Origin of the sequence: Streptomyces mutabilis (assembly GCF_014649815.1) — a bacterium.
Lineage (GTDB): Bacteria > Actinomycetota > Actinomycetes > Streptomycetales > Streptomycetaceae > Streptomyces > Streptomyces mutabilis.
This window is the reverse complement of sequence record NZ_BMTT01000002.1, coordinates 171,638-227,251: the sequence shown is the minus strand read 5'-3', so window position 1 is coordinate 227,251 and position 55,614 is coordinate 171,638. Positions and strand designations below refer to the sequence as shown.

Here is a 55,614-nt window from a genome sequence, read left to right as displayed (position 1 = left end):
CAGCACGCCGAACTCGCCGGGACCGTGCGCTGCCTCGACCTCGACGCCTGGCGGCAGGCTCCCGACCTCGTGGTCGGCGCCATCGACGAGATCGCCAACCTCTACCGGGCCAAGTCCGAGATCACCTACGTCCGCGGCGTGCCCCCCGTCGTCAACGAGGTCACCAGCACCGAACTGCTCCAGGCCGCCATGGTCGCCCGGCGCGGCACGGACTCCGTCGAGTCCACCGAGCAGAGCCTCGGCGGTGAGGACTTCTCCTGGTACCTGGAGCACGTGCCCGGCGCCATGGCCCGCCTCGGCGTCCGCCCGCCCGGCGAGCGCGTGATCCGCGACCTGCACCAGGGCGACTTCGACGTGGACGAGCACGCCATCACCGTCGGCGTCGAGATGTTCACCGCCGCCGCGCTGATCGACGCGGTTTAGCAATCGCCCCCGCCTGCCGCCTGCCGCCTGCCGCCTGCCGCCTGCCGCCTGCCGTCGCCGTCTCCGCCCGCCGGCTTGCGGCCCCGGCGGGCCGGGGGCAGCCTGATGCACAAGCGCACGAGGTCGCGCGGCATGCCCGGACTCACCGTTCGCCTTCCGATCGATCCGGCCGTTCACAGGGCCGTAACCGACCAGCGGCACGAATGGGTAACGGCGCTGCGGAACCCCGTTCCCAGGAGTTTCTACGCGCGTTAATCTGCGCCGAACCGAGCACCCGCTGCGGGGCTTTGGAGAATGGGGAACTTCAGATGCGTCGTAATTCGAGACTGACCCGCGCCGCGGTGGGGGTCGCGTCGCTCGCACTCGCCGCCACGGCCTGCGGCGGCACCAGCAGCGAGAGCAACAGCGGTGACGAGGGCGGCAAGGACGACAAGGGCCTCGCCATCGCGTACGACATCGGCGGCGAGGGCGACCAGTCCTTCAACGACGCCGCCCACGCGGGCCTGCAGAAGGCGGAGAAGGAGTTCGGCTACCGGACCGCCGCCATCGAGCCCACCGAGGGCGAGACCGACGCCGACAAGGAGCAGCGCCTGGCCTCGCTCGCCAAGCAGGGCTACAACCCGGTCATCGGCGTCGGCTTCGCCTATGGACCGGCGATGAAGGCCATCGCCGAGAAGTACCCGGACACCACCTTCGGCATCGTGGACTCCGTGGTCGAGGGCAAGAACGTCGCGTCCCTCGTCTTCGCCGAGAACGAGGCCTCCTACCTCGCGGGCGTGGCGGCGGCCAAGGCCAGCGACACCAAGACGGTCGGCTTCGTGGGCGGCGTGGACGTGCCGCTGATCCACAAGTTCGAGGCCGGTTACAAGCAGGGCGTCAAGGACACCGACCCCGAGGTCAAGGTGGTCTCGCAGTACCTGACGCAGACCGCGGAGGAGGGCGGCTTCTCCAGCCCCGACAAGGGCCGCGCCGCCGCTGAGGGGCAGATCGAGAAGAAGGCCGACGTCGTGTACCAGGCGGCCGGTCTGTCCGGGCAGGGCGTGATCGAGGCCGCCGCGAAGGCGAAGGTCTGGGCGATCGGCGTCGACTCCGACCAGTACGAGCAGGAAGCCCTCGCGGTCTACAAGGACTACATCCTGACCTCCGCCCTCAAGGACATCGACGGCGCCGTGTTCGCCCTGGCCAAGTCGGTCGAGGACGGCAAGCCGCTGACCGGCGTCCAGACCTTCGACCTGAAGTCCGACGGCGTGGGCCTGTCCGACGCCAACCCGAAGTACGCCGAGGTCCCGGGCCTGACGGACGCCGTCGCCAAGGCCAAGGACGGCATCATCTCCGGCTCCATCAAGGTGAAGACCGAGTAGCCCCCGGTCCCGTACAGAACCGGATGAAGCGGGCGGTGCCTGGAGGTGCCCGCCCGCTTCGGCATGCCCGCGACGGCCGCCCCGGCGTCACCCTCCGCCACCCCCCGTTTGCGTCCGGCAAGCCCCGTACCTCCGCCCGCGCCCCCTTGCTCACGGGCGGATAACAAGAAGGACAGAAGGGGTTTTCAGGCAGGTCTACGCGCGTTAATCTGCGGCGAAGCCAGCGCCGTGCCCGACCCGTCCCCGGCGCTTGTACGACAGGAGCACCAGACATGCGCCGGATTTCCCGGATCACGGTCGCAGGCGCAGCGACCGCCTCCCTGGCCCTCGCCCTCTCCGCCTGCGGCGGCACCTCGACCTCCTCCGGGTCGGAGTCCAAGGGCGACAAGGGTCTCGCCATCGCGTACGACGTCGGCGGCAAGGGAGACCAGTCCTTCAACGACGCCGCGTACGCGGGCCTGGAGCAGGCGAAGAAGGAGTTCGGCTACGAGACCGCCGACGTCGAGCCCACCGACGGCGAGACCGACGCCGACAAGGAGCAGCGCCTGGTCTCGCTGGCCAAGCAGGGCTACAACCCGGTCGTCGGTGTCGGCTACGCGTACGCCGCCGCGCTGAAGAGCGCCGCCGAGAAGTACCCGGACACCACCTTCGGCATCGTGGACGACGCCACGATCGAGGCGGAGAACGTGGCCGACCTGGTCTTCAACGAGGAGCAGGCCTCCTACCTCGCCGGTGTCGCCGCCGCCAAGAGCACCAAGACCAACACGGTCGGCTTCGTGGGCGGCGTGGACATCCCGCTGATCCACAAGTTCCAGGCCGGCTACGAGCAGGGCGTCAAGGACACCGACCCCAAGGTCAAGGTCATCTCGCAGTACCTGACGCAGACCGCGGAGGAGGGCGGCTTCTCCAGCCCCGACAAGGGCAAGACCGCCGCCGAGGGCCAGATCGAGAAGAAGGCCGACGTCGTGTTCGCGGCCGCCGGCCTCTCCGGTCAGGGCGTGATCGAGGCCGCCGCCGCCAACAAGGTGTGGGCGATCGGCGTCGACTCCGACCAGTACAAGCAGGACGCCCTCGCGAAGTACAAGGACCACATCCTGACTTCGGCCACGAAGGACGTCGCGAAGGCCGTGTACAACCTCGCGAAGTCGGTCGAGGAGGGCAAGCCCGAGGCCGGTATCGTTCGGGGCGATCTGAAGTCCGGTGAGGTCGGCCTCTCGAACTCCAACCCGAAGTTCGCGGACAATGCCGAACTCCAGGCAGCCATCAAGACGGCCGAGGAGAAGATCGTCAGCGGCGAGATCAAGGTCAAGAGCAGCTGAGCAGCAACACCTCGAACAGCGTGTAACCGCGGTGGTCGCACCGCTCGACGGGGTACGGGGAGGAGCCTCCGGGTCCCCTCCTCGTGCCCCGTCGTGTCGATGTGCCGCCGCCGTTTCAGATGCCGTAGGGGCGCTACGCGCGTAGACGGCCCCCGTCCCCAGGAGAGTGCGCCATCAACGCGTCCAGCAGCCCTCCGGCCGAAGCGGCGGTCAACGGATCGGTGACCGCCGTCGAGCTCGCCGGGATCACCAAGCGTTTCCCCGGCGTCGTGGCCAACCACGACATCCACCTCACCGTCCGCAAGGGCACCGTCCACGCCCTCGTCGGCGAGAACGGCGCAGGCAAGTCGACCCTGATGAAGATCCTCTACGGCATGCAGAAGCCGGACGAGGGCACCGTCGCGATCGACGGCGAGCAGGTGAGCTTCTCCTCGCCCGCCGACGCCATCGCCCGCGGCATCGGCATGGTCCACCAGCACTTCATGCTCGCCGACAACCTCACCGTCCTCGAGAACGTGGTCCTCGGCAGCGAGAAGCTGTACGGCATCGGCGCCAGGGCCCGCCGGAAGATCAAGGAGATCTCCGAGCGGTACGGCCTCGGCGTGCGCCCCGACGTCCTCGTCGAGGAACTCGGCGTCGCCGCCCGCCAGCGCGTGGAGATCCTCAAGGTCCTCTACCGCGGCGCCCGCACCCTCATCCTCGACGAGCCCACCGCCGTCCTGGTCCCGCAGGAGGTCGACGCGCTCTTCGACAACCTGCGCGAGCTGAAGGCCGAGGGCCTGTCGGTCATCTTCATCTCGCACAAGCTGGGCGAGGTCCTCTCCGTCGCCGACGACATCACCGTCATCCGGCGCGGTACGACGGTCGGCACCGCCGTCCCCGCCGAGACGACCCCGCGCCAGCTCGCCGAGCTGATGGTCGGCAGCGAGCTGCCCACCCCGGAGACCGCCGAGTCCACGGTCACCGACCGCGCGGTCCTCACCGTCGACGAACTGCGCCTCGCGGCCCCCGGCGGCAAGGCCCTGCTCGACGACATCTCCTTCACCATCCACGCCGGCGAGGTGCTCGGCATCGCCGGCGTGGAGGGCAACGGCCAGACCGAGCTGGTCGACGCGCTCATCGGCCTGCGCCACGCCGACTCCGGCGCCATCCGGTTCCTCGACGAGGACATCACCGCGCTGCCCACCCGCAAGCGCCGCGAACAGGGCGTCGGGTACATCCCCGAGGACCGCCACCGCCACGGCCTGCTCCTGGAGTCCCCCCTCTGGGAGAACCGCATCCTCGGCCACGTCACCGAGAGGCCCAACAGCAAGGGCGTCTGGCTGGACCCGAAGGGCTCGCAGGAGGACACCCGCCGCATCGTCGAGACGTACGACGTCCGCACCCCCGGCATCGACGTCACCGCCGCCTCGCTGTCCGGCGGCAACCAGCAGAAGCTGATCGTCGGCCGAGAGATGAGCCACAAGCCGCGCTTCCTCATCGCCGCCCACCCCACCCGCGGTGTGGACGTCGGCGCGCAGGCCGCGATCTGGGACCACATCCGCGAGGCCCGCCGCGAAGGCCTGGCCGTGCTGCTGATCTCCGCCGACCTGGACGAGTTGATCGGCCTGTCCGACACCCTCCGGGTGATCTACGACGGCAAGCTGGTCGCGGACGCCGACCCGGCCACCATCACCCCCGAGGAGCTGGGCTCGGCGATGACCGGCGCCGCCTCCGGACACCTCGAACACGAAGAGACCCCGGCCGACGGCGGCCCGGGTGCGGAAGACGAGGCCCGCTGATGAAGAAGTTCGACAAGGAGCGCGTGCTCCTCGCGGTGGCCGGACCGGTCATCGCGCTCGCCGTGGCCTTCGTGCTCAGCGCGATCGTCCTGGTCGCCTCGGGCAAGAACCCGGTCGAACCGTTCGCCCTCATGTTCGAGCAGGCCGGATTCTCCGACATCCAGGTCCTGATCATCAACCAGGCGTCGATGTACTACATCGCGGCCCTGGCGGTGGCCATCGGCTTCCGGATGAACCTGTTCAACATCGGCGTCGACGGCCAGTACCAGCTCGCCGCCATGATGGCCGCGATCGTCGGCGCCCACGCGAACCTCCCCGCCTTCCTCCAGATCCCGCTCCTCCTCCTGACCGCCGTCCTCACCGGCGCCTTCTGGTCCGGCATCGCCGGCGTCCTCAAGGTCACCCGCGGCGTCAGCGAGGTCGTCGCGACGATCATGCTGAACGCCATCGCCACCTCCGTCATCGGCTACCTGTGGCTGCCGGACGTCTTCGGCGTCAAGATCGGCAACAACAACACCACCGGCGAGATGCACGAGTCCGGCTGGATCCCCGGCATCGACATGGGCGCGGCCGGCGAGATCTACGGCCTGGTGATCCTCGCCGTCCTCCTCGGGATCGGCTACTGGGTCGTCCTCAACCGCACCCGCTTCGGCTTCGACCTGCGCGCCTCCGGCGCCTCCGAGTCGGCCGCCGCGGCCAGCGGTGTCGACCCCAAGCGCATGGTCCTGACCGCCATGCTGATCTCCGGCGGCCTCGCCGGTCTCGCGGGCCTGCCGATCCTCCTCGGCGACACCCACACCTACAGCCTCAACTTCCCCACCGGCATCGGCTTCCTCGGCATCGGCATCGCCCTGCTCGGCCGCAACAGCCCCGTCGGCATCGCCTTCGCCGCCCTGCTGTGGGCCTGGCTCGACAAGGCCAGCCCCGAGCTGGACTTCCACGGCTACGACAAGGAGATCGCGGTCATCATGCAGGGCCTGATCGTCCTCTCCGTCGTCGTCTCCTACGAGGCCGTCCGCGAGTGGGGCCTGCGCCGCCAGCAGCGCCGCGTCGGCGCGGAGCTGGCCGCCGGTCACGTTCTCGGCGCCACCGACAACACCAAGAAGGAGGTGGCCGGCCGATGACCACCGCGACCGACCTCAACCAGCCCACGCTGGAGCACGGGGCCCCGGCCGGCCGCCGGATCTCGCTGCCCGTCCTGCTGTTGATCATCGCCGGTGCCCTGGCACTGACCTCCATCGTCCGCCTGATCACCGGCGCCAACGGCATCACCAACGTCAGTCAGATGTCCACGGCGCTCCAGCTCGCCGTGCCGATCGGCCTCGCCGGTCTCGGCGGCCTGTGGGCCGAGCGCGCGGGCGTCGTCAACATCGGCCTCGAGGGCATGATGATCCTCGGCACCTGGTTCGGTGCCTGGGCCGGCTTCCAGTGGGGCCCGTGGACCGGCGTCCTGATGGGCATCGTCGGCGGCGCGCTCGGCGGCCTCCTGCACGCCATCGTCACGATCACCTTCAACGTCAACCACATCGTCTCCGGCGTGGCCATCAACATCCTCGCCCTCGGCGCCACCCGCTACCTGGCCCCGCTCGCGTTCGAGGGCCACCAGGGCGGCTCCGCCAAGCAGTCCCCGCCGGTCGACTCGCTGGGCCACTTCTCGGTGCCAGGCCTCTCCGACGCCCTTGAGAGCCTCAACGACCAGCACTGGTTCTTCGTCTCGGACATCGCCGGCCTGCTCGGCGGCCTGGTCACCGACGTCTCCTGGCTCACCCTGATCGCCGTCGCGCTGATCCCCGCCAGCTGGTACATCCTGTGGCGCACCCCGTTCGGCCTCCGCCTGCGCTCCTGCGGCGAGAACCCGGTCGCCGCCGAGTCCCTCGGCGTCAACGTCTACAAGTACAAGTACCTCGCCGTGATCATCTCCGGCGGTCTCGCCGGTCTCGGCGGCGTCTTCCTCTCCATCGTGGCCAACCCCTTCTACCTGGAGGGCCAGACCAGCGGCCGCGGCTACATCGGCCTTGCGGCCATGATCTTCGGCAACTGGATGCCGGGCGGCCTCGCCATCGGCGCCGGCCTCTTCGGCTACACCGACAGCCTGAACCTGCGCGGCGGCTCCGCCAACGTGCACGCCCTGCTGCTGCTCGGCGCGCTGCTGCTGATCGCCGGGGCCGTCTGGCTCGCGATCCGCAAGAAGTACGTCAAGGCCGCGATCACGGTCCTCGTCGGCGCCCTGGTCCTCGCCTGGTACGCCGGCACGGACGAGGTCCCGAACCAGGTCGTCTCCGCCACGCCGTACGTCGTCACCCTCGTCGTCCTCGCGCTGTCCGCGCAAAGGCTGCGCATGCCCAAGGCGAACGGCATGCAGTACCGGAAGGGACAGGGCAAGTGACGGCCGTCGACTGGGGCGCGCTGCGCACGGCGGCCCGCGAGGCGATGACCCGCGCCTACGCCCCCTACTCCGGATACGCCGTCGGCGCCGCCGCCCTGGTCGACGACGGCCGCACCGTCACCGGCTGCAACGTGGAGAACGCCAGCTACGGCGTCGGCCTGTGCGCCGAGTGCGGGCTCGTCTCCCAGCTCCAGCTCACCGGCGGCGGCCGGCTGACGCACTTCGTCTGCGTCGACGGCCACGGGGCGGTCCTCGTCCCGTGCGGCCGCTGCCGGCAGCTGCTGTACGAGTTCGGCGGTCCGGAGCTGCTGCTGGAGACGCCGGCGGGGGTGCTCCCGCTGTCGGAGATGCTCCCGCAGGCCTTCGGCCCCGACCGCCTCACGAAGTAACACTCGCAACCCGTAAGGAAAGCCAGGTATGGCCATGGACGTCATCTCCGTCATCCGCACCAAGCGCGACCGCGGCGAACTCAGTGGCGAGCAGATCGACTGGGTCATCGACGCGTACACGCGCGGCGCGGTGGCCGACGAGCAGATGTCGTCGCTCGCGATGGCGATCCTGCTCAACGGCATGAACCGCGGCGAGATCGCCCGCTGGACGGCCGCGATGATCGCCTCCGGCGAGCGCATGGACTTCTCGTCCCTGTCCCGCCCGACCGCCGACAAGCACTCCACGGGCGGCGTCGGCGACAAGATCACCCTGCCGCTCGCCCCGCTGGTCGCCGCCTGCGGCGCGGCCGTCCCGCAGCTCTCCGGCCGCGGCCTCGGCCACACCGGCGGCACCCTGGACAAGCTGGAGTCGATCCCCGGCTGGCGCGCCCTCCTCTCCAACGAGGAGATGCTGAACGTCCTCGACGGGGTGGGCGCGGTGATCTGCGCGGCCGGTGACGGCCTCGCCCCCGCCGACAAGAAGCTGTACGCCCTGCGCGACGTCACCGGCACGGTCGAGGCGATCCCGCTGATCGCCTCCTCCATCATGTCCAAGAAGATCGCCGAGGGCACCGGCTCCCTGGTCCTGGACGTGAAGGTGGGCTCGGGCGCCTTCATGAAGACGATCGAGGACGCCCGCGAGCTGGCCTCCACGATGGTCGGCCTCGGCACGGACCACGGCGTGAAGACCGTCGCCCTGCTCACGGACATGGCCACCCCGCTCGGCCTCACGGCGGGCAACGCCCTGGAGGTCCGCGAGTCGGTCGAGGTCCTGGCGGGTGGCGGCCCCGCGGACGTGGTCGAGCTGACCCTCGCCCTGGCCCGGGAAATGCTGGACGCGGCGGGCCTGCCCGACGCCGACCCGGCGAAGGCCCTCGCCGACGGCTCCGCGATGGACGTCTGGCGCCGCATGATCGCGGCCCAGGGCGGCGACCCGGACGCGGCCCTGCCCACGTCGAGGGAGCAGCACGTCGTCAAGGCGGGCGTCTCCGGCGTCCTGACCCGCCTCGACGCCTACGACCTCGGCGTCGCCGCCTGGCGCCTGGGCGCGGGCCGCGCCCGCAAGGAGGACCCGGTGCAGGCCGCCGCGGGCGTCGAACTCCACGCCAAGCCCGGCGACACCGTCACCGAGGGCCAGCCCCTCCTGACGCTCCACACCGACACCCCGGACCGCTTCGGGTACGCGCTCGCGGCGGTGGAGGGTTCCTACGACGTAGCTCCGGCGGGCACGGACTTCACCGCCTCGCCGGTGGTGCTGGAACGTATTGCCTGACCAGGGGTTTCCTCGATCGGGTGAACGGGATCGGTGGACCTCCACCGGTCCCGTTCGGCATGCTGGGATCGGTGACGCACCGATAGGAGAACCGCCATGAGCGCACTCACCGTGAGCCAGGAGCCCGACCAGAACTGGGACGACCTCGTCCGGTTCTGGGAGGAGATGGAATGGCCAGAGGGCAGCAAGGTGGAGATCATCGAGGGGATCATCACCGTGTCACCTGCTCCGGGACTGCCGCACAATGACATCACCGACCGCATTCAGCGGCGTTTGTATGCGGTCATCCCCGACCGATGGGGCATTTATCAGACGCTCGCGCTCTCGGTTCCGTCTCGCCTGGAAATGCTCATCCCCGACCTGGTGGTGACACATCTGCCCGATCACACCGAGTCCGACACCCACATCCCCGCCGCCCTCGCCGAGCTCGTGGTCGAGGTCACCTCCAAGTCCAACGCCCGGCACGACCGCATCAGCAAGCCCGCCGCCTACGCCACCGCGGGCATCCCCCTTTACCTCCTCGTCGACCGCTGGGCCCCCGGTGGCCCCACCGCCACGCTCTACGGCGAACCGAAGGGCGACGTCTACCGGGTGCTGAGCGCCGCCAAGTTCGGGGACCCCCTCAGGCTCCCCGCCCCCTTCGACCTCACGATCGACACCAGCGAGTTCCCCGAGGCCTGACTACCCCAGCACCGCCGCCACCCCCACCAGCACCGGCACCGAAACCACCGTCGACACCAGGATCGCGTCCCGCGCCAGTCGCTCGCCCACCCCGTACGTCGACGCGTACGTGTACAGGTTCTGCGCCGCGGGAAGCGCCGACGTCACCACCACGTCGAGGAGTCGGGCGCCCCGCAGTCCGAAGACCCCCGCCGCCAGCGCCCAGGCCACCGCCGGCTGCCCCACCGTCTTGAGCGCCACCGCCAGCAGCACGGGCCGCCGTTCCACACCCCGCAGCGGCATCGTGGAGCCGCACAGGCCGATGCCGAAGGCCAGCAGGACCGCCGGGACCGACATGTTGCCGATCAGGGTCAGCGGGTCCATCACCGGGGCCGGCACGCGCAGCCCGCTCGCCGCCACCGCGACGCCCGCCAGCGAGCCGACGGCTATCGGATTGCGCACCGGCGTCAGCAGCCGCCGCCACAGCGGGCCCTTCCCGCCCCCTCCCGAAAGGTCCAGGATCGTCACCGCCACCGGCGTCACCAGCACCAACTGGAACAGCAGCACCGGAGCCACCAGCGAGGCGTCGCCCAGGACGTACACGGCGATCGGGATGCCGAGGTTGCCTGAGTTGACGTAACCGGAGCAGAGCGCGCCGATCGTGGTCCGGCCCGCACCCCAGTGACGTGCGACACCAACCGCGATGAAGAGTCCGGCCACCGCCGCCGTGGACAGTGCCGTGACCAGCAGACGGCTGGAGAAGACCACCGACAGGTCGGCCGTCGCGAGGGTGGTGAACAGCAAGGCGGGGGAGGCCACGTGGAAGGCGAGCTTGGTCAGGACCTCGCGTCCCTGGGGGCCCAGATGCCCCCGCACCCCCAGCACGTACCCCACGGCGATGACGACCGCGATGACCGCGAAGCCGGTCAGCACCCCTTGCACGGCACCTCCCCGCCGAGCGGAGGCACCTGCGACGGCTTGGCGGGGGGAGGAAACGCGTGGGGCATACAGCAAACCCTCCGGGGGAGGGTGTGCGCACGTCAATGTGATCTCTGATGGCGGGCACCGATGAGTTCCCGGTTCACCCCCGGTCTACCGCACGTGGACGCCGTGACACCCGCCGTACTCGTGCTGTCGGGGCCCGTCTCCCGAGGGGAGACACCCCGGCTCTGCGACGAGGTGCGCGCGCTGCTGGAAGGCACCCGGGCCGGGGTGGTCGTCTGCGACGTCGGCGGGCTGGGACCGCCGGGGATCGCCGTCGTCGACCTGCTGGCCCGCCTGGAACTCACCGCCCGCCGGGCCGGGGGCCGCATCCGGCTGCGCGACCCCGACCCCGCGCTGCACGCCCTACTGGACCTCGTCGGCCTCCGCTTCGAGACGGAGCGGCAGGTCGAACAGCGGGAACCACCGCTTGGTGTCGAGGAAGCAGTGGAACCCGGTGATGCGGCCGTCTGAGATCTCCAGCACCTGCACGGCCCACGGCGCGTAGCCGCCCGCCTCCGGGTCCGGTTTGTAGTGCGCGAACGCCGGCAGCCCGTTGGCGTTGACCGGCACCAGCCGCGAGTTCGCGCACGCCGCGCCGAGGGTCGTCATGAAGCCGGTGATGTCCGCCGGACCGGCCAGCCACAGGTCGAACGGCGGCATCGTCATGACGGCGTCCTCGTGCAGCAGCGCCGTCAGCGCCGTCATGTCGTAGCCCTCGAAGGCCGCGACATAGCGCTCCAGGAGCTGCCGCTGCTCCTCGTCCAGCGGGTCGGAGACCGCCGCCGTGTCGCCCCGCTCCCCGCGCTCGGCGAGGGTCGCGCGGGCGCGCTGCAGGGCGCTGTTGACGGAGGCGACCGTGGTGCCGAGGAGCTCGGCGACCTCGCTCGCCCGCCACGCCAGCACCTCGCGCAGGATCAGCACCGCCCGCTGCTTGGGCGGCAGCTGCTGGAGCGCGGCCATGAAGGCGAGGCGCACCGACTCCTTGGCGACGGCGGCCTCGGCCGGGTCGGCGGTCGAGGGCAGCACGCAGGCGTCGGGCATCGGCTCCAGCCAGGTGTTGTCCGGGCGCGGGGACAGAGCGGCCTGGGCGAGCGGCGTCGAATCCGTCAGGTCCATCGGCCGGGCCCTCTTGTTGCCCGCGGTCAGCATGTCCAGGCACACGTTGGTCGCGATCCGGTAGAGCCAGGAGCGGAGGCTGGAGCGGCCCTCGAACTTGTCATAGCTCCGCCAGGCGCGGATGAGGGTGTCCTGGACCGCGTCCTCGGCCTCGAAGGAGGAGCCGAGCATCCGGTAGCAGTACCCCGTCAGCTCGACCCGGTGCTTCTCCAGCGCGGCATCCAGCTCCGTCGTCGTGGTGCCGTTGGTCATCGTCCACCCACCCCTGTGGCGTTCCCGTCGTGCGCGTCTTCGCGCCTCGCACTTCGGAAGCTACCGCAGGGGACTGACAATGGCCTGTGCAGTCGAGAAACCCGCAGGTGGGGAAGGCGGTCCTCAGGCCCGCGCCGGCACGCCCCCGCCCGTACGCCGTGCCGCCAGCGACCCGGCCACGGTGATGGCCACGACACCCAGCACCGCCAGCAGCCCGACGCCGACCGTCCCGGCCCAGCCGCCGGAGTGGAAGGCCATCGCGCCGACCGTGCTGCCCGCACTGGAGCCGATGTAGTACGCGGACTGGTACAGGGCCGAGGCCTGCGCCCGGCCGTGCGTGGCCGTCCGGCTCACCGCCGAGGACGCCACCGCGTGCCCGGCGAAGAAGCCCGCCGTGATCAGCACCAGTCCCAGCAGGACCAGCGGCAGGGACGGGGCGAGCGACAGCAGCAGGCCCGCCGCCGTCGTACCGCCGCCCAGGTACAGTGCCCCGCGCCGGCCGAGGCGTCCCACCAGACGGCCCGCCGTCGACGCCGAGACCGTGCCCACCAGGTAGACCAGGAAGATCGAGCCGATGACGCCCTGCGGGAGCGAGAACGGGGCCTCCGTGAGGCGGTAGCCGATCACCGTGTAGACGCCGCCGAACACCGTCATGAACAGCGCGCCGATCGCGTAGAGGCGGCGCAGCAGCGGGTCGGCGAGGTGGTCGCGGACCGTGCGGGCCAGGACGCGCGGGCGCAGTGAGCCGGGCGTGAAGTGCTTCGGCGTCGGCAGCAGCAGCCGGAAGGCCACCGCGCACGCCACCGCCACGACGCCGATCACGCCGACGGCGACCCGCCAGCCCCACTCCTGGGCGACCCACCCGGTGATGACCCGGCCGCTCATCCCGCCGACGCTGTTGCCCGCGACGAACAGGCCGATCGCCGTGACCAGAGCACGCGGAGTGACCTCCTCCGCGAGGTACGCCGTCGCCGAGGCCGGCAGCCCCGCCAGCGCCGCGCCCTGCACCGCGCGCAGCGCGACCAGCGCCGGCAGCGACGGGGCGAAGGGGACCAGCAGCCCGACGGTCACCGCGACCGCCAGCGACGCCGTCATGACCGTACGCCGTCCGAACCGCTCGGACAGGGCGCTCATCGGCAGGACGAACACCGCCAGGCCGCCGGTCGCGGCGGCCACCGTCCAGCTCGCGTCGCCGGCCGTGACGCCCATGTCGCCCGAGATCAGCGGCAGCAGCGCCTGGGTGGAGTAGAGCAGGGCGAAGGTCGCGACGCCCGCGAGGAAGAGGGCGAGGCTCATCCGGCGGTAGCCGGGGCCGCCCGGGGCCGTGCGCGAGTCGGAGACGTCGGGTGTGCCCGGGACGTCGGGGGTGGAGACGGATGCAGCGGCGCCCACGGTGGTGGACGCCCCGGTATCGGCGGGAGTCATACCGTGACCGTAGGGAGCCCCCGATTCATCCGTCCAATGCATGGAACGGCCATAATCGTTCCCATGGTGCATCAGTCGAGCTCACGGACGCGTCTGTCATCGTCCGGTGACACGGAAGACATCGTCACCTTGCTCGCGCCCCGCCTCGCGCACTTCGCCGGCGTGGCCCGTACCGAGCACGTCACCCGGGCCGCGCAGGAGATGAACGTTCCCCAGTCGACGCTCTCCCGGGCCCTCGTCCGCCTCGAGGCGGACCTGGGCGTCGACCTGTTCGTCCGCCGCGGCCGCACCCTCGCGCTGACCGTCGCCGGCCGCACCTTCCTCGGCTCCGTCGAACGTGCCCTCGCCGAGGTCGAGCGTGCCGCCGAGGAGGTCCGCGCGGACGCCGACCCGGCCACCGGCAAGGTCGCCTTCGGCTTCCTGCACACCATGGGCGCCGAGACCGTGCCCGGCCTGCTGCACGCCTTCCGCGCCGACCACCCCCGGGTCCGCTTCAGCCTCGTGCAGAACTACGCCGAGGCGATGCTGGAGCGGCTGCGCGCCGGCGAACTCGACCTGTGCCTGACCTCCCCGGTCCCGGACGCCCCCGACCTGGTCACCCGCCGCCTGGACGAGCAGAAACTGCGGCTGGTCGTGCCGGCCGACCATCCGCTGGCCGGCCGGCGGCGCGTCCGCCTCGCCGAGGCCGCCGACGAGACCTTCGTGACCCTGGAGCCCGGCTACGGCCTGCGCCGCATCACCGACGCCCTGTGCAAGGAGGCCGGTTTCCGGCCGCGGGTGGCGTTCGAGGGCGAGGAGGCGGAGACCCTGCGCGGCCTGGTCGCCGCCGGTCTCGGCGTCGCGCTCCTGCCGCCGCCCGCGGTGCCCCGGCCCGGCGTGGTGGAACTGACGGTCACCGCGCCGCGCGCCGCCCGGGAGATCGGCGTGGCCTGGCTGGCGGGACGCACGGACACGCCTCCGGTGGCGGCCTTCAAGGAGTTCCTGCTGTCGAGGAGGGGGCACCTCCTGCCGAACTGATCGCCGCCGTGCCGCCGCGACCGGCCACGGACCTACCGCCGCAACGACTTCCCGAACCCCACCGCCAACGGCATCCGCAGTCCCAGCGGCGGGGGAGCCGCCAGGGCGTCCTCCACCGGACGCGAGAAGGGCAGCCCGAAGAGCGCGCCCATCACGAAATCCTCGGCCAGCGCGAGGACTTCCTCCCGGTAGTGGCGCAGACCGTGACCGTCGGAGTGGACCTCGAACCGACACACCGCGCGGTTGGCCTTCTTCGCCCGGGAGGCCAGCCGGAACGACAGCTCGGGGTCGCTGCGTTCGTCGTTGGTGCCGTGCACGATCAGCACCTGACGCCCGGCGAGCTGCTTCACCGGTTCGGGGGGCGCGGCCATGTCCTCGTCGGGCAGCCAAGGGGCGATCGCAAGCACTGAGTTGACGGCATCGTGCCCTCCCGCGCGCAGCGCGGCCCGGCCCCCCATGCCGATGCCGGCCAGGCAGACGGGCACGTCGCCGTAGCGCCGTACGGCCTCCTCGGCGGCCCAGTCGGCGTCGCGGGCGAGGTGGGCCTCCGCACCGTTCCAGCCGCGGTAGCGGTAGTGCACGACGTGCGCGGCCAGGCCCTCGTCCCGCCCCGCGCGCGCGAGCCGGCGCCCGAGCGCGCGCACGGAAGCCGCCGCCAGCAACGGAGACGGTCTGCGGCCGGAGACCTCGTCCCCGCCGGGGAGCAGCAGCACCACCCCGCTCACCGCCGTCCTCTCCGGACCGAGCGTTCGCCCCAGCCGGGCCCGACGGACCGGCGTCGCTTGCTGTGCCATGGCAGAACATTCTCAGAAGACCGGGTGTACGCCACCCGTCCTCGCAGTCACCGTTACATATCGACGGATCCGTAAACCCTGGTTCCGTGCGGCGCGTTCCCCGGGTCCGTGCGTTCACCCGTTGCTCTACGCGCGTAGGAGTTAGAGTGCGGAAATGACGAGCCAGAGCACCGCGACGACCAGCGCGAGGACACCGACGCCGGACCACATCCGCCGGGCGCCGAAGGTTCTGCTGCACGACCACCTCGACGGCGGGCTGCGCCCCGGCACGGTCGTCGAACTCGCCCGGGACACGGGCTACTCGAAGCTCCCGGAGACCGACGCCGACCGGCTCGGCACCTGGTTCCGCCAGGCCGCCGACTCCGGTTCGCTGGAGCGCTACCTGGAGACCTTCTCCCACACCGTCGGCGTCATGCAGACCCGCGACGCCCTGGTCCGGGTCGCCGCCGAGTGCGCCGAGGACCTCGCCGCGGACGGCGTCGTCTACGCAGAGGTGCGCTACGCCCCCGAGCAGCACCTGGAGGGCGGGCTCAGCCTCGAAGGGGTCGTCGAGGCCGTCAACGAAGGCTTCCGGGAGGGCGAGCGGCGCGCACGCGAGAGCGGTCACCGCATCCGCGTCGGCGCCCTGCTCACCGCCATGCGGCACGCCGCACGCGCCCTGGAGATCGCCGAGCTCGCCAACCGCTACCGCGACCTCGGAGTCGTCGGCTTCGACATCGCGGGCGCGGAGGCCGGCTACCCGCCCACCCGGCACCTCGACGCCTTCGAGTACCTCAAGCGTGAAAACAATCACTTCACTATTCACGCGGGTGAGGCCTTCGGTTTGCCGTCCATCTGGCAGGCCCTCCAGTGGTGCGGCGCCGACCGGCTCGGACACGGCGTGCGCATCATCGACGACATCCAGGTCCACGAGGACGGCACGGTCAAGCTCGGCCGGCTCGCCTCCTACGTCCGGGACAAGCGCATCCCCCTGGAGCTGTGCCCCAGCTCCAACCTCCAGACCGGCGCGGCCGACTCGTACGCCGAGCACCCGATCGGCCTGCTGCGCCGACTGCACTTCCGTGCCACCGTGAACACGGACAACCGGCTGATGTCCCACACCGGCATGAGCCGTGAATTCGAGCACCTTGTCGACGCGTTCGGTTACACGCTCGACGACATGCAGTGGTTCTCCGTCAATGCGATGAAATCAGCGTTCATCCCTTTCGATGAACGACTGGCCATGATCAATGACGTCATCAAGCCCGGCTATGCCGAGTTGAAGTCCGAATGGCTGTTCCAGCAGACGGCTTCCACCAGCGGTTCTGTCGAGGATAAGGGTTGACGGGAAGGGGACGGTAATGCGGACATGCGGGCGGGCTTTCACAATCCGTCCGCATTTCGATGTTTGCCGCCGGGTGCGGTGCATGTTTACGGTCGAGGCCCGCTCACATCCCCGTCATTCCATTCGAGGACGCATTTCATGAAGCAGTCTGCTGCCAAGACCCTCGGTGTCGCTGCCCTCGGCGCCGCCTTCGCCGCCGCCGGCGCGGGCGCGGCCACTGCGGCCCCGGAGCTCCCGGACGCCACCAAGACGGTGGACTCCGTCGCCCAGACGCTCCCGGCCGACGCCGTCTCCCAGGTGGCGCCCGGCGTGGGCAACGTCGTGGAGCAGGGCCGCCACCTCTCCAGTGCGGGTCTGACCTCCGCGCCGCCGTTCGTCGAGAAGGTCGTCGAGCAGCAGCTCGCCGACACCCCGGCCAAGCCGGTCGCCGGACTCCTCGGCGGTCTGCCGGCGCAGGGCCTGCCGGTCAACGGCATCCCGCTCGGCGGCTGACCCGCGCCCTCCCGACGCGCCGGAAGGGGCGCACCCGGTGTCCCCGGGTGCGCCCCTTCGGCGTGCCCAAGGGAGGTGCGTCCGACGGTCTACCAGGCCGTGCGCGCGGCCTTCTCCTCGGACGGCAGCAGGATCCACAGGGCGAGGTAGAGCAGGAACTGCGGGCCGGGCAGCAGGCAGGAGACCAGGAAGATCACCCGCATCGTGGTGGTGGAGGTGCCGAAGCGCCGGGCCAGCGCGGCGCACACTCCGCCGATCATGCGGCCGTGGGTGGGGCGGGCGAGGCGGGACATCGCGGCTCCTTCATCTGCGTGTGGCGGGGACTGCCTGGTCGACTTCCCCTTCATCTGCCCTCCACGCTACGGAGACGAACGGAACAAAGCGTCGCTCTACGGGGCGATACCGACCCTGGGAATCGTCGGGGTCCGACCCTGAGCGTGCTCCTCCTGGGGGACGTTGTCCCGCCGCCCACGCTCGGACCTGCGACGGAGCCGGGCACGGCCCGCGGGAACGACGGCGAGGTGCACGAGGGCCACGCCGGCCGTGTTCAGCAGCAGTGAGTCGACATCGACGACCTGACCGGGCACCCCGGTCTGCAGCAGCTCGATGCCCAGCGACAGCAGGGCCCCCGCGGCCGTGGTGCGCAGCAGCGAGCCCAATGGCGAGACGGTCAGCCGGCCCCCCGCCACCGGCAGCAGCACGCCCAGTGGTGCCAGCAGCGCCATCGACCCGCCGATGGCCCGCGCCGCCGCGGGCCAGCCCAGCGCCAGATCGGCGCGGATCCCGTCGAAGGGCTGCAGGTTCGGCGGCAGCACCCAGGGGACGTCCAGCGGCCGCAGGGTGTACCAGGCGACGAACGCGAGATGTGCGACCAGGAGAGCACTTCCTGTCACACGGATGCGGAGCGCGGCGCTGCCGCCGAGGAACCCATGACGCTGCACGCCCCCCTAGACGCGGCCGCCGCCGCGCGCGGTTCCGGCACCTCCCACGCAAGGGTGAGGCTTGCGCCACACGGCCCACGCCACACGCCCCGGACCCACGCCCCCGGCCGGACGGGAGGGACCCCGCGCCGCACTGCGCGCCCCGGGGGTGGCCTTCCCGCCCGTCAGCCGTCGGTGACCTCGGTGGGCGGCGGCTCGTTGCTGCCCGGCCGGGCCCGTACCTCGTCCGTGCAGGAGTAGCGGCGCGCGGGCGCGTCGGAGGGGCCGGCCAGGATGACGGAGCCGTCGCCCTCGGCCGCCGCCGAGTCGGAGAAGGTACACACGATCTGGGCCAGCGCGTACGAGGTGAGGTCGGCGGGGGCGGTGCTCAGCCGCAGCGTGTCCTCGGGGTCGCCCGTGCGCGGGCCGGTCACCGCGACCTCGCCGCGCACGTCCGTGGTGTAACCGGCCTGCTTCTCCGCGGCCGACGGCGGCTCCGTCAGTTCGTCGAGCAGTCCCTGCGCCACCGTCACCCGCCGACCGGAGCCCGCCGCGGCCTCCGGCACCTGCATCGTCCGGTCCACGGCCACCAGCGACGAACCGCACAGCAGGAACACCTGAACCGGCACACCGGGCACGGTCCGCGCGGACACATCCGGTTCGGCGAGCGAGCAGCGCACCCGCGACGGCGCCGGACCGAAGTCGGTGGGCACCTCCGTGGACCGGATACCGCACCCGGTGAGCAGCAGCGCCAGTACACCCAGCACGGCCGGCCCCGGACGGACCGGCAGGCGGCGTACGGTCATCAGACCTGTCCCTTCGCGTCCTTGCCCTCGTCCCCCCGGGAACCGGCAGAGCCCGGGGAGTTCGAGGAGCCCGAGGAGCCGTCGGCGCCCCCGCCGTCCGCCGCGTCCTCGTCCCCGTCCGTCGGCGGCGAGGGGGCCTGAGGCAGCCGCAGCACGAACACCGCACCCCCTTCGGGGTGGTTCTCGGCGGTGATCTCACCGCCGTGGATGTGCGCGTTCTCCAGGGCGATGGACAGGCCGAGCCCGCTGCCCTCGGAGCGCGGCCGAGAGGCGCTCGCCTTGTAGAAGCGGTCGAAGACGTGCGGCAGGACGTCCTCGGGGATGCCGGGCCCGTGGTCCCGCACCCGGATGACGACCTCGTCGTCCGCCCGCGCCACCGACACCCTCACCGGCGACCCGCCGTGCTTGAGCGCGTTGCCGATCAGGTTGGCCAGGATCACGTCCAGGCGGCGCGGGTCGAGCCGGGCGTGGATGCCGCGCTCGGCGTCCAGGTCGACGGCGTCCAGCCAGGCGCGGGCGTCGATGCAGGCGGTGATCTGGTCGGCCACGTCGACGTCGTCCAGGACCAGCCGGGCCGTGCCCGCGTCGAAGCGGGTGACCTCCATCAGGTTCTCCACGAGGTCGTTGAGCCGCCGCGTCTCGCTCACCACGAGCCGGACCGCGGGCTCGATCATCGGGTCGAAGCCGCCGCCCTCGAACTCCAGCTCCTCCTCCAGCACCTCCGTCACGGCCGTGATCGCCGTCAGCGGGGTACGCAGCTCATGGCTCATGTCCGCCACGAAGCGCCGCGACGCCTGCTCCCGGCCCGCCATGTCCGCCACCCGCTTCTCCAGGTTCTCGGCGGCGCTGTTGAACGTCCGGGACAGATCGGCCAGTTCGTCGGTGCCGGACACGCGCAGCCGGGTGTCCAGCTTGCCCTCGCCGAGGCGCCGCGCCGCCACCCCCAGCCGGTGCACCGGCTTGAGCACGGTCGTCGCCAGCGCCTGGGCGAGCAGCGCGGAGCCGAGCAGGGCGAGCCCGGTGGCGATCCCCAGCGACCAGGCGAGCGAGTTGAGGTCCTTGGCCTCCGGCTCCAGCGTCTTGAGCATGTAGCCGGTCGGCCCGCCGCCGATCACCTTCGCCCCGGCCACGAGGTACGGGGTGTCGTCCTCGGTGATCCGCTGCCAGTACAGGTGGTACGGGTGCTTGTTGGCCGAGGTGACCCTCTGCTCCTTGCCCACGGCGGTGCGCAGCGACTCGGGCACGTCGGCCAGCGAGAAGCCGCCCAGCCCGCCGGAACTGCCGTACACGGTCTTCCCGTCGGAGTTCTCGGCGACCAGCAGCACGCTGAACCGCTGGCTGCTGTTGGCCATCTGCCCCGCGGTGTGCTGCAACTCGTCCTGCGAGGGGTTCTCCGGCAGCGCGCCGGCGCGGTTCTGCATCTCCTGCTCGAAGCCCCGCAGCACGGCGTCCTGGGTGCGGGTGAGCACCGCCTCCCGGTTCAGCCAGTAGGCGATGCCGGACGCGGAGACGGCCGCGGTGAGCGCGACCAGACCGAAGACGAGGACGAGCCTGAGACGCAGGCTGGTGAAGCGCAGCCCGGCCCAGACTCCCTTGCGAGCCGCGGCCCAGCCGCGTGAACCCCCCTGGTGTTCCTGTGTCACTGAGGCGGATCCAGCCGGTAGCCGACACCCCGCACGGTACGGATCAGGGTCGGGGACGACGGCACGTCCTCGACCTTGGCGCGCAGCCGCTGCACGCAGGCGTCCACCAGCCGGGAGTCGCCGAGGTAGTCGTGCTCCCACACCAGCCGCAGCAACTGCTGCCGGGACAGCGCCTGTCCCGGCCGCCGGCTCAGTTCGAGCAGGAGCCGCAGCTCGGTCGGCGTGAGCTGGAGGTCCTCCCCGTTCTTGGTGACGGTCATCGCGGAACGGTCGATGACCAGGCTGCCGAAGCTTGCCGAGTCGCTGGACTCCCGCTCCCCGCGCCGCAGCACGGCCCGGATCCGGGCGTCGAGCACCCGGCCCTGGACGGGTTTGACCACGTAGTCGTCGGCGCCCGACTCGAGACCGACGACCACGTCGATGTCGTCGTTGCGGGCGGTCAGCAGGATGATCGGCAGCTGGTCGGTGCGCCGGATGCGCCGGCACACCTCGAACCCGTCGATGCCGGGCAGCATCACGTCCAGCACGATCAGGTCCGGCCGCTGCTCGCGCAACAGCTTCAGACCGTCCTCACCGCTTGCAGCGGTGGCCACCCGGTGACCCTGGCGCGTCAGTGAGAGCTCCAGGGCCGTGCGGATGGCGTCGTCGTCCTCGATCAGCAACAGGGAAGGCACGGGCTCATTCTGGCCCATGGAGGGGGTGCGGTTCGACCTGTGGGTCCACAACGGCACCGACCCTGCCGCCGGACCCTGTGAAGGAACCGTGCCGCACCCGTGACGGAGCCTTGTGACAGGTCTGTGACAGTCGGCGGACACGGTCATGAAGTCACCCCGGCAAGCTTTTCGGCACAGGCAACACAGCAGGACGCAAGACGCAGTACCGAAGTCGAACACCGTAAGTCCACGACGGGGGGCGCGAGATGAACACGCTGCACGGCACCAGCACCAGCGCAGTGGTCACGCGTCTGCACGACGTGCACGCACACCGGTCCGCGGAGAAGTCCGGTGCCGTGAGCGGGCGGGGGTGCGCTCGCGGCACCGGGCGGCAGCACACCACCTACATGACGGTGGTGGACGCCGCCAAGGGGGGAACCCAGGGGGGACCGCACGGGGGAACGGCGTACGGGGAGGCCGAGGGGGAGCGCCGCTCGCTGTCGGAGGCGGAGTTCACCGCCTACGTCCAGGAGCGCCGCGCCTCCCTGTACGCCACCGCCTACCACCTCACCGGCGACCGCTTCGAGGCCGAGGACCTGCTGCAGAGCGCGCTGTTCTCGACCTACCGGGCGTGGGACCGGATCAGTGACAAGGCGGCGGTCGGCGGATACCTCCGCCGCACCATGACCAACCTGCACATCAGCGCCTGGCGCCGCCGCAAGCTCAACGAGTACCCGACCGAGGAACTGCCGGAGACGCCCGGCGACACGGACGCGATGCGCGGCACCGAGCTGCGCACCGTCCTGTGGCAGGCGCTGGCCCGGCTGCCCGAACTCCAGCGCACCATGCTGGTCCTGCGCTACTACGAGGGCCGCACGGACCCGGAGATCGCGGACATCCTCGGCATCAGTGTCGGCACGGTGAAGTCCAGCATCTGGCGGTCGCTCCGCCGGCTGCGCGAGGACGAGGTCCTCAGCTTCGGCCGTGACCGGGAGGACGCCTTCGGCGAACTCGTCGCCTGAAGGTCTGGAGGTCCGGGGTGACCTCCGCAGGAACCCGTGAAAAAAGTTCGAGCCGGGGTGTATCAGGGGGAGGGGACCGGGCTCTTACTCACGGGGAAGCACCACGGGGGAACAACGGGGGGACACGGGGGAACGGGGGACACGGGGGAAGAGAGCGGGACTGGAGGGCCGGGGGGTCCGTCCAGTCCCGCTTCTCGTGCGTACGGGGGTGCGCGCGAGGGCGTGTTACGCCGCCGTACGCACCGTGGCGCACCGTCCCGCCGCCGCGGCCGCCAGTCGGCCCATCGCCTCGTCCCGGTCGCAGGCGTACGCGCCCAGGGCCGTCTGCCGTGCGATGACGGACCGCTCCTGCCGCATCAGCCGCAAGCCGCGGCGCAGCAGGAACGGCACCGACTTGCGGTTCTCCCGCAGATCCCGCACGAGGCGGCGGCGGAAGGTCGTCACCGGGCCCCGGCTCAGGCACAGCGCGTCGGCCAGGACGCCCAGTTCCCGGCAGCGGGCCACGAGTTCGGCGGCGAAGATTCCCTCCGCGAGGAACAGCGGGGTCCGCCCGATGTCGACCGTCTCCTCGCCGGTGCGGGCGCTGCGCGAGATGTCGTAGACGGGCACCTGTGCACGGCCCGCCCGGCACAGCTCCGTGATCGCGGCGACGGCGGCGTCCGCGTCCCACGAGCCAGGGTGGTCCCAGTCGATGTCGGAGCTCTGCGGCGTCAGCGGCAGCGTCGGGTCGGTGCCCTCCTTGTAGAAGTCGTCGAGCCGCAGCACCGGGAGGCCGGAGTGGGCGGCGAGGAGGGACTTGCCGGAGCCGGAAGGGCCGCAGAGCAGCACGACTCGCGTCGGTATGGGCGGATGGGAGGTCACGGGACACCAGTCTGAGGCATCGAACGGCCGCCGTACGACCCGGCGGGACGACTTTGCAGTGCGCGTCACACCGCGATGACACTGCGCGGTGACCTGTTCACCTTCCGCGCTGTTACCACGGTAGTCCCGAGCACCCCACACCAAGAGGTGGCAGCAGCGATGGCCCGACACGCGTACCCCCGCACCCCGCACGCCCAGCGCGCCCTGATCGCCCTCGCGACCGCCGGGGCGGCCCTGGCGGCAGGCGCCGCGACGGCCTCCGCGGACAGCGGTGAGACGATGGCCGGCCCGGCGCACACCCGGCCCGCCTCGCTGGGCGACATCGACCCGCAGGCCGGCCTCCGGGCCGTGACCGGCACGGTCGGCCACGTCACCGGGCCGGCCGCCGATCTCAAGCCCAACCCCCTGGCCGGCACCGGCGTCGACCCCCTCGACAACGGCGTCGGCACCGAGGTCGCCGACTTCCAGCCGCTGACCTCCACCGCCCTGACCGGGCCGGTGGCACAGGCGCGGTCGGTCGGCTCCGTGCCGGTGGTGGGACAGGCGACGGAGCTGTTGCGCTGACCGTCCCGCCTCCGAACGCCGGGAGCCGCGCCTTCCCCGGACGGAGGGAGGACGCGGCTCGTCCCGTGGGCGCGGTGCGTGTCCTGTGGCGCCTCAGTAGGAGGAGCCGGACGCGCCCAGCGCGCCCGTCGGGTGCCAGACCGTCTTCGTCTCCAGGAACGCCGTCATGCGGTCGATGCCCGGCGCCGCCGACCAGTCCGCGTCGTCCACAGGCTGTGGACGCAGGACGCGCTTGAGGTTGTCCGCCGCCGCGATCTCCAGCTCCTTCGCCAGCGTCTCGTCGGCGCCGGTGAGGTCGATCGCGTTGACGTCCTGGTGCGCGGCGAGCGGGGTGGCGATCTCCGCCGTACGGCCGGAGAGGACGTTGACCACGCCGCCGGGAAGGTCGGAGGTGGCCAGGACCTCGCCCAGGGAGAGGGCGGGCAGGGGCGACTTCTCCGACGCGACCACGACCGCCGTGTTGCCGGTGGCGATGACCGGGGCGACGACCGAGACCAGGCCGAGCAGCGACGACTCCCGTGGGGCCAGGACGGCGACCACACCGGTCGGCTCGGGGGAGGAGAGGTTGAAGAAGGGCCCCGCGACCGGGTTGCCGCCCCCGACCACCTGAGCGATCTTGTCGGTCCATCCCGCGTACCAGACCCAGCGGTCGATCGCGGCGTCGACCTGCGCCGCAGCCTTCGACTTCGCCAGGCCCTCGGCGTCGGCGACCTCCGCGACGTACTGGTCGCGTCGGCCCTCCAGCATCTCCGCGATCCGGTACAGGATCTGGCCGCGGTTGTACGCAGTCGCGCCCGACCACGCGCCGAACGCCTTGCGCGCGGCGACCACCGCGTCACGGGCGTCCTTGCGGGAGGAGAGCGGGGCGTTCGCCAGCCACTTGCCCTTCGCGTCTGTCACCTCGTACACCCGGCCGCTCTCGGAACGCGGGAACTTCCCGCCCACGTACAGCTTGTAGGTCTTGAAGACACTGAGTCGGTCAGACATCGAGGTACGCCTCCAGGCCGTGGCGGCCGCCCTCGCGGCCGAAGCCCGACTCCTTGTAGCCGCCGAACGGCGAGGTCGGGTCGAACTTGTTGAACGTGTTGGACCAGATCACGCCCGCGCGCAGCTTGTTCGCGACCGCCAGGATGCGCGAGCCCTTCTCCGTCCAGATGCCCGCCGACAGGCCGTACGGCGTGTTGTTGGCCTTGGCGACCGCCTCGTCCGGCGTACGGAAGGTGAGGACGGACAGCACCGGGCCGAAGATCTCGTCGCGGGCGACCGTGTGCGCCTGGGTGACGTTGGTGAAGAGCGTCGGGGCGAACCAGTAGCCGTTCTCCGGGATGTCGCAGGCCGGGGACCAGCGCTCGGCGCCCTCCGCCTCGCCCTGGTCGGCGAGCGCGGTGATCCGGGCCAGTTGCTCGGCGGAGTTGATCGCGCCGATGTCGGTGTTCTTGTCCAGCGGGTCGCCCAGGCGGAGGGTGGAGAGCCTGCGCTTGAGGGAGTCCAGCAGCTCGTCGTGGATCGACTCCTGGACGAGCAGGCGGGAGCCCGCGCAGCAGACCTGGCCCTGGTTGAAGAAGATGCCGTTGACGATGCCCTCGACGGCCTGGTCGATGGGGGCGTCGTCGAAGACGATGTTGGCGCCCTTGCCGCCCAGTTCGAGCGTCAGCTTCTTGCGGGTGCCCGCGACCGTGCGCGCGATCTCCTTGCCGACGGCCGTGGAGCCGGTGAAGGCGACCTTGTTCACGTCGGGGTGGGCGATCAGCGCGGCGCCGGTGCGGCCGTCGCCGGTGACGATGTTGACGACGCCCTTGGGCAGGCCCGCCTGACGGCAGATGTCCGCGAAGAAGAGGGCGGAGAGGGGGGTGGTCTCGGCGGGCTTGAGGACCACCGTGTTGCCCGTCGCGAGCGCCGGGGCGATCTTCCACGCCAGCATCAGGAGCGGGAAGTTCCACGGGATGACCTGGCCCGCGACGCCGAGCGGGCGCGGGTTCGCGCCGAAGCCGGCGTGGTCGAGCTTGTCGGCCCAGCCCGCGTAGTAGAAGAAGTGCGCGGCGACCAGGGGGAGGTCCGCGTCGCGGGTCTCCTTGATCGGCTTGCCGTTGTCCAGGGTCTCCAGGACGGCCAGCTCGCGGCTGCGCTCCTGGATGATCCGGGCGATACGGAAGAGGTACTTCGCGCGCTCGGAGCCGGGAAGCGCCGACCACTTCTCGAAGGCCTTGCGGGCGGCCTTCACCGCGCGGTCGACGTCCGCCTCGCCGGCCTCGGCGACCTCGGAGAGGACCTCCTCCGTGGAGGGGGAGACGGTCTTGAAGACCTTGCCGTCGGCGGCCTCGGTGAACTCGCCGTCGATGAACAGGCCGTAGGACGCGGCGATGTCGACGACCGCGCGGGACTCGGGCGCCGGTGCGTACTCGAAAACAGGTGCCATGGTGATCAGTCCACCGTCACGTAGTCGGGACCGGAGTAGCGGCCGCTGGCCAGCTTCTGGCGCTGCATCAGCAGGTCGTTCAGCAGCGAGGAGGCGCCGAAGCGGAACCAGTGGTTGTCCAGCCAGTCCTCGCCCGCGGTCTCGTTGACCAGGACCAGGAACTTGATCGCGTCCTTGGCGGTACGGATGCCGCCGGCCGGCTTCACTCCGACCTGGACGCCGGTCTGCGCGCGGAAGTCGCGGACCGCCTCCAGCATCAGGAGGGTGTTGGCGGGCGTGGCGTTGACCGCGACCTTGCCGGTGGAGGTCTTGATGAAGTCGGCCCCGGCCAACATGCCGAGCCAGCTGGCGCGGCGGATGTTGTCGTACGTCGACAGCTCGCCGGTCTCGAAGATGACCTTGAGGCGGGCGGACGTGCCGCAGGCCTCGCGTACGGCGACGATCTCGTCGTACACCTTAAGGTAGTTCCCCGCGAGGAACGCGCCGCGGTCGATGACCATGTCGACCTCGTCCGCGCCCGCCGTCACGGCCTCGCGCACGTCGGCCAGCTTGACGGCCATCGAGGCGCGGCCCGCCGGGAACGCCGTGGCGACCGAGGCGACCTTCACGTCGGAACCGGCGACGGCCTCCTTGGCGGCGGGCACCATGTCGGGGTAGACGCAGACGGCCGCCGTCGCCGGGGCGGTGCGGTCGGTCGGGTCGGGACGGACCGCCTTCGCGCCGAGCGCCCGGACCTTGCCCGGGGTGTCCGCGCCTTCCAGCGTCGTCAGGTCGACCATCGAGATGGCGAGGTCGAGGGCGTACGCCTTCGCGGTGGTCTTGATCGAACGGGTGCCGAGCGAGGCGGCGCGCGCCTCCAGGCCGACCGCGTCGACGCCGGGCAGCCCGTGGAGGAAGCGGCGCAGCGTGCTGTCGGACGCGGTGACGTCGGCGAGTCCGTGTGCGGGTGCAGCGGATGCAGTGGTGGGCATGGTCACCAGGCGAGCATATCTACGCGCGTAGCGGCTGTACAGCCCCGTGCGGTTGTCCAAGAGGGCGGCACCGTCGTGCGCGGAGGGGTGCGGGCATGTGCGCGGCGTGCGGTGCCGGTCCGCGTGCCGACCGGCACCGCCTATGAGCGCCGTCCGGGGCGTCGGGCACAATCGGCAGCATGACGACCCCGGAGCCCCAGTCACCGTCGCCGCAGCCGCCGGTACCCGTGTCCAAGGACCGGGTCTACCGCTCGCCCGCCGGCATCGCCGGTGGCGTTCTGCTGCTCGCCCTCGCCCTCTGGCTCGGTATCGACGCCGTGGTCGCCGGGGAGGGGCGCACGCCTTGGCTGGCGCTCGCGGCGCTGCTTTTCCTCGTGCCGCTCGTCCTCGCCTACACCGTGCGGCCCGCCGTCTTCGCCAACGACGACCGGCTGCGCGTGCGCAATCCCTTCCGCGTGGTCGTGGTGCCCTGGGGGCAGGTCGCCTCGTTCCGGTCGGCCTACTCCAACGAGGTCGTCACCGAGGGCGGCGACAAATACCAGCTGTGGTCCATCCCCGTCTCGCTGCGCGGCCGCAAGAAGGCCGCACGGCAGGAGGCGCGACGGTCCGCCGGGGCGGGCCGTGGGCGTGGGGGCGCGCTCGGCGGCTTCGGACAGTCAGGGAGGAGCGACATCGATGGCGCGGCGGCCGGTGCCGGGGCGGACGGGCCGGTGCGCGCCGAGGCCGACAAGATCATGGACGAACTGCGCGGCCTGCTGGAGGCGCGGAAGCCGGCCAGCACCTCGGGCGAGGTGACGGTGCGGTGGGCCTACGAGATCTTCGCGCCGGTGGTGGCCGGGGCGGTGCTGCTGGCGGTGCTGCTGGCCATCGGGTGACGGCCACGGGGACGGGTGCGGGGGTGGTCCCGGTCCGGGAGGCGGTCCCGGACGCGGGGCGACCGCGGCGGGGGCGTCAAGGGGCCGCCGACCAGACCAGGAGCATGTACGCCCCGCAGTACGTCGAGCCCAGCACCGCGGCCGTCAGCACCAGCGCACGGTGGCGCCGGGAGGCGCGGGACAGGTGCAGGGCCAGCGGCAGGAGCAGCGGGAAGGCCGGGAGCAGGAAGCGGGCGCGCGGGAAGTAGACGCCTCCGCTGCCCAGCACGATCACGAGCATCACGCCCGTGTAGAACAGCAGCGCGGGCGGCTGGCGGTCCCACGCCGACAGGCCGAACAGCACCACCGCCCCGACCAGCGTGAGCGTCACCACCACCAGGAACAGCTGCGGGGTCGGGTCGCGCCACAGCAGCCACCGGAACTGGTGCAGGGTGCGCAGGCCGCCGTCCAGCTCGTTGTACCAGAGCCGCTGTACGGCGAAGTAGCCGTCCCAGCGGCCCAGCCGCAGCCCCACCCAGGCGAGGTAGGCGCACCAGCCGAGCGGGGCGAGGGCCGCGGCCGCGACGACGCGCGGGGCGGGGGCGCGGTGCCGGGCGAGGTGCAGCAGCGCCGTCACCGTGACCGCGAGGGCCACCGCGATGCCGGTCGGGCGGGTCAGGCCCGCCAGCGTGGCGCAGCCGGCCGCCCACAGCCAGCGGCCCGTGAGCACCGCGTACAGCGACCAGGCCGCGCACGCCGTGAACAGCGATTCCGTGTAGCCCATCCACTGCACCGCGCCGACCGGGAACGCCGCCCACAGCGTGGTCAGCAGTACACCGACGCGGCGGCAGTGCAGGCGGTCGCCCACCGCGAAGATCCCCCACGCCGCGACGAGTGAGGCGACGACGGCCAGGCCGAGCCCCGTGGAGGCGCGGGAGCCCGGGGTGAGGACCGCGACCGCCTTCACCAGGACCGGGTAGAGCGGGAAGAACGCCAGGTTGTTGGTGTTGGGGGTGGTGCCGAGTTCGTCGGTGTAGCCGTGTTCGGCGATGCCCAGGTACCAGTCGGAGTCCCACTGCGCGGCCAGGTTGACCCACAGGTCCTGGTTGCGGCGGGGCGCCCAGAAGGCGAGTACCGCCAGACCCGTCAGGCGTACGGCGAGGTAGGCGGCGAGGGCGGGGGCGGCATGCCGTGCGGCCTCGTGGGCGGCGCGCAGGAGGTGCCGGGCGCGGGCCTGCGGGTTCGGGGGCGGGGCGGGTGCGGCGGGAGTCCGGGGGCGCCGGGTGCCGGGGATGTGTCCGCCGGCGGTGGTCTTGGGCGCGGTCGAGGACACGGCGGCGGCTCCCTGGCTCTTGGCGGTGCGGTTCTTCCGCTCCACCGTTGCCCGGGGTGCGGCCGGGGATCGGGAAGGTCCGTCAATGAGTTGTGGGATACCACCCGATGGGGTGCCTCCGGGTGGGGGCACCCCATGGGGACCGGGTGAGTCCGGCGGGGCGTGCGGTCAGATGCCCGCCGCTGCCGACAGGTCCCGCTTGAGGGCCGCCAGCAGGTCCTGCGCCGTTGCGCGGGCCTGAGGGAGGTCGGCGTGCGCCGTGACCGGGACGACCACCTCCAGGTAGCACTTCAGCTTCGGCTCCGTACCGCTCGGGCGGACGATCACGCGGGCGCCGTCGAGCGTGTAGCGCAGGCCGTCCGTGGGCGGGAGCGTGTCCGTGCCCCGGGTGAGGTCCTCCGCGTTCGTGACGGGCAGGCCGGCGAGGCGGGCCGGGGGCTGTTCGCGCAGGCGGTGCATCGCGGCGGCGATCAGGGAGAGGTCCTCGACGCGGACCGAGAGCTGGTCGGTGGCGTGCAGGCCGTGCTCGACCGCGATGTCGTCGAGGAGGTCGAGGAGGGTGCGGCCCTGCTCCTTGAGGACGGAGGCCAGCTCCGTGATCAGGAGGGCCGCGGTGACGCCGTCCTTGTCGCGGACTCCCTCCGGGTCGACGCAGTAGCCGAGGGCTTCCTCGTAGCCGTAGCGGATGCCGTCGACGCGGGCGATCCACTTGAAGCCGGTGAGGGTTTCCTCGTGAGGGAGGTGAGCCTTCTCGGCGATGCGGCCGAGGAGGGAGGAGGAGACGATCGACTCGGCGAACGTGCCGTGCGCTCCGCGGGTGACCAGGTGGGCGGCGAGGAGGGCGCCGACCTCGTCGCCGCGGAGCATGCGCCAGTCGGTGCCGGTTCCTCCGGGTTCGGTCACGGGAACGGCGACGGCCAGGCGGTCGGCGTCGGGGTCGTTGGCGATGACCAGGTCGGGCGCGGGGGTCGTCTCGCGGGCCTTGGCGAAGGCGAGGTCCATCGCGCCGGGCTCTTCCGGGTTGGGGAAGGCGACGGTGGGGAAGTCCGGGTCGGGGTCGGCCTGCTCGCTGACGAGGGTGGGGGTGGGGAAGCCGGCCCGGGCGAAGGCGGCGAGGAGGGTGTCCTTGCCGACGCCGTGCATCGCCGTGTAGACGGTCCGGGCGGTGCGGGGGGAGTCGGGGGCGAGGACGGCGTCCGTGCGGGCGAGGTAGGCGTCGAGAACGTCGTCGCCGAGGGTCTGCCAGCCGGTGGTGGGGCGGGGGACGTCGTTCAGGGAGCGTACGGCGTCGATCTCCGCGGCGATGTCGGCGTCGGCCGGGGGCACGATCTGGGAGCCGTCGCCGAGGTACACCTTGTAGCCGTTGTCGCGGGGCGGGTTGTGGCTGGCGGTGACCTCCACGCCGGCGACGGCACCGAGGTGGCGGATGGCGAACGCGAGGACCGGGGTGGGAAGCGGGCGGGGGAGGACGGCGGCGCGGAGTCCGGCGCCGGTCATGACGGCGGCGGTGTCGCGGGCGAACTCCTCCGACTTGTGGCGGGCGTCGTAGCCGATGACGACCAGGCCGTCGTCGTGGCCCTGCTTCCCGAGGTACGCGGCGAGGCCGGCGGCGGCGCGGATGACGACGGCGCGGTTCATGCGCAGGGGGCCGGCACCGAGTTCGCCGCGCAGGCCGGCGGTGCCGAACTGGAGGGTGCCGGAGAAGCGTGCGGTGAGCTCCGCGCGGTCACCGGTGTCGATGAGCGTGGCGAGTTCGGCGCGGGTGTCCGCGTCGGGGTCCTCGGCCAGCCATGCCTTGGCCCGTGCGAGGAGGTCGTCGTCGTGCACGTCGGTCAGCCTCTCGTGTGTCTGTGGTGGGGGTGGGGCGTGGTGCGGGGTGCCTGCGGCGGCCTGTGCGGGGTGCCTCCGGCGGTGGGGCGGGGGTGCCTGCGGCGGCCTGTGCGGGTTCGGCGGGGGTGCGGGTAGCGCGTTCGGTTGTGCGGTGGGTCGGGGCCGCGCCGGGAGGTGTCCGTCCTCGGAACGGCGCGGAATCGGTCGGCTACGGGGTTGAACGGCGCGGACGCGCCAACCGCTGCGGGCGGACACTCCCCGACACGTCCCCTTCCCGCCGTACGCGACTTTCCGCCCGAGGGTGGCGCGCAACCGCCGGTCCCTCCGCGCCATTCCGCGCGCCCGCGGGCCGGTGGGTGCCGCCCTACTCACGTAGCTGCGGGCAGTCGTGCCGCTGGGGCGATGGGGGTCCCCCCGCTCGAGCGAAGCCGAGAGTGGGGGAGGGTGGGCGCAGCGGCACCCCGCAATGCCGGGCTGCGCACCCACCCCGCGCCCACACCCACCCCGGGTGCGGATGAGGCGCCGGGCGCGGCCCCCGCAGGGACGTCGAGTGTGGACGCCGCAGCAGAGAAGGCCGGTTACAGGCGTCCCAGCACCTGCGTCAGCAGCGCCCCCATCCGCGCGGCGGAGTCGCGGCCCGCCTGCAGGACCTCCTCGTGGTTCAGCGGCTCCCCCGTCATGCCCGCCGCGAGATTGGTCACCAGCGAGATGCCCAGGACCTCCGCGCCGGCCTCGCGGGCCGCGATCGCCTCCAGGACCGTCGACATGCCCACCAGGTCGGCCCCGATCACGCGGGCCATGCGGATCTCGGCCGGCGTCTCGTAGTGCGGGCCGGGGAACTGGGCGTAGACGCCTTCCTCCAGCGTGGGGTCGACCTCCTTGCACAGCGCCCGCAGGCGCGGGGAGTACAGGTCGGTGAGGTCGACGAAGTTCGCGCCGACGATGGGGGAGGTGGCGGTGAGGTTGATGTGGTCGCTGATCAGGACCGGCTGGCCGGGGCGCATGCCCTCGCGCAGGCCGCCGCAGCCGTTGGTCAGGACCACCGTCTTGGCGCCGGCGGCGACCGCCGTGCGGACGCCGTGGGAGACGGCGGCCACGCCATGGCCCTCGTAGTAGTGGGTGCGGCCCAGGAAGACCAGCGCGCGCTTGTCGCCGAGGGCGTACGAGCGGATCTTGCCGCCGTGCCCCTCCACCGCGGGCTTGGGGAAGCCCGGCAGGTCGGTGACCTGGAACTCGGCCTCGGGGGCGCCCAGAGCGTCCACGGCCGGTGCCCAGCCGGAGCCCATCACGAGGGCGACGTCGTGGGTCTCGGCGCCGGTGAGTTCGCGCAGGCGGGCGGCGGCGGCGTCGGCGGCGGCGTAGGGGTCGCCCTGGATGTCGTCCGGAAGAAGAGATGCGTTCACGCCGAAGAGGGTAGCCGGTTTACGCCTACGCGCGTAGATGAAGGAGGTCACGGGATTCGGATCGTTGGTTTGTCGTTTTCGACGAGAGGTCGTTCAACAGGGGCGTTTGCGCAGCTCCATGACGTAGTCGTGGGGCGCGCCGGCCGATTCGGCGGCGTCCGCCACCTCGCCCAGGTAGCGGGCGGAGGGCAGACCGCCCTCGTAGGCGTTCAGGACGTACGTCCACGCCTTCTCCTCGCCGTCCAGGGTGTGTACGCGTACGCGGGTGCGGCGGTAGACGTCCAGGCCCACGCCCTCCCAGCGGTCGAGGGAGTCCTCGTCCATCGGGGCGATGTCGTACAGGGACACGAAGACCTGGGAGATCGGGTCCTCCACGAGGGTCGCCAGCGCGCCCTCCCAGCCCATGTGCTCGCCCCCGAAGGTCAGCCGCCACCCGTTCAGCCAGCCGGTCGCGCGCAGTGGCGAGTGCGGGGCGCGGCGGGTCATCAACCGCGCGTCGAGGTTGCCGGCGTACGCGGCGTAGAGCGACATGGGGAGAGGGTACGCGCCGTTCTTGTAACGACGGCGCCCCCGGGCGGCCCCGCGTTGAAGGGTGCGGGAGAATGGAGTACGTGACTCGGATCGTGATCATTGGTGGCGGACCCGGCGGATACGAAGCGGCGCTGGTGGCCGCTCAGCTCGGCGCGGAGGTGACCGTCGTCGACTGCGACGGTCTGGGCGGGGCGTCGGTGCTGACCGACTGCGTGCCGTCCAAGACCCTCATCGCCACGGCTGAGGTGATGACCACCTTTGACTCGTCCTACGAGGAGCTGGGGATCATCGTCGCCGACGACACCCCGCCCATGGAGCAGGCCGCCCGGGTGGTCGGAGTCGATCTGGGCAAGGTCAATCGGCGTGTGAAGCGGCTCGCGCTCGCTCAGTCGCACGACATCACCGCCTCCGTGACACGCGCCGGTGCGCGGGTGGTGCGCGGGCGCGGGCGACTGGAGGGCATGCAGGCCCTCGACGGGTCGCGGAAGGTCGTGGTGCGGGCCGCCGACGGGAGCGAGGAGACGCTGATCGCTGACGCGGTGCTGATCGCGACCGGCGGTCACCCTCGCGAGCTGCCGGACGCGCGGCCCGACGGTGAGCGCATCCTGAACTGGACCCAGGTCTACGACCTGGACGAGCTGCCGGAAGAGCTGATCGTGGTCGGGTCCGGTGTGACCGGAGCCGAGTTCGCCGGTGCCTACCAGGCGCTCGGCTCGCGGGTCACGCTCGTGTCGTCGCGGGACCGGGTGCTGCCCGGTGAGGACCCCGACGCCGCCGCCGTACTGGAGGACGTGTTCCGGCGGCGCGGGATGAACGTCATGTCGCGGTCCCGGGCCCAGTCCGCCAAGCGGGTGGGCGACCGGGTGGAGGTGACGCTCGCCGACGGGCGGGTCATCACCGGGTCGCACTGCCTGATGGCCGTCGGCGCCATTCCCAACACCGAGGGGATGGGGCTGGAGGAGGCCGGGGTCAAGCTCAAGGACTCCGGGCACATCCGCACCGACCGGGTGTCGCGGACCTCGGCCCCCGGCGTGTACGCCGCCGGTGACGTCACCGGCGTCTTCGCCCTCGCCTCGGTGGCCGCCATGCAGGGGCGGATCGCGATGTACCACTTCCTCGGGGACGCGGTCACGCCGCTGAACCTGAAGACCGTCTCCGCCAACGTCTTCACCGATCCCGAGATCGCCACCGTCGGGTACTCGCAGGCCGACGTCGACGCCGGCAAGATCGACGCCCGTGTGGTGAAGCTGCCGCTGCTGCGCAACCCGCGCGCCAAGATGCAGGGCATCCGGGACGGTTTCGTCAAGATCTTCTGCCGGCCCGGTACCGAGATCGTCGTGGGAGGTGTGGTCGTGGCGCCGCGCGCCTCGGAACTCATCCATCCCATCTCGATCGCGGTCGACAACAACCTGACGGTCGAACAGATCGCGAACGCCTTCACCGTGTACCCGTCCCTTTCGGGGTCGATCGCGGAGGTGGCGCGGCAGCTGCACACGCGCAAGGCCGGCGGGGAAGGCTAGCGCCCGCCGTCGCGGCATGAACCGAACTCCCGTCGGTGACGGGGAGTTGTGGCCATTGCGGGCGGCATAGGCGGCCGGAGTAGGCGTGTATACCACTTCCGCCTCTGCTGTGCGAACAACTTCTGTTATTCGGCGCATACTGCTGAAAGCAGACGGTCGTTGGGGTTACTGTCAGTTTCGTGTTCGCTGCAGAACGTCGCCAATTGATCCTCGAAATGGTGCGAGCGAACGGAGCCGTGTCGCTCCGTGAGCTCGCCCGCGTCGTCCAGACCTCCGAAGTGACCGTACGGCGGGACGTGCGCGCACTGGAGGCAGAAGGACTCCTCGACCGCCGGCACGGCGGTGCGGTATTGCCGGGCGGGTTCACGCGGGAATCCGGCTTTCCGCAGAAGTCACATCTCGCGACCGCCGAGAAGACGGCCGTCGCCGACCTCGCCGCGGGCTTCGTCGAAGAGGGCGAGGCCATCGTGGTGGGGGCGGGGACCACGACGCAGGAGCTGGCGCGCCGGCTCGCGCGGGTGCCCGGGCTGACCGTCGTCACCAACTCGCTGCTGGTGGCCCAGGCCCTCGCCCACGCCAACCGGGTCGAGGTCGTGATGACCGGAGGCACACTCCGGGGGTCCAACTACGCCCTGGTCGGATCGGGTGCCGAGCAGTCCCTCCAGGGGCTGCGGGTGTCCAAGGCCTTCCTGTCCGGGAGCGGCCTGACGGCGGAGCGGGGACTGTCCACGTCCAACATGCTCTCGGCCTCCGTCGACCGCGCACTGGTGCAGGCGGCCGCCGAGGTGGTGGTGCTCGCCGACCACTCCAAGCTGGGTACGGACACCATGTTCCAGACCGTGCCGACGGACGTGATCACCCGCCTGGTAACCGACGAACCGCCCGCCCACGACGACCGCTGCGCCACCGAGCTGCAGGCCCTGGCGGACCAGGGCGTGCAGATCGCCGTGGCGGGGGCGTCCGGAGGTGCGACGGGGTCCTCGGGGGCCTCCGGGGGTGAATCCGTCCCGGCGCGTCAGCAGCGCCGGGACGTGCCGCTTCCGGGGCCACGGCGTCAGGTCCCGGGCGCCGCCGCGGGGTTGCGGTCGGCCGCGGCCATGAGCGATCAGAACGCCGGTGCGGAACGGGCACGCGTCGCGGATCTGCGCCGACGCTGAGCCGCCGACGGTTCGCCGCGTCCCCGGCAGCGATGACGGGGCGCCCGGCGGACCGAGTGGTCGGTGTCCGCCGGGCGCCCCGTCGTCGTGTGGTGCGGGTGGTCAGTCCTTGATCTCGCAGATCGCGGCACCCGAGGTGACGGAAGCGCCGACCTCGGCGCCGAGGCCCTTGATGGTGCCGGCCTTGTGGGCGTTGATGGGCTGTTCCATCTTCATGGCCTCCAGGACGACGATCAGGTCGCCCTCCTGGACCTCCTGGCCCTCTTCCACGGCGATCTTGACGATGGTGCCCTGCATGGGCGAGGCGAGGGTGTCGCCGGAGGCCGCGGGGCCGGACTTCTTCGCCGCGCGGCGCTTGGGCTTGGCGCCGGCCGCCAGGCCGGTGCGGGCCAGGGACATGCCGAGCGAGGACGGGAGGGAGACCTCCAGGCGCTTGCCGCCGACCTCGACGACCACGGTCTCGCGGCCCGCGTCCTCGTCCGCCTCCGCGTCGGCGGGGGCGGAGAACGGCTTGATCTCGTTGACGAACTCCGTCTCGATCCAGCGGGTGTGGACCGTGAACGGGTCGGAGGAACCGGTCAGCTCGGGCGCGAAGGCCGGGTCGGTGACGACCGCGCGGTGGAAGGGGATGGCGGTGGCCATGCCCTCCACGGTGAACTCCTCCAGGGCGCGGGCGGCGCGCTGCAGGGCCTCCTTGCGGGTGCGGCCGGTGACGATGAGCTTCGCGAGCAGGGAGTCCCAGGCCGGGCCGATGACGCTGCCGGACTCGACGCCGGCGTCCAGGCGGACGCCCGGGCCGGTCGGCGGGGCGAACGTGGTCACCGTGCCGGGGGCCGGGAGGAAGTTGCGGCCCGGGTCCTCGCCGTTGATGCGGAACTCGAAGGAGTGGCCACGCAGGACCGGGTCGTCGTAGCCGAGCTTCTCGCCGTCGGCGATGCGGAACATCTCGCGCACCAGGTCGATGCCGGCGACTTCCTCGGTGACCGGGTGCTCGACCTGGAGGCGGGTGTTGACCTCCAGGAAGGAGATCGTGCCGTCCGCGCCGACCAGGAACTCCACCGTGCCGGCGCCGACGTATCCGGCCTCCTTCAGGATCGCCTTCGACGACGCGTACAGCTCGGCCAACTGCTCCTGGGACAGGAACGGCGCCGGGGCCTCCTCCACCAGCTTCTGGTGGCGGCGCTGGAGCGAGCAGTCACGGGTGGAGACGACGACCACGTTGCCGTGCTGGTCGGCCAGGCACTGCGTCTCCACGTGCCGGGGCTTGTCGAGGTAGCGCTCGACGAAGCACTCCCCGCGCCCGAACGCGGCCACCGCCTCGCGCACGGCGGAGTCGTACAGCTCGGGGACCTCTTCGAGGGTGCGGGCGACCTTGAGGCCGCGTCCGCCGCCGCCGAAGGCCGCCTTGATCGCGATCGGCAGGCCGTGTTCCTTCGCGAACGCCACGACCTCCTCCGAACCCGAGACCGGGTCCGGGGTGCCCGCGACCAGCGGGGCACCGGCCCGCTGGGCGATGTGCCTGGCCGCGACCTTGTCACCCAGGTCACGGATGGCCTGCGGCGGCGGGCCGATCCAGATCAGACCCGCGTCCAGCACCGCCTGCGCGAACTCGGCGTTCTCCGAGAGGAACCCGTAGCCGGGGTGGACGGCGTCCGCACCGGACTCCCGCGCGGCCTTGAGGACCTTGGAGATGTCCAGGTAGCTGGCGGCGGGGGTGTCACCACCCAGGGCGAACGCCTCATCAGCGACGCGGACATGCAGAGCGTCCCGGTCCGGGTCCGCGTAGACGGCCACGCTCGCGATCCCGGCGTCCCGGCAGGCCCGGGCCACGCGGACAGCGATTTCGCCACGGTTGGCGATGAGCACCTTGCGCACGATTGAGGCTCCCTCCTTGAAACAAGCCGAGTTTAGGGACTGCCGACACGGCACTTCGACCCGTCCCCAATGGTGAGCTTGCCCACACGGAGCGTGATTCGAGGCCCGCTCGACCCGCGAAAGTCCTCGTCGTACCGCGATACGCAGGACTCCTCGGGGAAACCCTAGCCTCCCGGTGTGGGCAAGGTCTCTGTAAGAGGGTGCTGCGGGCCACTCCGTTTCTTTGTGGAGTCCCTACGAATGGCCCAATGAATCTTTGCCCGCCGCAGACCCCTTGTCCCCAGGTTTACCCATGAGTAGCGTTCTGGACGTCTCGAACGTACCTGGGGTAACAGCTGCCGTGCGCGGCAGCGGTCGAAAGTGGGTGGGGACCGTGACAGTGCGCAGGCCGGTGGCGTGGACCGTGGCGGTCCTGCTCTTCGCGGAGGCGGTCGGTGTCGCGGCGCTCAACTGGTTCCTCGCGGTCGTCGTCGACCGGCAGGACATGTCCCTGGCCGGTCTCGACCCGGACATGATGTCCGTGTCCTCGAAGATCGGCGGGGTCGTCTTCGGGCTCTACTTCGCGCTGTGCGGGCTGGTCGCCCTGCTGGTGGCGGTGCGCGACCGGGCGCCCGCGGGCCTCGGCCGGATCCTGCTGATCAGCGCGGCCGTGGTGCACGGGCTGCTCGGCGCGTTCTCCTGGGGCCTGGTCGGGTGGCACGCTTTCCTGGCCATGGTCCTCGTCCTCGGCCTCGTCGTGCTCCTGCTGATGACCTACGACGCCCGTGAGGAGGCCGCCGCCGTCCGGCCCGACGACGGCACCCCCGGCGACGGCTCCCCGGTCAGCCCTCCGCCGGCGCCCACAACTCCGTGATGCCGACCCCCAGCTCGGCCAGCAGCCGCCGGAGCAGGGGCAGGCTGAGGCCGATCACGTTCCCGTGGTCGCCCTCGATGCCGTCGATGAAGGGGGCCGAACGGCCGTCCAGGGTGAAGGCCCCGGCGACGAACAGGGGCTCGCCGGAGGCCACGTAGGCGGCGATCTCCTCGTCGGTCGGCTCGCCGAAGTGGACGACGGTGGATGCGGTGGCCGCGACGTGGCGGCCGGAGGCGGTGTCCCAGACGCAGTGGCCGGTCTGCAGCGTGCCCGCCCGCCCGCGCATCGCCTTCCAGCGGGCGGTGGCCTCCTCGGCGTCCGCCGGCTTGCCGAGGGCCTGCCCGTCGAGGTCGAGCACCGAGTCGCAACCGATCACCAGGGCGCCGTGCACCTCGGGCTTGGCCGCCACGACGGAGGCCTTCGCCTCGGCGAGGGCCAGGGCCAGCTCGGCCGGCGTGGGCGCGGTGACGGCGTCCTCGTCGACGCCGCTGACGAGTACTTCGGGGACGAGGCCGGCCTGCCGGAGCAGGCCGAGCCGGGCCGGGGACTGGGAGGCGAGGACGAGTCGCCTGCGGCGCTGAGCGGTCATGCGGTCAGGTTAGCCACCGGTGCGGGGGCGGCTCATCTCAGGCCGATCACGATCATCGCGAGGACCATGGCCGTCGCCAGGAAAACGCTCAGCCGCCGCAGCATGACCTGCATGTCGCGCAGTTCCTCGGGCGGCTCGTTCTCGGGGTCGGACCACAGCATGCCACCAGCGTGGGGCTTCGGCGGCAGGGGGCGCCTGAGTAGCGGTACTCAGATGGGCGCCCCCCCGTTGTCCCTCCGTGCGCGGTTTCCCGCGCCCCTGAGGGCGTTCGCCTCAGCTCGGCCAGTAAGTGCGGCCCCACGACGCCGGGCCCGGCGGGGGCAGGTGGGCCGCCGCGATGCGGGACGGGTCGGACCACGCGTCGCGCGGGCCCTCGGCGCCGGACGGCTCGGCGGCCGCCGTCGCGGCGCGGGCGCGGACCACCGCCAGGGCGGCGGCCAGCTCCTCCGGGGTGGGGTTGCCCCGTACGACCTTGATCACAGCGGCTCCTTACAGGGGGATGTTGCCGTGCTTCTTCGGGGGAAGGGATTCCCGCTTGGTGCGCAGCTGACGCAGGCCGCGGACGATGTGGCGGCGGGTGTCGGACGGCATGATCACCGCGTCGACGTAGCCGCGTTCGGCCGCGACGTAGGGGTTGAGGAGGGCGTCCTCGTACTCCTGCATCAGGCGGGCGCGGGTGGCCTCGGCGTCGTCACCCGCGTCGGCGATGGCGCGGCGGTGCAGGATGTTGACGGCGCCCTGGGCGCCCATGACGGCGATCTGGGCGGTGGGCCAGGCCAGGTTGAGGTCGGCGCCCAGGTGCTTGGAGCCCATGACGTCGTAGGCGCCGCCGAAGGCCTTGCGGGTGATGACCGTGATGAGCGGGACGGTGGCCTCGGCGTAGGCGTAGATCAGCTTGGCGCCCCGGCGGATGATGCCGTCGTGCTCCTGGTCGACGCCCGGCAGGAAGCCGGGGACGTCCACGAAGGTCAGTACGGGCACATTGAAGGCGTCGCAGGTGCGCACGAAGCGAGCCGCCTTCTCGGAGGCCGTGATGTCCAGGCACCCGGCGAACTGCATCGGCTGGTTGGCGACGATGCCGACCGGGCGGCCCTCGACCCGGCCGAAGCCGGTGACGATGTTCGGCGCGAACAGCGGCTGCGTCTCGAAGAACTCGGCGTCGTCGAGGACGTGCTCGATCACGGCGTGCATGTCGTACGGCTGGTTCGCCGAGTCGGGGACGATCGTGTCCAGCTCGCGGTCCTCGTCCGTGACCTCGAGGTCCGCCTCCTCCGGGAAGGCCGGGGGCTCGGAGAGGTTGTTGGACGGCAGGTACGACAGCAGCTGCTTGACGTACTCGATGGCGTCCTTCTCGTCGCCGGCCATGTGGTGGGCCACGCCCGACGTGGAGTTGTGGGTGCGGGCGCCGCCCAGCTCCTCGAAGCCGACGTCCTCGCCGGTGACCGTCTTGATGACGTCGGGGCCGGTGATGAACATGTGGCTTGTCCGGTCGACCATCACCGTGAAGTCGGTGATCGCGGGCGAGTAGACCGCGCCGCCCGCGCACGGGCCGACGACCAGGCTGATCTGCGGGATCACGCCGGAGGCGTGGGTGTTGCGGCGGAAGATCTCGCCGTACGCCCCCAGGGAGGCCACGCCCTCCTGGATGCGGGCGCCGCCGGAGTCGTTGATCCCGATGACCGGGCAGCCGGTCTTCAGCGCGAAGTCCATCACCTTGACGATCTTCTGGCCGTAGACCTCGCCGAGGGCGCCGCCGAAGACGGTGAAGTCCTGGGAGAAGACGGCGACCGGGCGGCCGTCCACGGTGCCGTAGCCGGTGACGACGCCGTCGCCGTAAGGGCGGTTGGCGTCGAGGCCGAAGTTGGTGGAGCGGTGCCGGGCGAACTCGTCGAGCTCGACGAAGGAGCCCTCGTCGAGGAGGAGGCCGATGCGCTCACGGGCCGTCAGCTTGCCCTTGGCGTGCTGCTTTTCCACGGCGCGTTCCGAACCGGCGTGCGTCGCTTCCTCGATACGGCGCCTCAGGTCCGCGAGCTTGCCCGCGGTCGTGTGGATGTCGGGCTGCTGCTCTTCCGGCTCGGACATCGGGATGCGGCTCCCTGCCTGCTCAAAAAAGGGGGGGGACGGTTACTCGTTCGTAGAGTAGTAGGGGGTCTTCCGATCGGCAGTGCGGTGTTTCCCACACCTAGGGTGGGTTGCATGACGCCCCCAGATGCCTCTGGCTCCCCCAGCAACAACCGGTGGTCCGACCTGAGCCGGCCGCCCCTCGGCACCACGGCCCTGCGCCGGGGGCTCGTGCGGGAGGGCGGGCTGTGGCGGCGGGTGGACGTGGTGCAGCGCACCGGGTCCACCAACACCGACCTCGTGGCCCGTGCCGCCGCGGGCGAGGCGGATGAGGGTTCCGTGCTGGTCGCCGAGGAGCAGACCGCCGCGCGGGGGCGGCTGGACCGGCAGTGGTCGGCGCCGCCGCGCTCCGGTCTCTTCTTCTCGGTACTGCTGCGGCCCGCCGAGGTGCCCGTGCCGCGCTGGGGCTGGCTGCCGCTGCTCACCGGCGTCGCGGTGGCGACCGGGCTGTCCCGCGTCGCGGGCGTGGACACGGCCCTGAAATGGCCCAACGACCTCCTCGTCACCGTCGGAGACGAGGAGCGCAAGGCGGGCGGCATCCTCGCCGAGCGGGCCGGCGACGACGGGGTCGTCATCGGCGTCGGCGTCAACGTCAGCCTCCGGGCCGACGAGCTGCCGGTCCCCCGGGCCGGGTCGCTGGCGCTGGCCGGAGCCGTGAACACCGACCGGGACCCGCTGCTGCGGGGCGTGCTGCGCTCCCTGGAGGACTGGTACGGGCGGTGGCGGGCGGCCGAGGGCGACCCGGCGGCCAGCGGACTCCAGGAGACCTACGCCGCCGGGTGCGCGACGCTCGGGCGGATGGTGCGGGCGGAGCTCCCGGGCGACCGGTCGCTGGTGGGTGAGGCGGTCGCCGTGGACGGGGACGGGCGGCTGGTGCTGGCCACGGCGGCGGGCGTGCAGGAGCCGGTGGGAGCGGGGGACATCGTGCACTTGCGGTTGGCGTGAGGGCGGCCCCGGGCAGACGTGGTGTGCGGGCCGAGCGGGAGTGAGCTGGGGCACACCTGACGTAAAGTTGGGGCCGGTCGAACCTGACCGCGGCAGATCGGAAGGGCAGCAGGCGTGACCGTCGACGACACGGGCTCCGGCGCGGACGGGGACGGCCGGGTGGACCCCGAGCCCGGCCCGGACTCCGCCGACTCCGGCGAGGACCCGCTCGCACTGCGCCTGGAAGGGCTCATCCTGGGCGCCGAGCGCCGCTACACCCCCTTCCAGGCCGCCCGCAGCGCGGGCGTCTCCATGGAGCTGGCCTCCCGTTTCTGGCGGGCCATGGGCTTCGCCGACATAGGCCAGGCCAAGGCGCTCACCGAGGCGGACGTCCTCGCCCTGCGGCGGCTCGCCGGCCTGGTGGAGGCGGGGCTGCTCAGCGAGGCGATGGCGGTGCAGGTGGCGCGGTCCACCGGGCAGACCACCGCCCGGTTGGCGGAGTGGCAGATCGACTCCTTCCTGGAGGGGCTGACCGAGCCGCCCGAGCCCGGGATGACACGCACCGAGGTGACGTACCCGATCGTCGAGCTGCTCCTGCCCGAGCTGCAGGAGTTCCTGGTCTACGTCTGGCGGCGCCAGCTCGCCGCGTCGGCCGGCCGGGTCGTGCAGGCCGGGGACGACGAGGAGATGGTCGACCGGCGGCTCGCCGTCGGCTTCGCGGACCTGGTCGGCTTCACGCGGCTGACCCGCCGGATGGAGGAGGAGGAGCTCGGCGAGCTGGTCGAAGCCTTCGAGACCACCGCCGCCGACCTGGTCGCCGCGCGCGGCGGGCGCCTGATCAAGACCCTCGGCGACGAGGTGCTCTACGCCGCCGACGACGCCGGCACCGCCGCCGAGATCGCGCTGCTCCTCGTCGAGACGATGGCGAACGACGAGACCATGCCGGAACTGCGCGTCGGCATCGCCTTCGGCACTGTGACCACCCGGATGGGCGACGTCTTCGGCACGACCGTCAACCTCGCCTCGCGGCTCACGTCGATAGCCCCCCGCGACGCCGTACTCGTCGACTCCGCCCTCGCCGAGGAGCTGGTCCGGACCCGGGACGCCCCCGCCTCGGAGGCGGCGGCGGCCGAGGAAGCCGCCACGGCCGAGAAGGAGGGCGAGGAGCCGCCGGCGTACCGCTTCGCGCTCCAGCCGATGTGGCAGCGGCCGGTGCGCGGTCTCGGCGTGGTCGAGCCGTGGCTGCTCACGCGGCGGGGGGACGGCGGAAAGTCCTGAGGGCTCCTGTCCAGGGTTTCCCCCGAGCCGGACGCTGCGCGCCGGGCCGCTGTGTACCGGGCCGTCCCGTGCCGGACCGTCCTGCCCGGGGGCGGCACGGACCGCGTCAGCCGGCGTCGTCGAGCAGGCCCACGCAGAGGCCGATGATCGGCACGCACAGGCCCGGGTCATCGGGTTCCGGGGCCGGTGCGGGGGCCGGTGGGGGCGTACTGCGACTCGGTGGTGATGTGGGGCGTGGTGCGGGAGCACCGGCGGCGGGGGGAGCACCGGTGCCGGGGGACGGCTCCGGCGGCCGCGGTGACTGCGCAGTGCGCTTGGCCGGAGTCCGGGCGTCCGGCCTCGTGGCGTCCGGGTTCTGGCCGTGCCGGTCCGGGGACCCCGGGGCCGCTGTCGAGGAGGGCCGGAGCGCGCCCGAGGAGCCCTCGGCGGACAGGCGCGGCCCCGGAGATCCGCCCAGACCGCCCAGCGCCGAGGTCGCCGACGGACTCGCCTCCGGTGAACCGGCGGTGCTCGTCGCGGCAGGCGCCGAGGCCCCGTCCGTCGCGGTGTCCCGCACCGCGCCCGTCTCCAGGCGTGGCCCGGCGTCCGCGCGGACCCCGCCCGCGTCCGTGCCGCCGGTGCCGGGCAGCAGGCGTACGAGGCTCAGTGCGCCGGCCGCGAGAGCGAGGCCGCCGGTGGTCAGCAGCGCCGTGCGGGGGCGGGGCCGGCGGTGCCGCCCGCGGTGGCCCCACGGGTGCCGCGGCTTCGGCGCCGTACCGAACGTGGTCGTACCGGTCGTACCGGTCGTCGTCATGGGCCCTCCCCGGTGCGCACACGCGCCCCCCTGCGCCGTGACGGAGCGACGCTACGTGCCGATGGCGGCCGGGGTGCGGCGGTCGGCCGAATGTCACTCGAACGGGTGGGCGGGGTGGTGTCGGGGCGATGCGGGGGAGCGGGCGTGCCCGGCCTTTCGCCGAGCGGGTCCGCCTGCGATGATCGGGCCGTCGAGTTGTTAACCCGCGTTAACCGGAGGGTGTCATGAGCGAGGAGCGGTTCGGAGAGTTCGTCCTGGTGCGGCGGCACGGGGACGGGCATGTCGCGGAGCTCGCGCTCGACCGGCCGAAGGCCATGAACGCCGTGTCGACCGCCATGGCCCGGTCCATCGGCGCGGCGTGCGCGGCCCTGGACGACGACCCGAGCGTACGGGTCGTGGTGCTGACCTCCACCCACGAGCGGGCGTTCTGCGTCGGCGCCGACCTCAAGGAGCGCAACTCCTTCTCCGACGCCGACCTGCTGCGGCAGCGGCCGGTGACGCGGGGCGCGTACACCGCGGTGCTGGAGCTGGCGGTGCCGACGGTGGCTGCCGTACACGGGTTCGCGCTGGGCGGCGGCTTCGAGCTGGCGCTGTCCTGCGACGTGATCGTGGCCGACCCCACGGCGGTGGTGGGGCTGCCCGAGGTGTCCGTCGGCGTGATCCCCGGTGGCGGGGGCACGCAGCTGCTGCCGCGCCGGGTGGGGGCTGCGCGCGCCGCCGAGCTGGTGTTCACGGCGCGGCGGGTGGAGGCCGCCGAGGCGCGGGAGCTGGGGCTCGTGGACCAGCTCGTGGCCGAGGGGCGGGACCGGGAGGAGGCGCTGGAGCTGGCCTCCCGGATGGCCGCGAACTCTCCCGTGGGGCTGCGGGCGGCCAAGCGGGCGCTGCGGCTCGGACACGGGCTGGACCTGCGGGCCGGCCTCGAGGTCGAGGACGCGGCCTGGCGGTCGGTGGCATTCTCCGGTGACCGGGCGGAGGGCGTCGCGGCGTTCAACGAGAAGCGGGCGCCGCGCTGGCCGGGGGAGTGAGGCCGTCGCGTGGTGGGCGCCCCCGTTCGCCCTGTATGAATCCCGTTTCTCCCTATATCTCCCTAGCCTGGAGTGATGGGTGAGGACAGGCGGCTCACGGCCGTGGTGGCGTTGGCGCAGGGTATGGCCGCCGCGCAGAGCACGCGCGAGGCGTGGCGGGCGGCGGCCCTCGGCGGGTGCCTGGCGCTGGGCGGCAGCTTCGCGGCGCTGTCGGTGTGGGAGCGCGAGCTGGGCCGGCTCAGGGTCCTGGTGAACGTGGGCGAGCTGGCCGAGGGCGAGGAGGAGTTCCCCGAGGACGAGTCCTACCCGGTGCACCAGTTCGCGGAGATCACCGAGTTCCTGCACGAGCGCTGGGCCGGCGGCGGTGAGCCCGACGCCTGGGTCGAGACGGCCGAGGGTCCCGCCGCCGGACGCCCCGGGTACGTCCACCAGCGTGTCGCCGCTCTGCGCCGCCGGGGGCGCGGCTGCTGCGTGGTCGCGCCGATCGTGCTGCACGGCCGCGCCTGGGGGGAGCTGTACGTGGCCCGCCCGGTGGGGGAGCGGGTCTTCGAGCGGGCGGACGCCGACTTCGCCACCGTGCTGGCCTCGGTGGTCGCCGCCGGGATCGCGCAGACCGAGCGGCTGGAGGAGGTCCGGCGCCTCGCCTACACGGACGCGCTCACCGGGCTGGCCAACCGCCGCGCCGTCGACGCCGCGCTGGACGAGGCGGTCGAGCGGCACCGCGCGGAACACGTCGTCGTCAGTCTCGTCGTCTGCGATCTGAACGGCTTGAAACGGGTCAACGACACACACGGGCATGCCGTCGGCGACCGGCTGCTGGAACGTTTCGGTTCGGTGCTGTCCCTGTGCGGGGCGATGCTGCCGGGGGCGCTCGCGGCGCGGCTCGGCGGGGACGAGTTCTGCCTGCTCGCGGTGGGGCCGCCCGCCGACGCGGTGGCGAAGGCCGCCGAGGAGCTGTGCCGGCGGGCGGCCGAGCTGGAGCTCGGCGACGGTGTGGCCTGCGGGGTCGCGTCCACGGAGGATCCCGTGGGTCCGGTGCGCTCCGCCCGCCGGCTGTTCCGGCTCGCGGACGCCGCCCAGTACCGCGCCAAGGCGGAACGGGCGGCCGGGCCGGTCGTCGCGGGGCGCGAGGGGCCCGACGACCCCGTCGTGCGGCTGGCGGACGAGCCGTCCCGGGAGGAGGACGGGGAGCGCAGGCGGTTCCGCGGTCGGCACTCGCCGTGACTCGGCGCCGGTAAGGGGCGCAGGTCGCACGCATCCGTGACGTACCCCCTCGTGACATCATCGAATTCACTGCGTACGCTCCTGAATATGGATATGCACACTGTGGTGGTGGGGACGTCCGGGGTCACCGCGTCCGACGTCCTCGCCGTGGCGCGCGCCGGCGCCCGGATCGAGCTTTCCGAGGAGGCGGTGGCGGCCCTCGCCGCGGCCCGCGAGATCGTGGACGCGCTGGCCGCCAAGCCGGACCCCGTGTACGGCGTCAGCACCGGCTTCGGCGCCCTGGCGACCCGGCACATCAGCCCCGACCTGCGGGCGCGGCTCCAGCGCAACATCGTCCGCTCGCACGCCGCCGGCATGGGCCCGCGCGTCGAGCGCGAGGTGGTCCGCGCGCTGATGTTCCTGCGGCTGAAGACCGTCTGCTCGGGGCACACCGGAGTCCGACCCGAGGTCGCGCAGACCATGGCCGACGTGCTCAACGCCGGGATCACCCCGGTCGTGCACGAATACGGCTCCCTCGGCTGCTCCGGCGACCTCGCCCCGCTCTCGCACTGCGCCCTCACCCTCATGGGCGAGGGGGACGCCGAGGGCCCCGACGGCACCGTACGGCCCGCCGGTGAACTGCTCGCCGAGCACGGGATCGCCCCGGTCGAACTGCGCGAGAAGGAGGGCCTCGCCCTCCTCAACGGCACCGACGGCATGCTCGGCATGCTGGTCATGGCCCTCGCCGACCTCGACACCCTCTACAAGAGCGCCGACATCACCGCCGCGCTGACCATGGAGGCCCTGCTCGGCACCGACAAGGTGCTCGTGCCCGAACTGCACGCCATCCGCCCGCACCCCGGGCAGGCCGCCAGCGCCGCCAACATGGCCGCCGTGCTCAAGGGCTCGCGTCTCACCGGCCACCACCAGGACGACGCCCCCCGCGTCCAGGACGCCTACTCCGTGCGCTGCGCCCCGCAGGTCGCCGGCGCCGGACGCGACACCATGGCCCACGCCGGCCTGGTCGCCGAGCGGGAGCTGGCGGCGGCCGTGGACAACCCGGTCGTCCTCCCCGACGGACGCGTGGAGTCCAACGGCAACTTCCACGGCGCTCCGGTCGCCTACGTCCTGGACTTCCTCGCCGTCGCCGTCGCCGACCTCGGCTCCATCGCCGAGCGGCGTACCGACCGGCTGCTGGACAAGAACCGCAGCCACGGTCTGCCGCCGTTCCTCGCGGACGACGCCGGCGTCGACTCCGGCCTGATGATCGCCCAGTACACGCAGGCCGCCCTGGTCAGCGAGTTGAAGCGGCTGGCCGTACCGGCGTCGGCGGACTCCATCCCGTCCTCCGCGATGCAGGAGGACCACGTGTCCATGGGCTGGTCGGCGGCGCGGAAGCTGCGCACCGCCGTCGACAACCTCACCCGCGTGATCGCCGTCGAGCTGTACGCCGCCACGCGCGCCATCCAGCTCCGCGAGGGCCTGACCCCGGCCCCGGCCTCCCGGGCCGTCATCGACGCCGTACGGGCGGCAGGCGTGGAGGGCCCCGGCCCGGACCGCTACCTGGCGCCCGACCTCGCCGCGGCCGAAGTGTTCGTGCGCCACGGGCGTCTGGTCGCGGCGGCGGAGACGGTCACCGGGCCGCTGCGCTGACCCGACGAGCGCGGCGCGGAGGGGCCGGCGGGATGACCGGAGCCCTCCGCGCCTCACTTCTCCGAGAACGCGGAAACAACGTCAAGTGTTCTCAGAAATCGAGGCGTTCCCGGCGCACCGAGTACCCGACGAAGCCGACGCCGAGTCCGAGGCACAGGGTGCCGCCGACGACGTACGGCGTGCTGTCGAAGCTTCCGGTGTCGGCCAGGCGGGCGGTGTCCTCACCGGTGGTCGTCGTGTCCGTGGACGCGGCTCTGGCCTGTGCGGTGACCTGCGGGGACGGGCTCGCGGCGGCGGACTCGAGCACCGGTGTGTCCGGGGTCGCGTTCGCGGACGGGACGAACCACAGGGCGCACAGCAGACCACCCGCGGTGGCGGCGGTCAGCAACGGACGGCGAGCGGATGACACGGAATATCGATCCCCTTGTGGCGCTGGCGAATTGGCCGTGTGGGCAGATGTTAGTGAAAGTCGCGGGTCACAGGAAAGCCACGGGAGCGGTCGGCCTTACGCTCCGGGCATGAGCACTCCAGAGACATCGCGTTTTGTGCGGGTTCGCGTCGACCTCGTCCTCGAGGTCGACGACGAACAGGCCGTCACCGGGGCCGCGCTGCAGGCACTCGCCGACGACGCCGACCTGTCCGACGCCGAGCGGGCCCACGCCGAGCGGGCTGTGACGGACGACACCGCGGAGGCCCTGGCCTACCTCGTCGACCCGTTCGACCTGGTGGGCGAGGTGCCCGGGGTGGAGCTCCAGCAGGCGTCCTGGAGCAGTGAGCAGACCGACTACGACCCCGACTCGCCCGAATGGGACCTCGACGAGGATGATGGTGACGAGAGCGACCCGGAAGACGATGAAATGACGGTCGGCTGACGCAGTGTGGGGAAATACCTGGCCCCGGGCGGCAACCGCCGTCCGGGGTTTCGTCGTCTCACGGGGTGCACGGACCGCACGTACCGCCTCCGTACCGCCGCGCGTCACCCCGTCCGAGCGGAAACGTGGTATGCCCCACACCGGGTAGCGATGTGGAACGGGACGAGCCGGTCGTAGCGTTGAAAGTTCTTGACGGGGAATCTCGGGGTCACGGGAATCGGCGACGATGGAGAAGCGTGTGATGACGGACGGTAAGCGGCGCAAGGGCCTGGTGGCCGCGTCCGCACTGCTCGGCGGTGTGCTGGTGCTCTCGGCATGTTCCAGTAGCGACGCCGACACCTCCGGCGGGGACGGCAGGACCTCGCAGGCCGAGGCCGACGAGGCCGCGGCGAAGAAGTCGTCCCAGGCCGAGATCAAGATCACGCCCGGGGACGGCTCCGACAACGCCTCCATCAACAACTCCGCCGCCGTCACCGTGAGCAAGGGCACGCTCACCGAGGTCAAGATGACCGCCACCGACGGCACGGTGGTCGAGGGCCAGATATCCGCCGACAAGACCAGCTGGAAGCCCTCCGGTCAGCTGGAGCGGGCCACCAAGTACCAGATCACGGCGACCGCGCAGGACTCCGACGGCCGCGCCGCCCACGAGAACGCGTCGTTCACCACGGTCTCCCCGAAGAACAGCTTCATCGGCACCTTCACCCCGGACGACGGCACCACCGTCGGCGTGGGCATGCCCGTGTCGATCAACTTCGACAAGCAGATCACCGACAAGGCCGCCGTCCAGAAGGGCATCACGGTCAACACCAGCAGCGGCCAGGAGGTCGCCTGCCACTGGTTCAGCACCCAGCGCATGGACTGCCGCCCCCAGGACTACTGGCAAGAGGGCTCGACCGTCACCCTCAAGCTGGCGCTCGACGGGGTCGAGGGCGCCGAGGGCGTCTACGGCGTCCAGCAGAAGACGGTCACCTTCAAGATCGGCCGCAACCAGATCTCCTACGTCGACGCGAAGACCAAGCAGATGAAGGTCACGCAGGACGGCAAGACGGTCAAGACCATCCCGATCTCCGCCGGCTCCCCCGAGAACAAGACCTACGAAGGCCAGATGGTGATCTCCGAGAAGTACAAGGAGACCCGGATGGACGGCTCGACGGTGGGCTTCACCGACGACGACGGCAAGGGCGAGTACGACATCAAGGACGTGCCCCACGCCATGCGCCTGAGCACCTCCGGCACCTTCATCCACGGTAACTACTGGGGCAAGGGCATCTTCGGCAAGGCCAACACCAGCCACGGCTGCGTCGGCCTGGCCGACGCCCAGGGCGCCGACGACCCGAACACGCCGGGCGCCTGGTTCTACGACAACTCCATGATCGGTGACGTGGTCGTCGTCCAGAACACCGGCGACAAGACCATCGCCCCGGACAACGGCCTCAACGGCTGGAACATGGACTGGGCCCAGTGGAAGGCGGGTTCGGCGGTCTGACGCCGAAATACCGGCGGTACGGCAGTACTTCCCGGGAGGGTCTCCGCTCGGGCAGCACTTCCGCTCAGTTCAGTCAGGACTTCGCACAGGCGCCCGCCACCCCGCGCAACGGGGCGGCGGGCGCCCGCCGTTCGCCCGGCTTCCCGTCCGCGCCCGGCCGGTGCCGGACCCGCCGCCTCAGGGCTGCGGCGGGGACGACGCGGGCAGCGCGGACGCCGCGTCCGTCCCCCAGCTCGCCAGCAGCCGCAGCGCCTCCGCCGACGGCGAGCCCGGCTCGGCGTGGTACGTCACGAACGCCTGCTCGTCGTCGTCGACCAGGCGGAACGTCTCGAAGGACAGGGTCAGTTCACCGACCAGCGGGTGCCGCATCCGCTTGACGCCGTGGCTCTTCTCCTTGACGTCGTGCGTGGCCCACAGCCGCCGGAACTCCTCGCTCTTCACGGACAGCTCGCCCACCAGCGCGGACAGCCGCGGATCGTCCGGGTGCCGGCCCGCGTCCATCCGCAGGAAGCTGACCATGTCGTACGCCTTCTGGTCCCAGTCCACGAACAGCTCGCGGTAGTCCGGGTTCAGGAACACCAGCCGCGCCCAGTTCCGCTCCTCGGCGGGCAGCCTGCCCCAGTCGCCGAAGAGGGCCGCCGCCATCCGGTTCCAGGCGAGGATCTCCGAGCGCCGGCCCGAGACGTACGCCGGGACCGTGTCGATCGACTCCAGCAACTGGTGCAGCGCCACCCGCACCGGCTGCTGTGCCCGCGACCCCGTGGCGCGCCTGCGCTGCTGCTTCGGCTTCGCCAGGTGCGTCAGGTGCGCCTGCTCGGCGTCGGACAGCCTGAGCGCGCGGGCGATCGCGTCCAGGACCTCAGCCGACACGTTCCGCCCGTTGCCCTGCTCCAGGCGCGTGTAGTACGCCACCGACACCCCGGCCAGCTGCGCCAGCTCCTCCCGCCGCAGCCCCGGCACCCGGCGGTGCCGCCCGAAGGACGGCAGCCCCACGTCCTCCGGCTTCAGGCGGGCCCTGCGGGTGCGCAGGAACTCGCTCAGTTCGGCACGCCGGTCCAGCTGTCCATCCATGTGTCCCAGTATCGCCGGACGTATTCCCGGTCGTACGCACAGGAGCCTGTCCCCGCCAGTGGTACGCACACCGGTCGTACGCAAAGGCGTGGTCTGGGCGAAACCGCAGGCCGCAGGCAGGGTGGAGGCATCACCCAGTCAATGCCAAGAGAATCCCGGAGACCCGGCATGACCACTGTCGCCGCGTACGCAGCACCCGCCGCCAAGGCCCCGCTGGAGCGCACCACCATCGAGCGGCGCGAGGTGGGCGAGTACGACGTCCTGATCGACATCAAGTTCGCCGGCATCTGCCACTCCGACATCCACCAGGCCCGCGAGGGCTGGGGCGAGGCCATCTTCCCGATGGTCCCCGGGCACGAGATCGCCGGTGTCGTCGAGGCCGTCGGCTCCGGCGTCACCGAGTTCAAGGTCGGCGACCGCGTCGGCGTCGGCTGTCTCGTCGACTCCTGCCGCGAGTGCGAGAACTGCAAGGCCGGCATGGAGCAGCACTGCCTCAAGGGCAGCGTCGGCACGTACAACGCCGTCGGCTACGACGGTGAGCCCACCTACGGCGGCTACTCGCAGAAGGTCGTCGTGGCCGAGGCCTTCACCGTCCGCATCCCCGACGGGCTGCCGCTCGACGTGGCCGCGCCGCTGCTGTGCGCGGGCATCACCACGTACTCCCCGCTCAAGCACTGGGGCGTCGGCCCGGGCAAGAAGGTCGCCGTGATCGGTCTGGGCGGCCTCGGCCACATGGGCGTCAAGATCGCCCACGCGATGGGCGCCGAGGTCACCGTGCTGTCGCAGTCGCTGCGCAAGAAGGACGACGGCCTGAAGATGGGCGCCGACCACTACTACGCGACCAGCGACGAGCAGACCTTCCAGGAGCTCGCGGGCACCTTCGACGTGATCCTCTCCACGGTCTCCGCGCCGCTGGACTTCGGCTCCTACCTCGGCCTGCTCAAGACCGGCGGTGCCCTGGTGAACGTCGGCGCCCCCGAGGAGCCGGTCGCCCTGAACCTGTTCTCGCTCATCGGCGGTAACAAGACCCTCGCCGGCTCCATGATCGGCGGCATCGCCGAGACCCAGGAGATGCTGGACTTCTGCGCCGCGCACGGCATCGGCGCCGAGATCGAGCTGATCGCCGCGTCGGAGATCAACGAGGCGTACGAGCGGGTCCTGGCGAGCGACGTGCGGTACCGCTTCGTGATCGACACCGCGACGATCTGACCCGACCGGTAGGATTTTTTCTCCCTTCCTGTCACACACCCGCCCCGCCCCGGGTCATACCGCCACGGACACACACGGCGGACGTCCGGGCGGGGCGGATCAGTACCCGCTCCCCCGGGCGCCATGACCCCGGGAGCAGTCATGACGCACCCCTCGACCCCCACCACCCCCCTCCTGGTCACCGGCGGCACGGGCACCCTGGGCAGCCACGTCGTCCCGCTGCTGAGGGCGGCCGGCCACGAGGTACGGATCCTCACCCGACGCCCCCGCCCCGACGCGGACGGCATCACCTACGTCACCGGCGACCTTCTCACCGGTGAGGGCGTCGAGGCCGCCGTCGCCGGCGTGCACACCGTCCTGCACCTGGCGGGCGGCCCCAAGGGCGACGACAAGGCGACCCGCGCCCTGGTGAGCGCCGCCGCCGGCGCGGGAGTACGGCACATCGTGTACATCTCGGTCGTCGGCGCGGACGGCGTCCCGCTGGCCTGGCTGCGCACCAAGCTGGAGTCGGAGCGGGCCATCGCCGGCTCGGGCATCGGCTGGACGGTGCTGAGGGCGGCCCAGTTCCACGAGCTGACCCTGGCGATGATCGAGAAGATGACCAAGCTGCCGTTCCTCCCCGTCCCCGGCGGCCTGCGCCTCCAGCCCGTCGACTCCCGCGAGGTCGCCGCCCGCCTGGCCGAACTGGCCCTCGCGGCCCCGTCCGGCCGGGTCCCCGACCTGACCGGCCCCGAGGCCCACGACCTGGCCGCCCTGGTCCGCCCCTACCTGACCCTGCACGGCAGGCGCCGGCGCCCCCACCTGCCGGTCCGTATCCCCGGCAAGGCGGGCCGCGCCTACCGCGCGGGCGCCAACCTCACGTTGGACGGCGCGCAGGTGGGCCGGCGGACGTGGGAGCAGTTCCTGGCCGAGCGGGCCGGACAGGCGGCGGCTACCGCCCGCCCGTGAGCCCCGCGGGCCCGGCCGGGACCGGGGCCCGACGGCGCCGCAACGCCGGGTCGAGCAGCGCGGGCGGGGTGTCGAACTTCTCGTGCGCCGCCAGGTCGGTGCCGGGCGCGACGATCTCGTCGATCGCGTCCAGCACGTCGTCGGGGAGCACGGTGTCGGCGGCGGCGAGCTGCGCGCGCAGGTGGTCCAGGGTGCGGGGGCCGATGAGGGCGGCGGTCACGGCGGGGTGGGCGGTCACGAAGCCGAGCGCCAGCTGGATCAGCGTCAGGCCGGCCTCGTCGGCGACCCGGGCCAGCCGCTCGACGGCGTCGAGCCGGGCCCGGTTGGCGGGCAGCGAGGTGTCGAAACGCTCCGGCATGACCGCCGACCGATGGGTGGTGATCTCCCTGCCCGCCCGCACCGCGCCCGACAGCCAACCCGACGCCAGTGGGCTCCACACCAGCACCCCGAGCCCGTACTCCTCGCTCACGGGCAGCACGTCGCCCTCGATCCCGCGCTGGAGGGCGGAGTAACTGGGCTGCTCGGTGACGTAGCGGCTCAGGCGATGCTCGCGGGCGGCCCACTGGGCCTGCACGATGCGGTACGCGGGGAAGGTGGAGGAGCCGAAATAGCGGATCTTTCCCGCGCGCTGAAGGTCGGTCAGCGCCGACAGGGTCTCCTCGTCGCCGGTCTGCGGGTCCCACCGGTGGATCTGGTAGAGGTCGACGTGATCGACGCCGAGGCGGCGCAGGCTGTTGTCCAGCGCGGTGACCAGCCAGCGGCGCGAGGCGCCCCGGTGGTTGCGGTCCTCGCCCATGGGCATGACCGCTTTGGTCGCCAGCACGATGTCGTCGCGGCGACCGGCGACGGCCTTGCCGACCATCTCCTCCGACTCGCCCCGGCCGTACATGTCGGCGGTGTCGATGACGTTGACCCCGGCCTCCAGGGCGGCGTCGACGATGGCGGTGGCCTCGTCCTGGGTGGTGCGTCCGATGGCGCCGAAGTTCATGGCCCCGAGCGCGAGGGAGCTGACCTGGACACCGGTGCGGCCCAAGGTGCGGTACTGCATGATCGTGTTCCTCCGTCGAGGGAAGGGAGCGGTGCGCACGGGCGCACGGCAATGGCACGACGGCCCCGGGCTCTGGCATCATGGGCAACCGGAACCTTGTCCCGTTTGACGATACGGGACGATGTTCCGTTTAGCAATGACCGGTCTGTGGAGGGAAACGACGCGATGGTGGACGGCGACGAGACCGAGGGACGTACCGACCGCCCCAGACGCGCGGACGCCCGGCGCAACCAGAAGACCCTCCTGGACGCGGCCGCCGCGGTCTTCGTGAGGTCCGGCGTGGAGGCGCCGGTCCGCGACATCGCGGCCGAGGCGGGCGTCGGTACGGCCACGATCTACCGGCACTTCCCGACGCGGGCCGACCTCATCGTCGGCGTCTACCGGCACCAGGTGGAGGCCTGCGCCGCGGCCGGCCCCGAACTGCTGGCGAGCAGCCCGACCCCCTACACCGCCCTCGCGCGGTGGATCGACCTCTTCGTCGACTTCCTGGTCACCAAGCACGGCCTCGCCGGCGTACTCCAGTCCGACAACGCCGGCTTCGAGACGCTGCACGCCTACTTCCTCGACCGCCTCGTGCCGGTGTGCACCGACCTCCTCGACGCCGCGGCCACCGCCGGCGAGATCCGCTCCGACCTGTCCGCCTACGAACTCATGCGCGGCGTCGGCAACCTCTGCATCGGAGCGGAGAACGACCCGCGCTACGACGCCCGGCGGCTGGTGGCGGTGCTGGTGACGGGGGTGCGGCGGACGGAGTGACCCGGGCGCCGAACTCCCCGGCGAGCCGGCCGTTCGCGACGGCACGCCGAAGGCCGTCGACGCCCGGGGCGCCGGAGCCGTCGGTCGGGGGTCGTCCGTGCCGGACTGCCGTCCACCAGCGGATTCCGCGCGCGTGCAGGGTCCGGCGGGACTCCGGGTGGTGGGCGGGTCCGTCCGCTGTGCCGGCCCAGTCCGCGGTCACCACGAAGACGTCGGTGGGACTGCAGCACGTCGAACGGTGGGACGATCCGGACGATGACCGTCAGCGGTTCCCGCGGTGCCACGAGGAAGCAAGATCCGTCGGCGGCGTCCCGCGCCTCAGCCTGTCCGCAGCGTGTGCGGGCCCACCGCTCGAACGAGTGAGGCGAACCGATGCACCCGTACGACCGAG

55 protein-coding genes (1 of these 55 running past the window's edge) are annotated in these 55,614 nt (G+C 72.0%); 29 read left to right on the top strand and 26 right to left on the bottom strand.

What is annotated here, in order from left to right:
- The 9 genes from IE142_RS05190 to IE142_RS05150 form a co-directional block, all read left to right on the top strand.
- Window positions 1-423: the 3' end of a M20 family metallopeptidase gene (locus IE142_RS05190; protein WP_191884612.1), read on the top strand. The gene continues 813 nt to the left of window position 1, outside the view; 423 of the gene's 1,236 nt are visible here — the last part of the coding sequence; its start codon lies beyond the left edge, outside the window; its stop codon occupies window positions 421-423.
- Window positions 424-731: 308 nt separating this feature from the next.
- Window positions 732-1,784 carry a BMP family lipoprotein gene (locus IE142_RS05185; RefSeq protein ID WP_191884611.1) on the top strand — a complete coding sequence of 351 codons (1,053 nt, stop codon included), beginning with the start codon at window positions 732-734 and terminating at the stop codon, window positions 1,782-1,784.
- 272 nt (window positions 1,785-2,056) lie between these two features.
- Window positions 2,057-3,103: a BMP family lipoprotein gene (locus tag IE142_RS05180; RefSeq protein WP_191884610.1), complete on the top strand. Its 1,047-nt coding sequence runs from the start codon at window positions 2,057-2,059 to the stop codon at window positions 3,101-3,103.
- A 221-nt stretch (window positions 3,104-3,324) separates the two neighbouring features.
- Entirely contained in the window at window positions 3,325-4,884 is a 1,560-nt protein-coding gene (locus IE142_RS05175; protein ID WP_191884609.1) for an ABC transporter ATP-binding protein, read from the top strand.
- Entirely contained in the window at window positions 4,884-6,008 is a 1,125-nt protein-coding gene (locus tag IE142_RS05170; RefSeq protein ID WP_191884608.1) for an ABC transporter permease, read from the top strand. The genes IE142_RS05175 and IE142_RS05170 overlap by 1 nt, the downstream gene beginning before the upstream one ends.
- A complete protein-coding gene (locus IE142_RS05165; protein ID WP_191884607.1) occupies window positions 6,005-7,270 on the top strand; it encodes an ABC transporter permease in 1,266 nt (421 codons plus the stop codon). Before IE142_RS05170 ends, IE142_RS05165 begins: the two co-directional genes overlap by 4 nt.
- On the top strand, window positions 7,267-7,659 hold the full coding sequence (locus IE142_RS05160; RefSeq protein ID WP_191884606.1) for a cytidine deaminase: 393 nt from the start codon (window positions 7,267-7,269) through the stop codon (window positions 7,657-7,659). Before IE142_RS05165 ends, IE142_RS05160 begins: the two co-directional genes overlap by 4 nt.
- Window positions 7,660-7,687: 28 nt before the next feature.
- Window positions 7,688-8,971, top strand: a complete 1,284-nt coding sequence (locus IE142_RS05155; RefSeq protein ID WP_191884605.1) for a thymidine phosphorylase — start codon at window positions 7,688-7,690, stop codon at window positions 8,969-8,971.
- 96 nt (window positions 8,972-9,067) lie between these two features.
- Window positions 9,068-9,652, top strand: coding sequence for a Uma2 family endonuclease (locus IE142_RS05150; RefSeq protein ID WP_191884604.1), 585 nt, complete (start codon window positions 9,068-9,070; stop codon window positions 9,650-9,652).
- On the opposite strand, the gene IE142_RS05145 is transcribed toward IE142_RS05150, so the two are convergent.
- Window positions 9,653-10,573 (bottom strand): AEC family transporter, encoded by a 921-nt coding sequence (locus IE142_RS05145; RefSeq protein WP_191884603.1) that lies wholly within the window; start codon window positions 10,571-10,573, stop codon window positions 9,653-9,655.
- A 126-nt stretch (window positions 10,574-10,699) separates the two neighbouring features.
- Between IE142_RS05145 and IE142_RS05140 the strand changes: the two genes are divergently transcribed.
- Window positions 10,700-11,086, top strand: coding sequence for an STAS domain-containing protein (locus tag IE142_RS05140; RefSeq protein WP_191884602.1), 387 nt, complete (start codon window positions 10,700-10,702; stop codon window positions 11,084-11,086).
- Here IE142_RS05140 and IE142_RS05135 read toward each other — a convergent pair.
- Window positions 10,979-11,983 carry a sigma-70 family RNA polymerase sigma factor gene (locus IE142_RS05135; protein ID WP_191884601.1) on the bottom strand — a complete coding sequence of 335 codons (1,005 nt, stop codon included), beginning with the start codon at window positions 11,981-11,983 and terminating at the stop codon, window positions 10,979-10,981. The two genes, IE142_RS05140 and IE142_RS05135, sit on opposite strands and share 108 nt — an antisense overlap.
- Before the next feature lie 123 nt (window positions 11,984-12,106).
- Window positions 12,107-13,408, bottom strand: coding sequence for an MFS transporter (locus IE142_RS05130; protein WP_191884600.1), 1,302 nt, complete (start codon window positions 13,406-13,408; stop codon window positions 12,107-12,109).
- Between the two features lie 63 nt (window positions 13,409-13,471).
- On the opposite strand from IE142_RS05130, the gene IE142_RS05125 reads away from it, so the two are divergent.
- Window positions 13,472-14,425 (top strand): LysR family transcriptional regulator, encoded by a 954-nt coding sequence (locus IE142_RS05125; protein WP_191884599.1) that lies wholly within the window; start codon window positions 13,472-13,474, stop codon window positions 14,423-14,425.
- Between the two features lie 32 nt (window positions 14,426-14,457).
- Here IE142_RS05125 and IE142_RS05120 read toward each other — a convergent pair whose 3' ends face one another.
- The gene (locus tag IE142_RS05120; protein ID WP_191884598.1) at window positions 14,458-15,219 is read right to left on the bottom strand and encodes an alpha/beta hydrolase; all 762 of its coding nucleotides are present in this window, start codon (window positions 15,217-15,219) and stop codon (window positions 14,458-14,460) included.
- A 154-nt stretch (window positions 15,220-15,373) separates the two neighbouring features.
- Between IE142_RS05120 and IE142_RS05115 the strand changes: the two genes are divergently transcribed.
- On the top strand, window positions 15,374-16,543 hold the full coding sequence (locus IE142_RS05115) for an adenosine deaminase (RefSeq protein WP_191884597.1): 1,170 nt from the start codon (window positions 15,374-15,376) through the stop codon (window positions 16,541-16,543).
- Window positions 16,544-16,681: 138 nt separating this feature from the next.
- On the top strand, window positions 16,682-17,035 hold the full coding sequence (locus IE142_RS05110) for an ATP-binding protein (protein ID WP_191884596.1): 354 nt from the start codon (window positions 16,682-16,684) through the stop codon (window positions 17,033-17,035).
- A gap of 89 nt (window positions 17,036-17,124) precedes the next feature.
- On the opposite strand, the gene IE142_RS05105 is transcribed toward IE142_RS05110, so the two are convergent.
- The 5 genes from IE142_RS05105 to afsQ1 form a co-directional block, all read right to left on the bottom strand.
- On the bottom strand, window positions 17,125-17,328 hold the full coding sequence (locus IE142_RS05105) for a PspC domain-containing protein (RefSeq protein WP_043380648.1): 204 nt from the start codon (window positions 17,326-17,328) through the stop codon (window positions 17,125-17,127).
- Window positions 17,329-17,424: 96 nt separating this feature from the next.
- Complete coding sequence (locus IE142_RS05100) at window positions 17,425-17,976, bottom strand: VanZ family protein (RefSeq protein ID WP_191884595.1); 552 nt, start codon at window positions 17,974-17,976, stop codon at window positions 17,425-17,427.
- A 164-nt stretch (window positions 17,977-18,140) separates the two neighbouring features.
- Window positions 18,141-18,761 (bottom strand): hypothetical protein, encoded by a 621-nt coding sequence (locus IE142_RS05095; RefSeq protein WP_191884594.1) that lies wholly within the window; start codon window positions 18,759-18,761, stop codon window positions 18,141-18,143.
- Window positions 18,761-20,404 (bottom strand): ATP-binding protein, encoded by a 1,644-nt coding sequence (locus IE142_RS05090; RefSeq protein WP_191884593.1) that lies wholly within the window; start codon window positions 20,402-20,404, stop codon window positions 18,761-18,763. Before IE142_RS05090 ends, IE142_RS05095 begins: the two co-directional genes overlap by 1 nt.
- Window positions 20,401-21,078, bottom strand: coding sequence for a two-component system response regulator AfsQ1 (gene afsQ1 / locus IE142_RS05085; RefSeq protein ID WP_029394402.1), 678 nt, complete (start codon window positions 21,076-21,078; stop codon window positions 20,401-20,403). Before afsQ1 ends, IE142_RS05090 begins: the two co-directional genes overlap by 4 nt.
- A 245-nt stretch (window positions 21,079-21,323) precedes the next feature.
- Between afsQ1 and IE142_RS05080 the strand changes: the two genes are divergently transcribed.
- On the top strand, window positions 21,324-22,079 hold the full coding sequence (locus tag IE142_RS05080) for a SigE family RNA polymerase sigma factor (protein WP_191884592.1): 756 nt from the start codon (window positions 21,324-21,326) through the stop codon (window positions 22,077-22,079).
- A gap of 225 nt (window positions 22,080-22,304) precedes the next feature.
- Here IE142_RS05080 and IE142_RS05075 read toward each other — a convergent pair whose 3' ends face one another.
- A complete protein-coding gene (locus IE142_RS05075; RefSeq protein WP_191885042.1) occupies window positions 22,305-22,907 on the bottom strand; it encodes a uridine kinase family protein in 603 nt (200 codons plus the stop codon).
- A gap of 192 nt (window positions 22,908-23,099) precedes the next feature.
- On the opposite strand from IE142_RS05075, the gene IE142_RS05070 reads away from it, so the two are divergent.
- Window positions 23,100-23,504 carry a hypothetical protein gene (locus IE142_RS05070; protein ID WP_191884591.1) on the top strand — a complete coding sequence of 135 codons (405 nt, stop codon included), beginning with the start codon at window positions 23,100-23,102 and terminating at the stop codon, window positions 23,502-23,504.
- A 93-nt stretch (window positions 23,505-23,597) separates the two neighbouring features.
- Here IE142_RS05070 and IE142_RS05065 read toward each other — a convergent pair whose 3' ends face one another.
- Genes IE142_RS05065 through deoC form a run of 3 tightly spaced genes read right to left on the bottom strand, consistent with a single transcriptional unit; the run spans window position 23,598 to window position 26,891 of the window.
- Window positions 23,598-24,491 (bottom strand): aldehyde dehydrogenase family protein, encoded by an 894-nt coding sequence (locus tag IE142_RS05065; protein ID WP_191884590.1) that lies wholly within the window; start codon window positions 24,489-24,491, stop codon window positions 23,598-23,600.
- Window positions 24,484-25,920 (bottom strand): aldehyde dehydrogenase family protein, encoded by a 1,437-nt coding sequence (locus tag IE142_RS05060; protein WP_191884589.1) that lies wholly within the window; start codon window positions 25,918-25,920, stop codon window positions 24,484-24,486. The genes IE142_RS05065 and IE142_RS05060 overlap by 8 nt, the downstream gene beginning before the upstream one ends.
- Window positions 25,921-25,925: 5 nt before the next feature.
- The gene (deoC, locus tag IE142_RS05055) at window positions 25,926-26,891 is read right to left on the bottom strand and encodes a deoxyribose-phosphate aldolase (protein WP_191884588.1); all 966 of its coding nucleotides are present in this window, start codon (window positions 26,889-26,891) and stop codon (window positions 25,926-25,928) included.
- A 179-nt stretch (window positions 26,892-27,070) separates the two neighbouring features.
- Here deoC and IE142_RS05050 point away from each other — a divergent pair, with 179 nt between their 5' ends.
- Window positions 27,071-27,766, top strand: coding sequence for a PH domain-containing protein (locus IE142_RS05050; RefSeq protein ID WP_191884587.1), 696 nt, complete (start codon window positions 27,071-27,073; stop codon window positions 27,764-27,766).
- 76 nt (window positions 27,767-27,842) lie between these two features.
- On the opposite strand, the gene IE142_RS05045 is transcribed toward IE142_RS05050, so the two are convergent.
- The 4 genes from IE142_RS05045 to IE142_RS05030 form a co-directional block, all read right to left on the bottom strand.
- Window positions 27,843-29,123 (bottom strand): putative hexosyltransferase, encoded by a 1,281-nt coding sequence (locus IE142_RS05045; RefSeq protein WP_229830168.1) that lies wholly within the window; start codon window positions 29,121-29,123, stop codon window positions 27,843-27,845.
- Between the two features lie 123 nt (window positions 29,124-29,246).
- Window positions 29,247-30,914, bottom strand: coding sequence for a phospho-sugar mutase (locus tag IE142_RS05040; protein WP_191885040.1), 1,668 nt, complete (start codon window positions 30,912-30,914; stop codon window positions 29,247-29,249).
- 572 nt (window positions 30,915-31,486) lie between these two features.
- Entirely contained in the window at window positions 31,487-32,311 is an 825-nt protein-coding gene (locus IE142_RS05035) for a purine-nucleoside phosphorylase (RefSeq protein WP_043383339.1), read from the bottom strand.
- A 93-nt stretch (window positions 32,312-32,404) separates the two neighbouring features.
- On the bottom strand, window positions 32,405-32,842 hold the full coding sequence (locus tag IE142_RS05030) for a gamma-glutamylcyclotransferase family protein (protein WP_043380616.1): 438 nt from the start codon (window positions 32,840-32,842) through the stop codon (window positions 32,405-32,407).
- Between the two features lie 71 nt (window positions 32,843-32,913).
- On the opposite strand from IE142_RS05030, the gene IE142_RS05025 reads away from it, so the two are divergent.
- Together IE142_RS05025 and IE142_RS05020 are read left to right on the top strand one after the other, a co-directional pair.
- Entirely contained in the window at window positions 32,914-34,362 is a 1,449-nt protein-coding gene (locus IE142_RS05025; protein ID WP_191884586.1) for an NAD(P)H-quinone dehydrogenase, read from the top strand.
- A gap of 215 nt (window positions 34,363-34,577) precedes the next feature.
- Window positions 34,578-35,519 carry a DeoR/GlpR family DNA-binding transcription regulator gene (locus IE142_RS05020; protein ID WP_229830167.1) on the top strand — a complete coding sequence of 314 codons (942 nt, stop codon included), beginning with the start codon at window positions 34,578-34,580 and terminating at the stop codon, window positions 35,517-35,519.
- Between the two features lie 102 nt (window positions 35,520-35,621).
- On the opposite strand, the gene IE142_RS05015 is transcribed toward IE142_RS05020, so the two are convergent.
- Window positions 35,622-37,394, bottom strand: coding sequence for an acetyl/propionyl/methylcrotonyl-CoA carboxylase subunit alpha (locus IE142_RS05015; protein ID WP_191884584.1), 1,773 nt, complete (start codon window positions 37,392-37,394; stop codon window positions 35,622-35,624).
- A 373-nt stretch (window positions 37,395-37,767) separates the two neighbouring features.
- Here IE142_RS05015 and IE142_RS05010 point away from each other — a divergent pair, with 373 nt between their 5' ends.
- The gene (locus tag IE142_RS05010; protein ID WP_191884583.1) at window positions 37,768-38,247 is read left to right on the top strand and encodes a hypothetical protein; all 480 of its coding nucleotides are present in this window, start codon (window positions 37,768-37,770) and stop codon (window positions 38,245-38,247) included.
- Here the strand turns inward: IE142_RS05010 and IE142_RS05005 are convergent.
- The 4 genes from IE142_RS05005 to IE142_RS04995 form a co-directional block, all read right to left on the bottom strand.
- Window positions 38,216-38,836 carry a nucleoside triphosphate pyrophosphatase gene (locus IE142_RS05005; protein WP_043380604.1) on the bottom strand — a complete coding sequence of 207 codons (621 nt, stop codon included), beginning with the start codon at window positions 38,834-38,836 and terminating at the stop codon, window positions 38,216-38,218. The genes IE142_RS05010 and IE142_RS05005 overlap by 32 nt on opposite strands.
- 32 nt (window positions 38,837-38,868) lie before the next feature.
- Window positions 38,869-38,997, bottom strand: coding sequence for a morphogenic membrane protein MmpB (gene mmpB, locus IE142_RS37310; RefSeq protein WP_268252948.1), 129 nt, complete (start codon window positions 38,995-38,997; stop codon window positions 38,869-38,871).
- 112 nt (window positions 38,998-39,109) lie between these two features.
- Entirely contained in the window at window positions 39,110-39,316 is a 207-nt protein-coding gene (locus IE142_RS05000; RefSeq protein ID WP_043380602.1) for an acyl-CoA carboxylase epsilon subunit, read from the bottom strand.
- A 9-nt stretch (window positions 39,317-39,325) separates the two neighbouring features.
- Complete coding sequence (locus IE142_RS04995) at window positions 39,326-40,918, bottom strand: acyl-CoA carboxylase subunit beta (RefSeq protein ID WP_191884582.1); 1,593 nt, start codon at window positions 40,916-40,918, stop codon at window positions 39,326-39,328.
- A 114-nt stretch (window positions 40,919-41,032) separates the two neighbouring features.
- Here IE142_RS04995 and IE142_RS04990 point away from each other — a divergent pair, with 114 nt between their 5' ends.
- Window positions 41,033-41,902 carry a biotin--[acetyl-CoA-carboxylase] ligase gene (locus IE142_RS04990; protein ID WP_191884581.1) on the top strand — a complete coding sequence of 290 codons (870 nt, stop codon included), beginning with the start codon at window positions 41,033-41,035 and terminating at the stop codon, window positions 41,900-41,902.
- A gap of 114 nt (window positions 41,903-42,016) precedes the next feature.
- Complete coding sequence (locus IE142_RS04985; RefSeq protein WP_191884580.1) at window positions 42,017-43,159, top strand: adenylate/guanylate cyclase domain-containing protein; 1,143 nt, start codon at window positions 42,017-42,019, stop codon at window positions 43,157-43,159.
- Window positions 43,160-43,265: 106 nt separating this feature from the next.
- Here the strand turns inward: IE142_RS04985 and IE142_RS04980 are convergent, their stop codons facing one another.
- On the bottom strand, window positions 43,266-43,952 hold the full coding sequence (locus IE142_RS04980) for a hypothetical protein (RefSeq protein ID WP_229830163.1): 687 nt from the start codon (window positions 43,950-43,952) through the stop codon (window positions 43,266-43,268).
- A gap of 224 nt (window positions 43,953-44,176) precedes the next feature.
- Here IE142_RS04980 and IE142_RS04975 point away from each other — a divergent pair, with 224 nt between their 5' ends.
- The 3 genes from IE142_RS04975 (at window position 44,177) to hutH (ending at window position 47,833) form a co-directional block, all read left to right on the top strand.
- A complete protein-coding gene (locus IE142_RS04975) occupies window positions 44,177-44,977 on the top strand; it encodes an enoyl-CoA hydratase/isomerase family protein (RefSeq protein ID WP_191884579.1) in 801 nt (266 codons plus the stop codon).
- A gap of 75 nt (window positions 44,978-45,052) precedes the next feature.
- Window positions 45,053-46,201 carry a GGDEF domain-containing protein gene (locus IE142_RS04970; protein ID WP_191884578.1) on the top strand — a complete coding sequence of 383 codons (1,149 nt, stop codon included), beginning with the start codon at window positions 45,053-45,055 and terminating at the stop codon, window positions 46,199-46,201.
- 93 nt (window positions 46,202-46,294) lie between these two features.
- Complete coding sequence (hutH, locus tag IE142_RS04965) at window positions 46,295-47,833, top strand: histidine ammonia-lyase (RefSeq protein WP_191885038.1); 1,539 nt, start codon at window positions 46,295-46,297, stop codon at window positions 47,831-47,833.
- 91 nt (window positions 47,834-47,924) lie between these two features.
- Here hutH and IE142_RS04960 read toward each other — a convergent pair whose 3' ends face one another.
- On the bottom strand, window positions 47,925-48,242 hold the full coding sequence (locus IE142_RS04960) for a hypothetical protein (RefSeq protein WP_191884577.1): 318 nt from the start codon (window positions 48,240-48,242) through the stop codon (window positions 47,925-47,927).
- Between the two features lie 109 nt (window positions 48,243-48,351).
- Between IE142_RS04960 and IE142_RS04955 the strand changes: the two genes are divergently transcribed.
- Both IE142_RS04955 and IE142_RS04950 read left to right on the top strand, forming a co-directional pair.
- Entirely contained in the window at window positions 48,352-48,705 is a 354-nt protein-coding gene (locus IE142_RS04955) for a hypothetical protein (protein WP_043380583.1), read from the top strand.
- A 241-nt stretch (window positions 48,706-48,946) separates the two neighbouring features.
- Window positions 48,947-50,191 (top strand): L,D-transpeptidase, encoded by a 1,245-nt coding sequence (locus IE142_RS04950; protein ID WP_191884576.1) that lies wholly within the window; start codon window positions 48,947-48,949, stop codon window positions 50,189-50,191.
- 177 nt (window positions 50,192-50,368) lie between these two features.
- On the opposite strand, the gene IE142_RS04945 is transcribed toward IE142_RS04950, so the two are convergent.
- Window positions 50,369-51,262 carry a helix-turn-helix domain-containing protein gene (locus IE142_RS04945; RefSeq protein WP_191884575.1) on the bottom strand — a complete coding sequence of 298 codons (894 nt, stop codon included), beginning with the start codon at window positions 51,260-51,262 and terminating at the stop codon, window positions 50,369-50,371.
- A 168-nt stretch (window positions 51,263-51,430) separates the two neighbouring features.
- Here IE142_RS04945 and IE142_RS04940 point away from each other — a divergent pair, with 168 nt between their 5' ends.
- Entirely contained in the window at window positions 51,431-52,471 is a 1,041-nt protein-coding gene (locus IE142_RS04940; protein ID WP_191884574.1) for an NAD(P)-dependent alcohol dehydrogenase, read from the top strand.
- A 141-nt stretch (window positions 52,472-52,612) separates the two neighbouring features.
- Complete coding sequence (locus IE142_RS04935) at window positions 52,613-53,419, top strand: SDR family oxidoreductase (protein WP_191884573.1); 807 nt, start codon at window positions 52,613-52,615, stop codon at window positions 53,417-53,419.
- On the opposite strand, the gene IE142_RS04930 is transcribed toward IE142_RS04935, so the two are convergent.
- Window positions 53,403-54,467 carry an aldo/keto reductase gene (locus IE142_RS04930; RefSeq protein ID WP_191884572.1) on the bottom strand — a complete coding sequence of 355 codons (1,065 nt, stop codon included), beginning with the start codon at window positions 54,465-54,467 and terminating at the stop codon, window positions 53,403-53,405. The two genes, IE142_RS04935 and IE142_RS04930, sit on opposite strands and share 17 nt — an antisense overlap.
- A gap of 165 nt (window positions 54,468-54,632) precedes the next feature.
- On the opposite strand from IE142_RS04930, the gene IE142_RS04925 reads away from it, so the two are divergent.
- On the top strand, window positions 54,633-55,223 hold the full coding sequence (locus tag IE142_RS04925) for a TetR/AcrR family transcriptional regulator (protein ID WP_191885037.1): 591 nt from the start codon (window positions 54,633-54,635) through the stop codon (window positions 55,221-55,223).
- Window positions 55,224-55,614: the final 391 nt, after the last annotated feature.

Coding starts and splice junctions, on each gene's coding strand:
- IE142_RS05020 (WP_229830167.1), top strand. CDS start 34,578: ATGGTGCGAGCGAACGGAGCCGTGTCGCTCCGTGAGCTCGCCCGCGTC.
- IE142_RS05180 (WP_191884610.1), top strand. CDS start 2,057: ATGCGCCGGATTTCCCGGATCACGGTCGCAGGCGCAGCGACCGCCTCC.
- IE142_RS05120 (WP_191884598.1), bottom strand. CDS start 15,219: ATGGCACAGCAAGCGACGCCGGTCCGTCGGGCCCGGCTGGGGCGAACG.
- IE142_RS05095 (WP_191884594.1), bottom strand. CDS start 18,761: ATGACCGTACGCCGCCTGCCGGTCCGTCCGGGGCCGGCCGTGCTGGGT.
- IE142_RS04930 (WP_191884572.1), bottom strand. CDS start 54,467: ATGCAGTACCGCACCTTGGGCCGCACCGGTGTCCAGGTCAGCTCCCTC.
- IE142_RS05070 (WP_191884591.1), top strand. CDS start 23,100: ATGGCCCGACACGCGTACCCCCGCACCCCGCACGCCCAGCGCGCCCTG.
- IE142_RS05125 (WP_191884599.1), top strand. CDS start 13,472: ATGGTGCATCAGTCGAGCTCACGGACGCGTCTGTCATCGTCCGGTGAC.
- IE142_RS04970 (WP_191884578.1), top strand. CDS start 45,053: ATGGGTGAGGACAGGCGGCTCACGGCCGTGGTGGCGTTGGCGCAGGGT.
- IE142_RS05050 (WP_191884587.1), top strand. CDS start 27,071: ATGACGACCCCGGAGCCCCAGTCACCGTCGCCGCAGCCGCCGGTACCC.
- IE142_RS05005 (WP_043380604.1), bottom strand. CDS start 38,836: ATGACCGCTCAGCGCCGCAGGCGACTCGTCCTCGCCTCCCAGTCCCCG.
- deoC (WP_191884588.1), bottom strand. CDS start 26,891: ATGCCCACCACTGCATCCGCTGCACCCGCACACGGACTCGCCGACGTC.
- IE142_RS04950 (WP_191884576.1), top strand. CDS start 48,947: ATGACGGACGGTAAGCGGCGCAAGGGCCTGGTGGCCGCGTCCGCACTG.
- IE142_RS05135 (WP_191884601.1), bottom strand. CDS start 11,983: ATGACCAACGGCACCACGACGACGGAGCTGGATGCCGCGCTGGAGAAG.
- IE142_RS05110 (WP_191884596.1), top strand. CDS start 16,682: ATGAAGCAGTCTGCTGCCAAGACCCTCGGTGTCGCTGCCCTCGGCGCC.
- IE142_RS05115 (WP_191884597.1), top strand. CDS start 15,374: ATGACGAGCCAGAGCACCGCGACGACCAGCGCGAGGACACCGACGCCG.
- IE142_RS04925 (WP_191885037.1), top strand. CDS start 54,633: ATGGTGGACGGCGACGAGACCGAGGGACGTACCGACCGCCCCAGACGC.
- IE142_RS05080 (WP_191884592.1), top strand. CDS start 21,324: ATGAACACGCTGCACGGCACCAGCACCAGCGCAGTGGTCACGCGTCTG.
- IE142_RS05065 (WP_191884590.1), bottom strand. CDS start 24,491: ATGTCTGACCGACTCAGTGTCTTCAAGACCTACAAGCTGTACGTGGGC.
- IE142_RS05060 (WP_191884589.1), bottom strand. CDS start 25,920: ATGGCACCTGTTTTCGAGTACGCACCGGCGCCCGAGTCCCGCGCGGTC.
- IE142_RS05130 (WP_191884600.1), bottom strand. CDS start 13,408: ATGACTCCCGCCGATACCGGGGCGTCCACCACCGTGGGCGCCGCTGCA.
- IE142_RS05140 (WP_191884602.1), top strand. CDS start 10,700: ATGAGTTCCCGGTTCACCCCCGGTCTACCGCACGTGGACGCCGTGACA.
- IE142_RS05155 (WP_191884605.1), top strand. CDS start 7,688: ATGGCCATGGACGTCATCTCCGTCATCCGCACCAAGCGCGACCGCGGC.
- IE142_RS05030 (WP_043380616.1), bottom strand. CDS start 32,842: ATGTCGCTCTACGCCGCGTACGCCGGCAACCTCGACGCGCGGTTGATG.
- IE142_RS04935 (WP_191884573.1), top strand. CDS start 52,613: ATGACGCACCCCTCGACCCCCACCACCCCCCTCCTGGTCACCGGCGGC.
- hutH (WP_191885038.1), top strand. CDS start 46,295: ATGCACACTGTGGTGGTGGGGACGTCCGGGGTCACCGCGTCCGACGTC.
- IE142_RS05165 (WP_191884607.1), top strand. CDS start 6,005: ATGACCACCGCGACCGACCTCAACCAGCCCACGCTGGAGCACGGGGCC.
- IE142_RS04990 (WP_191884581.1), top strand. CDS start 41,033: ATGACGCCCCCAGATGCCTCTGGCTCCCCCAGCAACAACCGGTGGTCC.
- IE142_RS04940 (WP_191884574.1), top strand. CDS start 51,431: ATGACCACTGTCGCCGCGTACGCAGCACCCGCCGCCAAGGCCCCGCTG.
- IE142_RS04975 (WP_191884579.1), top strand. CDS start 44,177: ATGAGCGAGGAGCGGTTCGGAGAGTTCGTCCTGGTGCGGCGGCACGGG.
- IE142_RS05185 (WP_191884611.1), top strand. CDS start 732: ATGCGTCGTAATTCGAGACTGACCCGCGCCGCGGTGGGGGTCGCGTCG.
- IE142_RS04980 (WP_229830163.1), bottom strand. CDS start 43,952: ATGACGACGACCGGTACGACCGGTACGACCACGTTCGGTACGGCGCCG.
- IE142_RS05170 (WP_191884608.1), top strand. CDS start 4,884: ATGAAGAAGTTCGACAAGGAGCGCGTGCTCCTCGCGGTGGCCGGACCG.
- IE142_RS04995 (WP_191884582.1), bottom strand. CDS start 40,918: ATGTCCGAGCCGGAAGAGCAGCAGCCCGACATCCACACGACCGCGGGC.
- IE142_RS05105 (WP_043380648.1), bottom strand. CDS start 17,328: ATGTCCCGCCTCGCCCGCCCCACCCACGGCCGCATGATCGGCGGAGTG.
- IE142_RS05150 (WP_191884604.1), top strand. CDS start 9,068: ATGAGCGCACTCACCGTGAGCCAGGAGCCCGACCAGAACTGGGACGAC.
- IE142_RS05025 (WP_191884586.1), top strand. CDS start 32,914: ATGGAGTACGTGACTCGGATCGTGATCATTGGTGGCGGACCCGGCGGA.
- mmpB (WP_268252948.1), bottom strand. CDS start 38,997: ATGCTGTGGTCCGACCCCGAGAACGAGCCGCCCGAGGAACTGCGCGAC.
- IE142_RS04945 (WP_191884575.1), bottom strand. CDS start 51,262: ATGGATGGACAGCTGGACCGGCGTGCCGAACTGAGCGAGTTCCTGCGC.
- IE142_RS04955 (WP_043380583.1), top strand. CDS start 48,352: ATGAGCACTCCAGAGACATCGCGTTTTGTGCGGGTTCGCGTCGACCTC.